This is a genomic window from Bradyrhizobium sp. Arg816 (assembly GCF_029989365.1).
Lineage (GTDB): Bacteria > Pseudomonadota > Alphaproteobacteria > Rhizobiales > Xanthobacteraceae > Bradyrhizobium.
Genome location: NZ_JAPRAQ010000032.1, coordinates 1 through 56,083, shown reverse-complemented (window position 1 = coordinate 56,083; position 56,083 = coordinate 1). Strand labels below are relative to the sequence as shown.

General features: G+C 64.4%; 55 protein-coding genes and 1 tRNA gene. 13 read left to right on the top strand and 43 right to left on the bottom strand.

The genetic code is table 11. The features are described 5' to 3' along the window. Window positions 1-356 precede the first annotated feature (356 nt). Window positions 357-1,337: a tripartite tricarboxylate transporter substrate binding protein gene (locus tag OWC48_RS41255; protein ID WP_282525139.1), complete on the bottom strand. Its 981-nt coding sequence runs from the start codon at window positions 1,335-1,337 to the stop codon at window positions 357-359. Window positions 1,338-1,510: 173 nt separating this feature from the next. On the opposite strand from OWC48_RS41255, the gene OWC48_RS41250 reads away from it, so the two are divergent. Next, complete coding sequence (locus OWC48_RS41250) at window positions 1,511-3,082, top strand: winged helix-turn-helix domain-containing tetratricopeptide repeat protein (protein WP_282525138.1); 1,572 nt, start codon at window positions 1,511-1,513, stop codon at window positions 3,080-3,082. A gap of 477 nt (window positions 3,083-3,559) precedes the next feature. Here the strand turns inward: OWC48_RS41250 and OWC48_RS41245 are convergent, their stop codons facing one another. The 8 genes from OWC48_RS41245 to OWC48_RS41210 all read right to left on the bottom strand — a co-directional run bounded on the left by OWC48_RS41245 (window position 3,560) and on the right by OWC48_RS41210 (window position 9,152). After that, the gene (locus tag OWC48_RS41245; protein ID WP_282525137.1) at window positions 3,560-3,988 is read right to left on the bottom strand and encodes a type II toxin-antitoxin system PemK/MazF family toxin; all 429 of its coding nucleotides are present in this window, start codon (window positions 3,986-3,988) and stop codon (window positions 3,560-3,562) included. Between the two features lie 427 nt (window positions 3,989-4,415). Continuing rightward, a tRNA-Pro gene (locus OWC48_RS41240) sits at window positions 4,416-4,493 on the bottom strand. 110 nt (window positions 4,494-4,603) lie between these two features. Continuing rightward, entirely contained in the window at window positions 4,604-5,188 is a 585-nt protein-coding gene (locus OWC48_RS41235; protein ID WP_282525136.1) for a MerR family transcriptional regulator, read from the bottom strand. A 24-nt stretch (window positions 5,189-5,212) separates the two neighbouring features. Then, entirely contained in the window at window positions 5,213-5,554 is a 342-nt protein-coding gene (locus OWC48_RS41230) for an integration host factor subunit alpha (RefSeq protein ID WP_028152484.1), read from the bottom strand. Window positions 5,555-5,686: 132 nt separating this feature from the next. After that, a complete protein-coding gene (locus tag OWC48_RS41225) occupies window positions 5,687-6,667 on the bottom strand; it encodes a beta-ketoacyl-ACP synthase III (protein ID WP_282525135.1) in 981 nt (326 codons plus the stop codon). After that, complete coding sequence (gene plsX, locus OWC48_RS41220) at window positions 6,664-7,725, bottom strand: phosphate acyltransferase PlsX (RefSeq protein ID WP_282525134.1); 1,062 nt, start codon at window positions 7,723-7,725, stop codon at window positions 6,664-6,666. The genes OWC48_RS41225 and plsX overlap by 4 nt, the downstream gene beginning before the upstream one ends. A gap of 297 nt (window positions 7,726-8,022) precedes the next feature. Beyond that, window positions 8,023-8,592, bottom strand: coding sequence for a DUF177 domain-containing protein (locus OWC48_RS41215; RefSeq protein WP_282525133.1), 570 nt, complete (start codon window positions 8,590-8,592; stop codon window positions 8,023-8,025). Next, complete coding sequence (locus OWC48_RS41210) at window positions 8,589-9,152, bottom strand: ubiquinol-cytochrome C chaperone family protein (RefSeq protein WP_282525132.1); 564 nt, start codon at window positions 9,150-9,152, stop codon at window positions 8,589-8,591. Before OWC48_RS41210 ends, OWC48_RS41215 begins: the two co-directional genes overlap by 4 nt. 98 nt (window positions 9,153-9,250) lie before the next feature. Between OWC48_RS41210 and OWC48_RS41205 the strand changes: the two genes are divergently transcribed. After that, window positions 9,251-9,736, top strand: a complete 486-nt coding sequence (locus OWC48_RS41205) for an outer membrane protein assembly factor BamE (RefSeq protein ID WP_063982860.1) — start codon at window positions 9,251-9,253, stop codon at window positions 9,734-9,736. 117 nt (window positions 9,737-9,853) lie between these two features. Then, window positions 9,854-10,867 carry a tripartite tricarboxylate transporter substrate binding protein gene (locus tag OWC48_RS41200; RefSeq protein ID WP_282525131.1) on the top strand — a complete coding sequence of 338 codons (1,014 nt, stop codon included), beginning with the start codon at window positions 9,854-9,856 and terminating at the stop codon, window positions 10,865-10,867. 257 nt (window positions 10,868-11,124) lie between these two features. Here OWC48_RS41200 and OWC48_RS41195 read toward each other — a convergent pair whose 3' ends face one another. From OWC48_RS41195 to OWC48_RS41135, 13 genes are all read right to left on the bottom strand, one after another. Further along, complete coding sequence (locus OWC48_RS41195; RefSeq protein ID WP_282525130.1) at window positions 11,125-13,245, bottom strand: sodium-translocating pyrophosphatase; 2,121 nt, start codon at window positions 13,243-13,245, stop codon at window positions 11,125-11,127. Window positions 13,246-13,528: 283 nt separating this feature from the next. Further along, window positions 13,529-14,137, bottom strand: a complete 609-nt coding sequence (locus tag OWC48_RS41190; protein WP_282525129.1) for a hypothetical protein — start codon at window positions 14,135-14,137, stop codon at window positions 13,529-13,531. A gap of 124 nt (window positions 14,138-14,261) precedes the next feature. Then, window positions 14,262-15,263 carry a thiamine-phosphate kinase gene (gene thiL / locus OWC48_RS41185; RefSeq protein ID WP_282525128.1) on the bottom strand — a complete coding sequence of 334 codons (1,002 nt, stop codon included), beginning with the start codon at window positions 15,261-15,263 and terminating at the stop codon, window positions 14,262-14,264. A 153-nt stretch (window positions 15,264-15,416) separates the two neighbouring features. Continuing rightward, complete coding sequence (gene nusB, locus OWC48_RS41180) at window positions 15,417-15,914, bottom strand: transcription antitermination factor NusB (RefSeq protein WP_282525127.1); 498 nt, start codon at window positions 15,912-15,914, stop codon at window positions 15,417-15,419. Window positions 15,915-15,917: 3 nt separating this feature from the next. Next, window positions 15,918-16,409, bottom strand: coding sequence for a 6,7-dimethyl-8-ribityllumazine synthase (ribH, locus tag OWC48_RS41175; protein ID WP_282525126.1), 492 nt, complete (start codon window positions 16,407-16,409; stop codon window positions 15,918-15,920). A 75-nt stretch (window positions 16,410-16,484) separates the two neighbouring features. Continuing rightward, window positions 16,485-17,096, bottom strand: coding sequence for a riboflavin synthase (locus OWC48_RS41170; RefSeq protein WP_282525125.1), 612 nt, complete (start codon window positions 17,094-17,096; stop codon window positions 16,485-16,487). Further along, the gene (ribD, locus tag OWC48_RS41165) at window positions 17,096-18,244 is read right to left on the bottom strand and encodes a bifunctional diaminohydroxyphosphoribosylaminopyrimidine deaminase/5-amino-6-(5-phosphoribosylamino)uracil reductase RibD (protein ID WP_282525124.1); all 1,149 of its coding nucleotides are present in this window, start codon (window positions 18,242-18,244) and stop codon (window positions 17,096-17,098) included. The genes OWC48_RS41170 and ribD overlap by 1 nt, the downstream gene beginning before the upstream one ends. Beyond that, window positions 18,241-18,723, bottom strand: a complete 483-nt coding sequence (gene nrdR / locus OWC48_RS41160) for a transcriptional regulator NrdR (protein ID WP_007603426.1) — start codon at window positions 18,721-18,723, stop codon at window positions 18,241-18,243. The genes ribD and nrdR overlap by 4 nt, the downstream gene beginning before the upstream one ends. A 16-nt stretch (window positions 18,724-18,739) precedes the next feature. After that, window positions 18,740-20,038: a serine hydroxymethyltransferase gene (gene glyA, locus OWC48_RS41155; protein WP_028152497.1), complete on the bottom strand. Its 1,299-nt coding sequence runs from the start codon at window positions 20,036-20,038 to the stop codon at window positions 18,740-18,742. A gap of 253 nt (window positions 20,039-20,291) precedes the next feature. Beyond that, entirely contained in the window at window positions 20,292-20,513 is a 222-nt protein-coding gene (locus OWC48_RS41150; RefSeq protein ID WP_074118440.1) for a hypothetical protein, read from the bottom strand. A 37-nt stretch (window positions 20,514-20,550) separates the two neighbouring features. Beyond that, complete coding sequence (locus tag OWC48_RS41145; protein ID WP_282525123.1) at window positions 20,551-20,787, bottom strand: hypothetical protein; 237 nt, start codon at window positions 20,785-20,787, stop codon at window positions 20,551-20,553. 199 nt (window positions 20,788-20,986) lie between these two features. Next, window positions 20,987-21,505, bottom strand: a complete 519-nt coding sequence (gene ldtR / locus OWC48_RS41140) for a transcriptional regulator LdtR (RefSeq protein WP_011087797.1) — start codon at window positions 21,503-21,505, stop codon at window positions 20,987-20,989. Window positions 21,506-22,019: 514 nt separating this feature from the next. Next, window positions 22,020-22,523 carry a DUF6163 family protein gene (locus tag OWC48_RS41135; RefSeq protein ID WP_282525122.1) on the bottom strand — a complete coding sequence of 168 codons (504 nt, stop codon included), beginning with the start codon at window positions 22,521-22,523 and terminating at the stop codon, window positions 22,020-22,022. 138 nt (window positions 22,524-22,661) lie between these two features. Here OWC48_RS41135 and hemB point away from each other — a divergent pair, with 138 nt between their 5' ends. The 3 genes from hemB to OWC48_RS41120 all read left to right on the top strand — a co-directional run bounded on the left by hemB (window position 22,662) and on the right by OWC48_RS41120 (window position 25,395). Continuing rightward, window positions 22,662-23,723, top strand: a complete 1,062-nt coding sequence (gene hemB / locus OWC48_RS41130) for a porphobilinogen synthase (RefSeq protein ID WP_282525165.1) — start codon at window positions 22,662-22,664, stop codon at window positions 23,721-23,723. 225 nt (window positions 23,724-23,948) lie between these two features. Continuing rightward, on the top strand, window positions 23,949-24,488 hold the full coding sequence (locus tag OWC48_RS41125; protein WP_282525121.1) for an RDD family protein: 540 nt from the start codon (window positions 23,949-23,951) through the stop codon (window positions 24,486-24,488). A 130-nt stretch (window positions 24,489-24,618) separates the two neighbouring features. Further along, entirely contained in the window at window positions 24,619-25,395 is a 777-nt protein-coding gene (locus tag OWC48_RS41120; protein ID WP_039147800.1) for an arginyltransferase, read from the top strand. A gap of 131 nt (window positions 25,396-25,526) precedes the next feature. Here the strand turns inward: OWC48_RS41120 and OWC48_RS41115 are convergent, their stop codons facing one another. Further along, window positions 25,527-26,879, bottom strand: coding sequence for an Nramp family divalent metal transporter (locus OWC48_RS41115; protein WP_282525120.1), 1,353 nt, complete (start codon window positions 26,877-26,879; stop codon window positions 25,527-25,529). A 167-nt stretch (window positions 26,880-27,046) separates the two neighbouring features. On the opposite strand from OWC48_RS41115, the gene OWC48_RS41110 reads away from it, so the two are divergent. Continuing rightward, window positions 27,047-28,291 carry an MFS transporter gene (locus tag OWC48_RS41110; protein WP_282525119.1) on the top strand — a complete coding sequence of 415 codons (1,245 nt, stop codon included), beginning with the start codon at window positions 27,047-27,049 and terminating at the stop codon, window positions 28,289-28,291. Here the strand turns inward: OWC48_RS41110 and OWC48_RS41105 are convergent. Continuing rightward, complete coding sequence (locus OWC48_RS41105) at window positions 28,288-29,772, bottom strand: PLP-dependent aminotransferase family protein (RefSeq protein ID WP_282525118.1); 1,485 nt, start codon at window positions 29,770-29,772, stop codon at window positions 28,288-28,290. The two genes, OWC48_RS41110 and OWC48_RS41105, sit on opposite strands and share 4 nt — an antisense overlap. Before the next feature lie 158 nt (window positions 29,773-29,930). Between OWC48_RS41105 and OWC48_RS41100 the strand changes: the two genes are divergently transcribed. Continuing rightward, a complete protein-coding gene (locus tag OWC48_RS41100) occupies window positions 29,931-30,494 on the top strand; it encodes a pyridoxamine 5'-phosphate oxidase family protein (RefSeq protein ID WP_282525117.1) in 564 nt (187 codons plus the stop codon). On the opposite strand, the gene OWC48_RS41095 is transcribed toward OWC48_RS41100, so the two are convergent. Further along, on the bottom strand, window positions 30,491-31,750 hold the full coding sequence (locus OWC48_RS41095) for an adenylate/guanylate cyclase domain-containing protein (protein ID WP_282525116.1): 1,260 nt from the start codon (window positions 31,748-31,750) through the stop codon (window positions 30,491-30,493). The genes OWC48_RS41100 and OWC48_RS41095 overlap by 4 nt on opposite strands. A gap of 175 nt (window positions 31,751-31,925) precedes the next feature. Between OWC48_RS41095 and OWC48_RS41090 the strand changes: the two genes are divergently transcribed. Further along, window positions 31,926-33,083 (top strand): MFS transporter, encoded by a 1,158-nt coding sequence (locus OWC48_RS41090; protein WP_282525115.1) that lies wholly within the window; start codon window positions 31,926-31,928, stop codon window positions 33,081-33,083. A 31-nt stretch (window positions 33,084-33,114) separates the two neighbouring features. Then, the gene (locus tag OWC48_RS41085) at window positions 33,115-33,306 is read left to right on the top strand and encodes a hypothetical protein (RefSeq protein WP_282525114.1); all 192 of its coding nucleotides are present in this window, start codon (window positions 33,115-33,117) and stop codon (window positions 33,304-33,306) included. Here OWC48_RS41085 and OWC48_RS41080 read toward each other — a convergent pair. From OWC48_RS41080 to dmeF, 3 genes are all read right to left on the bottom strand, one after another. Beyond that, window positions 33,303-34,181 (bottom strand): DMT family transporter, encoded by an 879-nt coding sequence (locus OWC48_RS41080; protein WP_282525113.1) that lies wholly within the window; start codon window positions 34,179-34,181, stop codon window positions 33,303-33,305. The two genes, OWC48_RS41085 and OWC48_RS41080, sit on opposite strands and share 4 nt — an antisense overlap. An 82-nt stretch (window positions 34,182-34,263) precedes the next feature. After that, a complete protein-coding gene (locus tag OWC48_RS41075; RefSeq protein WP_282525112.1) occupies window positions 34,264-35,097 on the bottom strand; it encodes an N-acyl homoserine lactonase family protein in 834 nt (277 codons plus the stop codon). 86 nt (window positions 35,098-35,183) lie between these two features. Next, entirely contained in the window at window positions 35,184-36,158 is a 975-nt protein-coding gene (gene dmeF, locus OWC48_RS41070; protein ID WP_282525111.1) for a CDF family Co(II)/Ni(II) efflux transporter DmeF, read from the bottom strand. Between the two features lie 194 nt (window positions 36,159-36,352). Here dmeF and OWC48_RS41065 point away from each other — a divergent pair, with 194 nt between their 5' ends. Both OWC48_RS41065 and chrA read left to right on the top strand, forming a co-directional pair. Next, window positions 36,353-37,171, top strand: a complete 819-nt coding sequence (locus OWC48_RS41065; RefSeq protein WP_282525110.1) for a chromate resistance protein ChrB domain-containing protein — start codon at window positions 36,353-36,355, stop codon at window positions 37,169-37,171. Then, complete coding sequence (gene chrA / locus OWC48_RS41060) at window positions 37,171-38,556, top strand: chromate efflux transporter (protein WP_282525109.1); 1,386 nt, start codon at window positions 37,171-37,173, stop codon at window positions 38,554-38,556. The genes OWC48_RS41065 and chrA overlap by 1 nt, the downstream gene beginning before the upstream one ends. An 85-nt stretch (window positions 38,557-38,641) precedes the next feature. Here chrA and OWC48_RS41055 read toward each other — a convergent pair whose 3' ends face one another. The 15 genes from OWC48_RS41055 to rpoZ form a co-directional block, all read right to left on the bottom strand. Further along, window positions 38,642-39,712 (bottom strand): cytochrome C-binding protein, encoded by a 1,071-nt coding sequence (locus OWC48_RS41055; protein ID WP_282525108.1) that lies wholly within the window; start codon window positions 39,710-39,712, stop codon window positions 38,642-38,644. 143 nt (window positions 39,713-39,855) lie between these two features. After that, complete coding sequence (locus OWC48_RS41050) at window positions 39,856-40,404, bottom strand: 2'-5' RNA ligase family protein (protein ID WP_282525107.1); 549 nt, start codon at window positions 40,402-40,404, stop codon at window positions 39,856-39,858. 928 nt (window positions 40,405-41,332) lie between these two features. Next, window positions 41,333-42,877, bottom strand: a complete 1,545-nt coding sequence (locus OWC48_RS41045; protein ID WP_282525106.1) for a GMC family oxidoreductase — start codon at window positions 42,875-42,877, stop codon at window positions 41,333-41,335. A 151-nt stretch (window positions 42,878-43,028) separates the two neighbouring features. Then, on the bottom strand, window positions 43,029-44,432 hold the full coding sequence (locus OWC48_RS41040; protein ID WP_282525105.1) for an ABC transporter substrate-binding protein: 1,404 nt from the start codon (window positions 44,430-44,432) through the stop codon (window positions 43,029-43,031). A 314-nt stretch (window positions 44,433-44,746) separates the two neighbouring features. Then, window positions 44,747-47,005: a DNA topoisomerase IV subunit A gene (gene parC / locus OWC48_RS41035; protein ID WP_282525104.1), complete on the bottom strand. Its 2,259-nt coding sequence runs from the start codon at window positions 47,003-47,005 to the stop codon at window positions 44,747-44,749. 60 nt (window positions 47,006-47,065) lie between these two features. Beyond that, window positions 47,066-47,344: a hypothetical protein gene (locus OWC48_RS41030; protein WP_264621248.1), complete on the bottom strand. Its 279-nt coding sequence runs from the start codon at window positions 47,342-47,344 to the stop codon at window positions 47,066-47,068. Between the two features lie 101 nt (window positions 47,345-47,445). After that, entirely contained in the window at window positions 47,446-48,198 is a 753-nt protein-coding gene (gene recO / locus OWC48_RS41025; protein ID WP_282525103.1) for a DNA repair protein RecO, read from the bottom strand. Window positions 48,199-48,331: 133 nt separating this feature from the next. Next, entirely contained in the window at window positions 48,332-48,712 is a 381-nt protein-coding gene (locus tag OWC48_RS41020; protein WP_282525102.1) for a hypothetical protein, read from the bottom strand. Between the two features lie 21 nt (window positions 48,713-48,733). Further along, window positions 48,734-49,660, bottom strand: coding sequence for a GTPase Era (era, locus tag OWC48_RS41015; protein WP_282525101.1), 927 nt, complete (start codon window positions 49,658-49,660; stop codon window positions 48,734-48,736). Further along, window positions 49,650-50,516, bottom strand: a complete 867-nt coding sequence (gene rnc, locus OWC48_RS41010; protein WP_282525100.1) for a ribonuclease III — start codon at window positions 50,514-50,516, stop codon at window positions 49,650-49,652. The genes era and rnc overlap by 11 nt, the downstream gene beginning before the upstream one ends. Further along, a complete protein-coding gene (gene lepB, locus OWC48_RS41005) occupies window positions 50,513-51,277 on the bottom strand; it encodes a signal peptidase I (protein ID WP_015685654.1) in 765 nt (254 codons plus the stop codon). The genes rnc and lepB overlap by 4 nt, the downstream gene beginning before the upstream one ends. Before the next feature lie 250 nt (window positions 51,278-51,527). Then, window positions 51,528-51,947, bottom strand: a complete 420-nt coding sequence (acpS, locus tag OWC48_RS41000) for a holo-ACP synthase (RefSeq protein ID WP_014494745.1) — start codon at window positions 51,945-51,947, stop codon at window positions 51,528-51,530. Beyond that, entirely contained in the window at window positions 51,944-52,696 is a 753-nt protein-coding gene (locus OWC48_RS40995) for a pyridoxine 5'-phosphate synthase (RefSeq protein ID WP_282525099.1), read from the bottom strand. The genes acpS and OWC48_RS40995 overlap by 4 nt, the downstream gene beginning before the upstream one ends. Window positions 52,697-52,741: 45 nt before the next feature. Continuing rightward, window positions 52,742-55,027: a bifunctional (p)ppGpp synthetase/guanosine-3',5'-bis(diphosphate) 3'-pyrophosphohydrolase gene (locus OWC48_RS40990; RefSeq protein WP_282525098.1), complete on the bottom strand. Its 2,286-nt coding sequence runs from the start codon at window positions 55,025-55,027 to the stop codon at window positions 52,742-52,744. Window positions 55,028-55,234: 207 nt separating this feature from the next. Continuing rightward, window positions 55,235-55,627, bottom strand: a complete 393-nt coding sequence (gene rpoZ / locus OWC48_RS40985; protein WP_014494742.1) for a DNA-directed RNA polymerase subunit omega — start codon at window positions 55,625-55,627, stop codon at window positions 55,235-55,237. 329 nt (window positions 55,628-55,956) lie between these two features. Here rpoZ and OWC48_RS40980 point away from each other — a divergent pair. Further along, on the top strand, window positions 55,957-56,083 hold a 127-nt coding region (locus tag OWC48_RS40980), incomplete at its 3' end, for an NYN domain-containing protein (RefSeq protein ID WP_249641133.1).

Here is a 56,083-nt window from a genome sequence, read left to right as displayed (position 1 = left end):
ATGCTCCACCAAGAGGGCGGCAATGCCGGGGCAGCCTGGACATCGTCAGAGATTGGTCATGGCATACGTGTCACGGCCGGTCCGAGTGCACACTCTAATCGTTGTCAGTGCAATGAGCAGCCTGCGCAGAGCGCTGTCGTCAGCGGGCGATTTCAGCCGTCGATTTTGCATCGTCCGATAGCCTTTTGCGGCGGCATAGATCACCTGTGACACGATGAGACTGCACTAAATTATGGATCGTCTCTGATCGGCTCATGTATTCTCTCGCTTGGCATTAGGCAGGACTTCGCCCGGTCCGCCGGCGCACCGGATCCGGAAATGCCAGGACATCGCCGCGTGGGAGCGTTCCCAGACCTTCAATCCGTCGGGACGAATCCGGTTGCTTGTACGATGGCTTTCCATCGGTCGAATTCCGATACGATCAGCCGGGCAAAGTCACTCATCGCAATCGCGTCAGGCTCAACTGCCAGTCCTGCCATGCCGGACTTTACTTCGTCGGAACGTAGGGCCGTTTGGATTGCAACATTGAGCTTTTCGACGATATTCGCTGGCGTCTTCGCCGGAACGAAAAACCCATACCATGTGAGGTCCTCAAGCGACGGATATCCTGCTTCCGCCACCGTCGGCACACCGGGAAGAAACGGGCTGCGGCGCGGTCCGGTGGTCGCCAGCGCACGTAGATCTTCGGATCGGACGAGGCCCAGGGAGCTGCCGATTGGCATAACGGTTGACGCGATTTCGCCTTTGAGTAGATCCTGAATCGAACCATTGCCTTGATAGGGAACGTGAAGAAACTCAAAGCCCGCGGTACGCCCCAACATCGCACCGAGGAAATACAGCGTGGTCCCGGCACCCGCTGTGCCGTAGGTGGCGTGCCTTGGGTTGGCACGGCACCACGAGACGAAGTCGGCAAGGTTCCTTACGTCACCCGGCACCTTCGGACCTACGGTCAGCAAGGTCGGAGTTGAGGCGACGGTCGACACCGGGGTGAAATCCCGCGGCGCGTATCTGAGCGTCTTGTAGACGTGCGGAAAGAGCATCATGAATCCAAGCGGCGCGAACAGCATCGCCGATCCGTCGGCGTCAGCGGTCTTCACCGCCTCCACCGCGACACGACCGGCTGCACCCGGCCGAGTCTCGACCACGATAGTCTCCGCATAGCCGTTCATCTGGCCGGCAATGAGCCTTGCCAGGGCGTCCTGCAGCCCTGGCGTGAAGCCCGTCAGTATATGCGCGGTTCTTGCGAGCGGTTGTGCGACGGCCCGCTGCACGAGACCCGCGACAGAGAACGCGACACCGGCCGCCGACACGGTCAACAAATCACGACGCGTGATCATCACCTGTCTCCCTGACCTCATCTCAATTTGTCCGAGCGAGCCACCTTTGGATGTACCACGGCAAGGATGGACACGCTTGATCCCCGGCTTACTTTTTCCTTACCGACGGTTTATTCTTCTAGTCTGGCAGTGTCATAGGCCCCTGGAGATCGACCGCCGCGCGGAGGAGTGGCTTGCGCTATTTTTTTGAAGATTTTTCATTTGATACTGCCCGACGCGAGCTGCGTCGCGGGACGGATGTAATCGCGATCGCGCCGCAGGTGTTCGACCTGCTCGACTACCTGATCGGCAACCGGGAACGCGTCGTCAGCAAGGACGATCTCAGAAGGGCCATTTGGCAAGGCCGCGTCGTTTCGGATGTGGCCCTGACCACCCGCATAAATGCTGCGCGCAAGGCGATTGGCGATTCCGGAGATGAACAACGCCTCATCAGGACCTTTCCGCGTAAGGGTGTCCGTTTCATCGGCACGGTGCGCGAAACGGCTGGGTCGGCGGACGCAACGGTCGCGGGCGGCTCGCCGAAACCGGGCTTTGCCGTTCCTGATAAGCCCTCGCTGGTCGTTCTTCCGTTCACCAATCTGAGCCCCGATCCGGAGCAGGAATATTTCGCCGATGGCGTGACCGAGAGCCTGACGACGGATTTGTCGCGCATGGTTGGGATGTTCGTGATCGGCCGCAACACTGCCTTTACCTACAAGGGAAGGCATGTCGATCTGAAGCAAGTCGGGCGGGAGCTCGGAGTTCGCTATGTTCTTGAGGGCTCCGTGCAGCGTGGTGGAAGCCGCATTCGCATCAACGTTCAGCTCATCAATGCCGAAACGAGCAACCATCTATGGGCTGAACGATTCGACATGCCGATCGCCGATCTGTTCGACATGCAGGATGAGATTGGCGCTCGCCTTGCCAATCAGCTGGGAACGGAGCTGGTCACGGCGGAGGCTCGGCGCGCGGCGCGGGCGCCCCATCCGGACTCGATGGACCTGTATTTCCAGGGCATGGCGAGCGTGCACCGAGGATCGGATCCCGCAAACCTGTCGCAGGCGCGCAAGCTTTTCGAACAGGCCCTCTGCCTGGACGCCGGCAACGTTGAAGCAATCGTTGGCACGGCATTCGTCGACGCCATGCAGGGGACATCGATGTTGAGTGGCGACCGGGCCGCACGCCTCAAGGCGGCCGAAACGTCTTTGGCCAAGGTGCTTGCCCACACGCCAAAGCACGCCTTAGCGCATTGCCTTCTTGGCGTGGTCCAAATTTTTACCAAACGCGCCGCTCAGGGCATCGCCGAATGTGAACGCGCATTGGATCTGGATCGAAATCTAGCCACCGCTTACGCGTGGATTGGACTTGGCAAATGTTATCTCGGTCGAGCCGAGGAAACTGAAGCCTACATCATGGAAGCATTTCGGCTTTCCCCCCGTGACAACAGGGCGTTCACTTGGATGAATACGGCGGGCGTCGCGCAGTCATATCTCGCGGCCGATGAAGCCGCTGTCCACTGGTTCAAGCGATCCCTCGAGACCATCAGGAATGTCGCCCCATTCGTTCATTTCTATCTCGCCGCCGCGTTGGCTCATCTCGGGCGGGTCGAGGAAGCGCGGGCTTCGGTGCAGGCGGGGCTCACTCTCGACCCCAATTTCACTCTCGCCCACTTCCACGCCAGTTCGCCAACCGACAATCCAACCTGTCTCGCGCAGCGTACGCGGATTGCCGAAGGCATGCGAAAGGCAGGGCTACGGGAAAGGTGATCGGAGAGCGGGCATTCTCTTTTCTGGATAGGTCAAAAGGACCGACTCCCGCGAATGACTGCTTGTGGCCCATCAGCGAAACCTTTCATTGAGGTCCGCTTGGTGGGGTAGAACTGCGCATCGCGGCCGCCGCGAACGATGCCGCGGCGCTCAAGGACGAACTGAAGGATTTCAAGCGAAAGATTTCGGAGGCCGGCCGCACGACATATGCGGCACGCGTCGGCGTTCACGACGACCTGGTGCTGTCGGTCGCCATAACGCTATGGATGGCGACGCAGGGACCGGAGACGATCGTCAGTGAGTTGCAGATTTAGAACTGGTCAGAAGTGCCAAGCCCCACCCGGTTTCCCGAGCGGGGCTTTTTATTTCAGAACCGCGTAGGTGAGCTTGGCATCGCTCGGTTTACGCGGCTGCCTCTCGCGAGGTCTTGAAAGCCTGATGCCCCGAAGGGCAGCGCAGGAACGCCCTATGAATTGGTCACTTCTCAGGCCAAGTCAAGTGGCCCAACCCGATGGCGTGTAACACGCATTGGTAAACGGTTTGCATTACTTCGGGTTCCAGTTGTCGGGTCAGATACTTACGTTTCCCGAACGGATCCCGGCCGGTCCGGATCAGATCCAACCGCTCAAAGCCCACCGTGGCCAACATGTCAGCCTTCACCCACGCTTCCTCAGAATCAAAGGGCGACGGAAGCGCAGGTTTCACAGTGATCTTGCAGTGATGATCACACACTGGTGATGGCGCGCTCGTGCTGAGCGGTACGATGGTAATAAGGCCGTCCCGGCGCTTCAGCCGCGGCGAAATCGTCACCACAGGTCGCTTCTTGACCATTTCGGGAATTCGAAAGCCCGTGGAATAGTCGCAGATCAAGAGCGTTCCGGGCTCGGGATGAAATTTCAAAGGCATGTGGGGGCAAATGCTCGCGAATCGGAAGACCTACACTAGAACTTCCGGCTCATCCGCCCACAAGTTGCCGACGGTTATCCCCGCATGCCGCGGACCAGTTGATAAGCGCGCAGTTGCTATTGATTCATACCTACCGGTTTTTTTGGCCGGCGGCCGATTCTGTCTTCGTCGGACAGCTTAATTAGTGGGTCGGTAGGCGCACAGGGCATGAGGCACGCAGGATCCTCGACCGGGTCGTTCGGGATTTGAGTGACTGTTTCAGTTCGAGGGTATGAGTCGGCTATCGTGGCGGCCGCCCAAATTCCGAGCGCCAGCGCGGAGAATGCCAACACCACCCACTTCATGATTTTAGGGTGCCCATACCAAAGCTGTTACCCTATCCGTTACCCTTGGAGAAATCCGGACGCCCTGAAATCCGGCTAAGTATTGGTCGGAGCGAGAGGATTTGAACCTCCGACCCCTAGTCTCCCAGACTAGTGCGCTAACCGGGCTGCGCCACGCTCCGAACGTCGTTCCATTAGCTAGGATCGCCGCTTTGCGCAAGGCGAGGTCGCAGCATTTTGGCGCTCGCGCCCATAGCTCCCGGAACTGCCGGCAAAGCTCGCGAAAAGCGCCCTAGCCGTCCTTCAGCGCCTGATCCAGCATCTCCCGGCACGCGACGAGGTCGGCGAGCACCCGTCCGAGCCGCTCCCGGTCCAGCGCGCTGGGCCCGGCAGGTGCGGCGGGGGTGCCGCCCTTGCGGAAGGTGGTGAGGATGTCCTCGTCGTCGACCTCCGTGAAACGGAAGTCGATGCCTTCCTCCTCATCGCCCTGGTAGTCGTCTTCATCAGCATCCGTGACGCCCTTGATGGGCGCCTCGTCGTCGTCGTCGGGCTCCATCAGGCTCGCGCCGATGGCATCCTCGATGGCCCCGAACGAGACCGCGGCCGCGCCGTCGGCGAGGCCCTGCACCGACTTGACGCCGTGCTCCTTGAGGATGCGCTGCACCCCGCGGATGGTGTAGCCCTCCCCGTAGAGCAGGCGGCGGATGCCCTTGAGCAGGTCGACGTCGTCGGGGCGGTAGTAGCGGCGGCCGCCGCTGCGCTTCATCGGCTTGATCTGGGAGAATCGGGTCTCCCAGAACCGCAGCACGTGCTGCGGAATGTCGAGTTCCTGCGCTACTTCGCTGATGGTTCGGAACGCATCCGGCGCCTTGTCCAAATGCCAAATCCTTCGAGCAGGCGGTTACGCCTCGGGTTGAGCCTTGCTGGCGTCGCCATTGCCGCGATGCTGGGTGTTGATCCGCTGCTTCAGGATCGCCGACGGCTTGAACACCATGACGCGGCGCGGCGAGATCGGCACCTCGGTGCCGGTCTTCGGGTTACGGCCGATACGCTGACCCTTCTTGCGGACCATGAAGGAGCCGAAAGAGGACAATTTCACCGTCTCGCCCTTCTCGAGGCAGTCGGTGATCTCCTTCAGGACGAGTTCCACGAACGCAGACGATTCCGTGCGCGACAGGCCCACCTTCTGGTAGACGGCCTCGCAGAGATCAACACGCGTTACGGTTTTGCTTTGGTCGGTCATCGCCCTGCCCCACATCACGGCGAACAATTGTTGTCTGAAATTATGAGGTTACGATACGCCGGTCAACAGCGCTCATCAATGCAGGCGCATCGATAATCGCGGCTAATTCCGGCAAAATTCTATCGATTGGCTCTACCAGCGCACCAGCGCGGAGCCCCAGGTGAACCCGCCGCCCATCGCCTCCAGCAAAACCATGTCGCCGCGCTTGATGCGGCCGTCCTTGCGCGCCACCGACAGCGCCAGCGGGATCGAGGCCGCCGAGGTGTTGCCGTGGCGGTCCACCGTCAGCACCACCTTCTCCGGCGCGATGTGCAGCTTGTGGGCGGAGGCGTCGATGATTCGCTTGTTGGCCTGATGCGGCACGAACCAGTCGATGCTGTCGGCATTGAGCCCGGTGGTCTCGAAGGCGTCGACGATCACGTCGGTGATCATGCCGACCGCGTGCTTGAAGACCTCGCGGCCCTCCATGCGCAGATGGCCGACGGTCTGGGTCGAGGACGGACCGCCGTCGACGAACAGCTTTGCCTTGTGGCGGCCGTCGGAGCGCAGGTGAGTGGTCACGACGCCGCGGTCGGTCGCGGCATTGCCCGGCTGCTCCTGTGCCTCCAGCACCACCGCGCCGGCACCGTCGCCGAACAGCACGCAGGTACCGCGATCGTTCCAGTCGAGGATGCGCGAGAAGGTCTCGGCGCCGATCACCAGCGCGCGCTTGAAGGCGCCGGTGCGCAGGAAATTGTCGGCGGTGGCGAGCGCGAACACGAAGCCCGAGCACACCGCCTGGAGATCGAACGCCGCGCCATGGTTGATGCCGAGCGCGTGCTGCACCGCGACCGCGGTTGCGGGGAAGGTGTTGTCAGGCGTCGAGGTCGCCAGCACGATCAGCTCGATCGACTGCGCGTCCACGCCGGCGTCGCTGAGCGCAGCCTGCGCCGCCTTGATCGCCAGATGCGAGGTGAACTCGCCCTCGGCCGCGATATGCCGCTCGCGAATGCCGGTGCGCTGCACGATCCACTCGTCGGACGTGTCGATGCGGGCCGCCAGCTGGGCGTTGGTCACCACCTGCTCCGGCAGATAAGAGCCGCAGCCCAGCACGACCGAACGAATTTGAGTCACGAAACATCCTCCGGCGCGGTCTGCACGGAACTAAGTGCACCACCCTCGCGGTTGAGCATCTGATTGATCTTGTTCAGGAGATCGTAGTGAGCCATCTCATAGCCAACATCGATCGCATAGGCAAAGCCTTCGGCGCTGATTCCGCCATGGCTCTTGACCACGATCCCCTTCAATCCAAGGAACACGCCGCCATTGGACTTGTTGGGATCCATCTTGTCGCGCAGGGCCTGGAAGGCGCTGCGCGCCAGAAGATAGCCGAGCTTGGACAGCCAGCTCCGCTGCATTTCATTGCGAAGTAATTCCGCCATCTGCCGTGCGGTTCCCTCGGCGGCCTTGAGGGCGATATTGCCGCTGAAGCCTTCGGTGACGATGACGTCGGCCAGCCCCTTGCCGATGCCGTCGCCCTCGACAAAGCCGAGATAATCGAGTTCCGGCAGGTTCACCGCACGCAGCCTGTCCCCGGCCTCGCGGATCTCCTCGTGCCCCTTGATCTCCTCGGTCCCGATATTGAGCAGGCCGACCGTGGGCCGGGGCTTGTTGAACAGCACGCTCGCCATCGCGGCGCCCATGACGGCAAGCGAGACCAGATGGTGTGCGTCGCCGCCGATGGTGGCACCGAGGTCGAGCACGACCGATTCGCCGCGCTTGGTCGGCCATACCCCGGCAATCGCCGGGCGGTCGATGCCCGGCAGCGTGCGCAGGTGGAAGCGCGACATCGCCATCAGCGCGCCGGTATTCCCGGCGGAGATCACGACATCCGCCTCGCCCTTCTTCACCGCGTCGATGGCGAGCCACATCGAGGAGGTCTTGCGGCCGCGCCGCAGCGCCTGGCTCGGCTTGTCATGCATGCTGACGGCGACGTCGGTATGGATGATCTTCGAAGCGGCCTTGAGGGCGGGATGCTTCTCGAGCTCGGGCTCGATCTTGGCGCGGTCCCCGACCAGCAGGAATTCGATCTCGCGATGCCTGTGAAGCGAGATGGCGGCGCCTGGAATGACCACGGCGGCGCCGACGTCGCCCCCCATGGCGTCAAGCGCGATGCGAACCTTGCTTGGCATAAAAGTCCTGGAAACCTGGTCTGGTGCGGTCTTGAACGAGCGGGGCCGCAAATGAATTCGCCATGGACCTGGCGACCGGCCTAGCGCCACGCCGCGCCCGGACCGGGGCGCGACAATAGCGTTTTGTTATCCCGAAACAACCTCTTGCCCCCAGCCTTTTGCATTCGGGGCGATCCGCGGGCGGCGGCGAAAATTCACAATAAGCATATTAAAATCAAACAGATATGGGCACCTGTCAAACCATTCGGACAGGCGGCTTACGCACCTCGCGAAGCCATCCTCCCCGGGAATGCCCAGCTATTTGCCTTTCTTCTTGTCCTGGAGCGCCTTCAGCGCCGCGAACGGATGGTCCTCGGGGTCAAGCGCGGTGACCTCGGCCTCGAACACGACACCCGGCTTGCGCGGATAGGGATCGACCGCCAGGAACAGCGCGTCGGTCGCGATCCGGCCAAGGTCGATGATTCCATTGACGATCGCCTCCGGCGGATCGATCACTTCCGGCGGCTCCGCGTCGTCCTGCCCCTCCTCGATCAGGTCGGCCATCTTCCGAACCTCGGCTTCGGGGGCGAACACCAGATCGACGTCCTCCTCGATCTCGCTCTCGATCGGATCGAGGGTGACGACGCAGATCTGGCCGATCCGGGCGCGGACGTGCCCCGTTACCTGGATCCGGCCGCCGCTCTTGGGCACGACGTCGAAAGCAGCCTGGGCGGAGAGCACCTCCCGCAAGCCGCCGACCTCGGCGATGGCCTGCCGCTCGGCGACCGATGCCTCGAGCTTGCGGTGCAGGCCGGTGTCGGGGATCTGCGCGACGATGACGGGAGACCGCCAGGGATCGGGTCTGGATTCGGCGTTCGGTCGGCTCATCGCGTGATGTCCTCAGTGAGCGCTGGGGGATACTTGAAGGAGGCGCACAGCAACGTGGCCTCGTCTGTCCGGCCGAGATCGGCCTCGGTGGCCCGGGCGTAGGCCGCGAGCTGCCGTGCCTGGTCCATACCGGTCCCATTCAGGATATTCTTGCAGATGGCGGCCGCCAGCGCCTCGCCGCCACCATCGATGGCCTGGTCATAGGCCTGGACGCGGCCGTAAAACGCCTCGCCGAAGGCCCGCATCCGCTTCGGCACGGTCTGGTCGCCTATCCCCATCTCGCGAAGATTGTCGTCCATGTCCTCGCAGAAGCGGTCGAACAGCGCCTGTGACAGCTCCGTGGCGCCTTGGCTGGCGCTCTGGACCGTGCGCAGGCGTCGCAGCAGCAGCCAGAGATGCAGCAGCAGCAGGTCGAAACGCCCGTTAACCGTATCGGGCACGCCCAAGTCGCGGTAAAATATGGGTTCTCGCGCCTGCGTCACGATCATGCCATAGATGGCTTCAATGGTGCCGCGCGGGGCTTGCCGGGGTTTCCTGAAGTGATTGAACGGCCAAACCATTGTGGGTTCCGCAAGCGGGCGTGTGCGTGTTGCAATTGCAGTCTCCGCCCGGTACTTCAGCGCCTCGCGCGACGCAAGGGGACGGAATCAGTTCCACTATGACGATAACGAACCAGACCAGCCTGCGCGCCAACAAGCCGCGCGGCCTTCATGCACGCTGGCGCGGTTTGCGCATGCTCGCGGCCGTCGCCCTGGTCGGCGCCGCCCTTGCCGGCTGCACCGGCGAGCAATTCCAGAAGGGTTACATCCTGCCACCCGGCGCGCTGGAGCAAATTCCGATCGGCGCAAGCCAGGACCAGGTGCTGATCGTGATGGGCACGCCCTCCACGGTCGCAACCCTCGACGGTGAGGTGTTTTACTACATCTCACAGCGCTCGGAGCGGATGGTCGCCTTCATGAACCAGAGGGTGGTCGACCAGCGCGTCATCGCGGTCTATTTCGACAAGAACCGGCGCGTGCGCCGGCTGGCGAATTACGGCCTTCAGGACGGCAAAATCTTCGACTTCATCAGCCGGACCACGGCGACGTCGGGTCAGGAGATGAACTACCTCACGCCACTGTTCAAGCTGCTCAGCTTTAACTGAGTCTTCAGCCTGCGGCCTCGTGCTGCCCTCCGCGCGGCACTTGCCGTCGCGTGCGACTTGCCGTTGCCCGCCCGGTTCCATACGCTCCCTGCAAAACAAGAAGCAGGGAGTGGATTCGTGCCCAAGAAACTTCAAAGGACTTTGTTGTCCCGCCGTCGCGTGCTCGCCGGTGCTGCCGGCCTCTCGGCCGCAGCGATCCTGCCGCGATCGAGTCTGGCGGACTGGAAATCCACCGAAAACGTCCGCATCATCGTGCCGGCTGCGGCCGGCGGCTCGACCGACGTCATGGGCCGGCTCCTGGCCGCGCATCTGCAAACCGCCTGGGGCCAGTCGGCGGTCGTGGAGAACCGCTCCGGCGGCGGCGGTACGATCGGCACGGCCGAGGCCGTCCGCGCCAAGCCTGACGGCCAGACCATCCTGATCGGCAACCCCGGGCCGAACGCGATCGCCTACAGCATCTTCAAGAATCTCACCTACAAGCCGGACCAGCTCCAGCCGGTCTCCAACATGATCCGGATCCCGAACATCGTCTCGGCGCATCCGAAGACCGGCATCAAGTCGGTCGCCGAGCTGATCGCGTATCTGAAGACCAACCCGGACAAGCTCAGCTACGCCTCGTCCGGCGTCGGCCAAAGCCCTCACCTCACCGGCGCCTGGTTCCTCCAGCTCACCGGACTGAAGATGACGCATATCCCGTTCCGTGGCGCGGGCCCCGCGCTCCAGGCCGCGCTGGCCGGCGACATCCAGATCCTGTTCGACAATCTCTATCCGAGCCTGCCGCAGGTGCAGAACGGCACCCTCACCGGCCTCTGCGTCACCACGACCGACCGCAGCGACCTCGCGCCGAACCTGCCGACCATGCGCGAGAGCGCGCCGGAGCTGGCCAATTTCGACGTGTCGTCGTGGTTCTCGGTGTTCCTGCCGAAGGGTGTGCAGCCCACCGTGCTGGAAGCGCTCAATCTTCAGGTCAAGGCGATGCTGGAGCGCGACGACATCAAGAAAAACATCTCCGCCATGGGCGCCCGCGCCGATTACGGCTCGCCGCAGCAGTTCGCCGACTTCGTGGATGCCGAGACGAAGAAGTTCGCCGGCATCATCCAGAAGGAAGGCCTGCAGATGGACGTGCAGTAGGCGTTCGCGTGAGACGTTGGCGCGGGGGGTAGCGGCTGCACGCACTGCTGTCGTTCCCCGCGAAGGCGGGGAATCCAGTACGCCGCGGCTTCTCCGCATAACGGTGCTGTCTCTGGAATACTGGATCGCCCGCCTTCTCGGGCGATGACAGCTTGGGTGTGGCTACCCTCGCAATGACGTGGTGAGAGCCTCCAGCCCGTCAAACAAAAACCCCGCGGCTCGCGCCGCGGGGTTTTGTCGTGTGTCGCTTACGCCGTTCAGTGCGCGAGGATCGCCAGCAGCAGCAAGGCCACGATGTTCGTGATCTTGATCATCGGGTTCACCGCCGGTCCCGCCGTATCCTTGTAGGGATCGCCGACGGTGTCGCCGGTGACGGCCGACTTGTGGGCATCACTGCCCTTGCCGCCGAAGTGACCGTCCTCGATGTACTTCTTGGCGTTGTCCCAGGCGCCGCCGCCCGAGGTCATGGAGATCGCGACGAACAGGCCCGTCACGATCACGCCGAGCAACATCGCGCCCACCGCGGAGAACGCAGCCGACTTGCCGGCCGGGCCGCCACCCGCGATCGCATAGATGACGAAGTAGACGAAGATCGGCGACAGCACCGGCAGCAGCGAGGGGATGATCATCTCCTTGATCGCCGCCTTGGTCAGCAGGTCGACCGCCTTGCCGTAATCCGGCTTGTCGGTGCCCTGCATGATGCCCGGCTTTTCGCGGAACTGCCGGCGCACCTCCTCGACGATCGCGCTTGCCGCGCGCCCGACCGCAGTCATGCCCATCGCGCCGAACAGATACGGCAAGAGGCCGCCGAACAGCAGGCCGACAACCACGTAGGGGTTGTTGAGCGAGAAGTCCGGATTGACGCCGGCGAAGTACGGATGGTGCGCGGAGTCCGCAACGAAGAACTTGAGGTCCTGGTTGTAGGCCGCGAACAGCACGAGGGCACCGAGACCGGCGGAACCGATCGCGTAGCCCTTCGTCACCGCCTTGGTGGTGTTGCCGACCGCATCGAGCGCGTCGGTCGATTTGCGCACCTCCTTCGGCAGGCCCGCCATCTCGGCGATGCCGCCGGCGTTGTCGGTGACCGGGCCGAAGGCGTCGAGCGCGACGACCATGCCGGCCAGCGCCAGCATGGTGGCCGTCGCGATCGCGATGCCGAACAGGCCGGCCAGGCTGTAGGTGACCAGGATGCCGGCGATGATGACGATCGCGGGCAGCGCGGTCGCTTCCATCGAGACGGCGAGACCCTGGATCACGTTGGTGCCGTGACCGGTCACCGACGCCTGGGCGATCGACTTCACCGGCCGATAGTCGGTGCCGGTGTAGTATTCGGTGATCCAGATGATCAGCGCGGTGACGACGAGGCCGACGATGCCGCATTGGAACAGCGACATGCCGGTGTAGTCGACGCCGTCGAGCTTGCCGAAGCCGATCAGATAGTAGATCACGCCAGCGATTCCGATCAGCGACAGGATGCCGGTTGCGATCAGGCCCTTGTAGAGCGCGCCCATGATCGACTGGCTCGGCCCGAGCTTCACGAAGAAGGTGCCGATGATCGAGGTGATGATGCAGATGCCGCCGATGGCGAGCGGCAGCGTCATCATGTTCATGAGGATCGGCGTCTTGGCGAAGAAGATCGCCGCGAGCACCATGGTGGCGACCGCAGTCACCGCATAGGTCTCGAACAGGTCGGCAGCCATGCCGGCGCAGTCGCCCACGTTGTCACCAACGTTGTCGGCAATGGTGGCCGGGTTGCGCGGATCGTCCTCGGGGATGCCGGCCTCGACCTTGCCGACGAGGTCGCCGCCGACGTCCGCACCCTTGGTGAAGATGCCGCCGCCGAGACGGGCGAAGATCGAGATCAGCGAGGCACCGAAGCCGAGCGCCACCAGGGCGTCGACCACGAGACGGCTATCGGGCGCGAGTTTCAGCGAGTGCACCAGGAAGCCGAAATAGAGGGTCACGCCGAGCAGCGCGAGACCCGCCACCAGCATGCCCGTGATGGCGCCTGCCTTGAAGGCGAGCTCGAGGCCGCCGGCAAGCGACGTGGTCGCTGCCTGGGCGGTGCGCACATTGGCGCGAACCGAGACGTTCATGCCGATGAAGCCGGCCGCCCCCGACAGGATGGCGCCGATCAAGAAGCCGATGCCGACGTAGAGACCAAGGAAATAGACGAGCAGGACGAAGATGACGATGCCGACGATACCGATCGTCGTATACTGGCGCCGCAGATATGCCTGTGCGCCTTCAGCGACTGCGCCTGCAATTTCCTGCATGCGCGGTGACCCCGCATCCGCACTCAACACCGAAGACGTCGCCCAGATCGCGTAGACGATAGAAAGCACTCCGCAGAGCACTATCAACCATAATGCTGTCATGTGATTTTTGCCTCAGATCCTTGATGTACGTACCCCCGGCGCCTTTTGTTTTTCCGTCATGCGGTGGGCGCCCTTATGTTGAACAGGGCCGCCCCTCGCACGAAGGTGTGGCCCTGGTCGGTCACAAGCTTGCCAAAATCAAATTGAGGGTGCAACGCCGGATAAGGTCGAAAAAGCCGATCTCGGCAGGTATTTAGGCCAATTCTGGTGCGTTTGACCGACGGCTTGACGCAACTCCGCGAGGCGCCTCTCCGAAACCGGCGAGGCTTGGCCGCGGCCACGCCTATGCGGCCGACCTCACGGGATGGCGAGACGCTGCCGCCAGTTCCAAGGTCTGCCCGTCGGCTGTTGTACGCCGGTTGAAGATCTTGACGTCGTAGACGCCGCCATTGGGGCCAGCCTCCAGCGTCACCGAAACGGCCTGCTCGGGCTTGAGGATGCCGAGCGGCACATCCTGGTCGGGCAGGATGAGCGTCCCCTGCTCATTGACCAACACCACGACAAGATGGCCTTTCGCCATGTTGGCCTTCGACAACCCGCGCAACTGGCCGTGATAAGGCTCCCGGGTCCAGGCCGATGGCAGGCCGGGATCGACCACGACATGAATGTTGTTAGTCCCGGGATGCAAGGTGAGCACCATCTTCGACTGATCCGGCTTCCATTGCATGGACATCGACGGCATGGTTTTCCAGAGACAATTGAACGCGGCGCACTCGTCCGGCAGATTGTCGTGGATCGTGCAACCCCGGCCGGGCTTGCAATGCGAGCACCATTTGCCAGCGGCCTTGCCGAGCTCGACCACGTTGTAGACCTTGCAACAGAGCGTGCAGCTTCCGCACTCCCTCAAGGGAACAGTTCGCGCCTCGCTCAAACTCGAAACGGCCGCCGTCATCGAATCACGTCCATTGGCTGCTTTGGTGGCTATGGCGCTGATACAGCCGCTTGCTGTCGCCAGGGTTGCGCCAACCGGCGACCGGGAAAGGCCGGGACAGATCGGGGTTCGGGCGGATTTGAATTCAGAAGTGGCTGTAAGACAGGCGCCTCAAGGCCAATTCCTGGCCTCGCCCGTCCAAAAAGCGCGGCCGCTCATGGCCCGCGACGATCGTACCGATCGCCGTGACAGCCACACCCGCCGCCTGCCCCGCGGCAATCAGCGCATCGCTTTGCCCCGGCGGCACGGTGCACAGCACCTCGTAATCGTCGCCCCCGGCGAGCAGCGTCTCAACGCAAACGACGTTGCCCGCGATCAGGCCAGCCGCAGCAGCCGAGAGCGGCACGTTCGCGACGTCAACCGTGGCCGAGACGCCGGATGCCGCACAGAGTTTCGTCAGATCGCCGGCCAGGCCGTCGGAGACATCCATCGCGGCCGTCGCGTGGTCCCTCACGGCCTGCGCCAGCACATTGCGCGGCTGCGGCACGCGATAGCGCGAGACCAGCATCTCCTTCGCCTGCGGTTCGGACGCGAGCGCCCCGGCCGCGGCGCCGCCTGTGAGCACGTCGAGGCCGAGCGCGGCGTCTCCGATCGTTCCCGTCACCAGGATGCTGTCGCCCGGCCGCGCGCCGGTACGGCCGACCATCCGTCCCTTCGGCACGCGGCCGAAGGCGGTGATCGAGATCATCTGCGGCCCCGGCGTCGACACCGTGTCGCCGCCAAGCAGCGGGCACGCGAAAGTCCTGCTGTCCTCGCCGAGCGCATCGGCGAACGGCCTGAGCCAGGCATCCTCCTTGCTGCGCAGCGCCAGCGTCAGCACGAAGCCGGCGGGCACCGCGCCTTTGGCGGCGAGATCCGACAGGTTCACCCGCAGTGCCTTGCGGGCGATGGTGCCCGGTGGATCAGTGGTCAGATAATGCACGCCCTCGACGACGGCGTCGGTGGTGACGACGATGTCGTCGCCGGACGAGGACAGGACCGCGGCATCGTCGACCAGCCCGAACGCGCCGGGGTCAGTCGCCAGCGGCTTGAAATAGCGCGCGATGAGGGAGTCTTCGGCGGAGCCCTGATCGTCGTTCTGCGTCACGATAGCAGACCCGTCATCCTGAGGTGCGAGCCCTTGCGAGCCTCGAAGGATGCACGGCCGAGCAGCACCTCAGCGGCACGCCGTCGTCCTTCGAGGCCTCCGCTTCGCTCCGGCACCTCAGGATGACGGCTACGGCGGAAGTCATCGTCTCAATTAGCCCCGCCCGAACTCGTCGCCGCGGAACTGGCGACCGATCTGGTCGAGCACGGCGTTGACCATGCCGGTCTCCTCGCGGTCGACGAAGGCGTTCGCGACGTCGACATATTCCGACACGACGACGCGGCCCGGCACGTCCTTGCGATGCTGGAGCTCATAGGCCCCTGCCCGCAGTACCGCGCGCAGGATGGCCTCGATCCGCTTCAGCGGCCAGCCCTTCGACAGCGCCTCGTCGATCAGGGGATCGAGCATCTTCTGGTCGCGCACGACGCCGGAGACCACGTCGCGAAAGAAGGCCGCTTCCGCCGGCAGGTAAGTATCGCCCTCGACCTCGTTGCCGAGCCAGTGGCTCTCGAACTCCGCAAAGATGTCGTTGATGCCAGCGCCGGCAATGTCCATCTGATACAGCGCCTGCACGGCCGCGAGCCGCGCCGCACCGCGCCGGTTCGCTTTCTTCTCGGTGCCGACAGGCGGTTTTTTGCTGTTGTCAGCCATCGCTCAGGCCCGCGCCAGGCGGCGCTTGATGCGCAGCATCGCGATCGCGGCGCGCGCGGCATCGCCGCCCTTGTTGAGCTCGCTGGCGCGCGCCCGCGCCCAGGCCTGCGCCTCGGTGTTGACGGTGAGGATGCCGTTGCCCAGCGGTAGCTTTCGCGAAACCGCAAGATCCATCAGCGCGCGCGAGGATTCCTGCGAGACGATCTCGAAATGGATGGTATCGCCGCGGATCACGCAGCCGAGCGCGATCACCGCGTCATAGGGCTTGCCGTTCGCCGCCGCGGCATCGATCGCGATGGCGACCGCCGCCGGGATTTCCAGTGCTCCTGGAACCGTGATCACGTCATGCGTCAGACCGGCCGCCTTCAGCTCGGTCACCGCGCCGTCCAGAAGCGCATCCTGGAGATCGTCATAGAACCGTGCCTCGACAATCAGCGCGCGTGCGCCGGAAATGTCGGTCTGGTCCTTCAGGGGTGCGCGCCGCGCGTCTGCCATCGTCTAAATCCGTTTAGTTAAGTCGTCTCTTGGGTCGGCGCGTTATGTAGTCGCCGCGAGCGGGTAAGCCAAGTTTTAAACCGTCATTTCGGTCAGCCGCGCTGCATAGCGGGCCATCAGGTCGACCTCGATATTGACCTCGGCGCCCGCTTTCCAGCCGCCGATCGTCGTGACCGTCAGCGTATGCGGGATGATCAGCACCGAAAAGGTCACGTCTCTCACCGTATTGACCGTCAGGGACACGCCGTCGAGCGTGATCGAGCCCTTGGTGGCGATGAATCGCGCGAGCTCCCGCGTGGTCGCGAGCTCGAACCGCGCCATATCAGGCAGGTCCTCGCGACTGACGAGGGTGGCGACACCATCGGCATGGCCGGCGACGATATGGCCGCCGAGCTCGTCGCCGATCTTGAGCGCACGCTCGAGATTGAGCCTCGTGCCGACCTTCCAGTGCTTTGCAGTTGTCAGCGCCAGCGTCTCGGCGGCGGCATCGACGTCGAACCAGGTTCTGCCGCCTTCGACGCCGGAAGCAACGACCGTCAGGCAGACGCCGCTGCAGGCGATCGAGGCACCATCGGCGATGGTGGTCTGATCGTAGCGGCAAGCGATGCGCAGCCTGTGCAACTGGCCCTGCGCTGTCGGCGTGAAGCCGACGATCTCGCCGATATCGGTGACAATGCCAGTGAACATTACGAGCGCTCGTAGATGGTGAGAGTATCCTTGCCGAATGTCTCGCTAGCATGAACCTTATAGGCCCGCGACTGCGTGATTTTCGACAGGGGCAATGCATCGAGCGCATCGACGCCGCCCGGGCCGACCTCTTCCGCTCCGCGGAACAGCCAGATCTCGTCGGCGAGGTCGGCCGCGACGAAGGACGCCGCGACACGGCTGCCGCCCTCGACCATCAGCCGCGTGATGCCTTTCTCCGCCAGCACATGCAGCACGGCCGAAAGATCAAGCCCGGAAGCGTTTCCCGGCGGTACGCGGATGATCTGAGCGCCGGCCGCTCCGAGCCGCGTGGCGGCGGCAGCTTCCGCAAGCTCGGAGCCGATCACCCAGAGCGGCGTCTCCCGCGCGGAACGACCAAGCTGGCTCGCGGCCGGAATGCGCAGATTCTGGTCGAGCACGACGCGTATGGGAGAACGTGCTTCCATGCCCGGCAGGCGACAATTCAGCTGCGGATCATCTGCCAGCACCGTGCCGATGCCGACCAGGATGGCGTCGCTCTGGGCGCGGAGCAGATGCACACGATTGCGCACGGCCTCGCCCGTGATCGCAAGCGGCTTGCCGCCAGCCGCACCGATCTTGCCGTCAGGCGAGACCGCGAGCTTCAGGATCACATGCGGGCGCTTGTCACGGATGCGGCGGAAATGCCCGGCGTGGTCGAACGCGGCCTCCGCCGCGCACAGACCCACATCCACATTGATGCCGGCGGCGCGCAAGCGCGCATGACCCTGACCCGCGACTTCCGGATTGGGATCCTCGATCGCCGCGACCACCCGCGTGATGCCGGCGGCGATCACCGCGTCTGCGCAAGGCGGCGACTTGCCGAAATGCGAGCACGGCTCAAGCGTGACATAAAGCGTGGCGCCGCGCGCGGCCTCGCCGGCCCGGCGCAGCGCTTCGGGCTCGCCATGCGGCCGCCCGCCTGGCTGTGTCCAGCCGCGGCCGATGATGACCCCGTCCTTCACGATGACAGCGCCCACGGCAGGATTGGGCCAGGTGCGCCCCTGCCCGCGCTTACCCAGCGCCAGCGCAAGCTGCATGAAGCGGCGATCGGCGTCCTTGGACTCGCGGGCCTTCTGCGCGAACTGATCCTCCAGGATCCGGAAGATCATTTGCGGATCGCGGCGAGCCGCGCTTCCTCCTCACCGGAGAGCTCGCCGAGCACGTCGGCGAAATCCTTGGCCTCGCGGAAATTGCGATAGACCGAGGCAAAGCGCACATAGGCGACGTCGTCGAGCGTGCGCAGATGCTCCATCACGGTCTCGCCGATCACCTCGGAGGAGATCTCGGCCTCGCCGCCGGTCTCGAGCTCGCGGACGATGGTGGAGACCATCTTCTCGACCCGCTCCGGCTCGACCTGCCGCTTGCGCAAAGAGATCGACACCGAGCGCATCAGCTTGTCGCGGTCGAACGGCACGCGGCGGCCGTTGCGCTTGATCACCGTGAGCTCGCGCAACTGCACGCGCTCGAAAGTGGTGAAGCGGAAATTGCAGGCGACGCACACGCGCCGCCTGCGGATCACGGAAGAATCCTCGGTCGGACGCGAGTCCTTTACCTGCGTATCGAGACTGTTGCAGTTCGGGCAGCGCATCCGTGTACCCTAGACCTTACTGATAGATCGGGAACCGATCGGTGAGTGCCTTGACCCGCTCCTTGATCGCGGCTTCGACCAGCGGCGCCTTGCCGTCGTCGGACTGCGCGATCGCGTTGAGGACTTCGGCGATCATGCCGCCCACCTGCTGGAATTCGGCGACGCCGAAGCCGCGGGTCGTCGCCGCCGGGGTGCCGAGACGCAGGCCCGAGGTGACGAAGGGCTTTTCGGGGTCGAACGGAATGCCGTTCTTGTTGCAGGTGATGGCGGCGCGGACCAGCGCCTTCTCCGAGACGTTGCCCTTCAGGCCCTTCGGCCTGAGGTCGACCAGCATCAGATGGTTATCGGTGCCGCCGGAGACAATATCGAACCCGTGGCTCTTCATCGCCTCGGCCAGCGCCTTGGCGTTCTCGACGACGTTCTTCGCATAGATCTTGAAGTCCGGACGCAGCGCCTCGCCGAAGGCAACCGCCTTCGCCGCGATCACATGCATCAAGGGGCCGCCCTGCAGACCCGGGAAGATCGCCGAGTTGAGCTTCTTGGCGAGCGCCTCGTCGTTCGAGAGGATCAGGCCGCCGCGCGGACCGCGCAGCGACTTGTGCGTGGTGGTGGTGGTGACGTGGGCATACGGCACGGGCGAGGCATGCACGCCGCCGGCGACGAGACCGGCGAAGTGCGCCATGTCGACCAGGAGGTACGCGCCGACGCTGTCCGCGATCTCGCGAAAGCGCTTGAAGTCCCAGGCGCGCGAATAGGCCGAGCCGCCGGCGACGATCAGCTTGGGCTTGACCTCTTCGGCCTGCTTGGCGACCGCGTCCATGTCGATGATCTGGTCCTCGCGGCGCACGGTGTAGTGCGCGGCCTTGAACCACTTGCCGCTCATGTTGACGGGCGAGCCGTGAGTGAGATGGCCGCCGGCCGCGAGGTCGAGGCCCATGAAGGTGTCACCGGGCTGCAGCAGCGCCAGGAACACGGCCTGGTTCATCTGGCTGCCGGAGTTCGGCTGCACATTGGCGAAGTTGGCGCCGAACAGCTTCTTGGCGCGATCGATCGCGAGGTTCTCGGCGACGTCGACCCACTCACAACCGCCATAGTAGCGCGCGCCCGGATAACCCTCTGCGTACTTGTTGGTCATCACCGAACCCTGCGCTTCCAGCACGGCACGGCTGACGATGTTCTCGGAGGCGATCAGCTCGACCTCATGGCGCTGCCGGCCGAGCTCGCCCTTGATGGCGGCGGCGATTTCCGGGTCGGCCTGGTCGAGCGAGGCGGTGAAAAACGAGTCGGGCGCGGAGGCGGTTCTGGCTGAGGTCATCTTGCGAATATCTCCACCGCCGCAGCCTTTTGGCGGGCTACGGGCGGTCTGGTGTGGCGATCGGAAGCGGCGAGCGCGATCTACCACATCACCCGCCCCCGGCCAAGTATTTGCGGGTCGGGCCTGATATTTATGCAAGATATGGTGGGGATGGAAGGATCCGGGCGAGAGGACGGCTTCTGAACCGTCCGACTCGATAAGTCCTGAAGGGTCCGATTTGGACCTTAAAATCCGTGCCGGCCGGACCGGCCCCCTACAACCCGGTATACCCCGCCTTCACCGGGTCCACGCTGCCGTCGAGCTGGCGCAGATAGGTCAGTCCGCAGACCGTCAACCTGTGGGGGTCCTTCTCGCCGGCTTCCATCAGGGTATTGAGGTAGTTCGTGACCTTGACGCGGGCCTCCTCGCTGGCCGCCGCCGTGCGATTGGCGAGCAGGTCATAGGTCTGCATGATCCGGTCGATGGCAGCTTCCATGTCACCCTCTGGTTCTGTCGAATTTTGGGAGTCTTGATCAGGCAACCGCGCGAGACCCGGACTGGGCCTCGAACCGGCCAATGGCCTTGTTGGCGAGCCTGATCTTGTTGAATTCGCCGTGCTGGAGCAGCTTGATGACGATCTCGAGCAGGCGTTCGTTGGTGACCAGCGTGTCGGGAATCGCGCCGGAGCGGCGGAGATAATTCGCGGCGATGGCATAGGCATCGCTCACGAGTTCGACGTTCATTGCCTGAAGCCCGCGCTCGACCAGCATCGCATCCTCCGATCCGCAGTAACAACTGCGGTGCGGGGAACTGGTTCCGCCCGGCCGGGTAATTATTTCGCAGTCGCGAAACGACAAAACGCACCGGTCCGGGCAGAGCCGGGCCGGCGCGCTTGGGGAGGTCAGGCACGTTCGGGAGGCTTGCCGGTCTTGTTGTGGGCCGGCTTGGCCAAGTCCCGTCGTAAAGAACTCAGAGACGATACAGGATCTGGTCGGTCCAGAACCGCTCGAGGCGGTGCAGCGACTTGTTGAGGGTCGAGAACTCCTCGCCCGAGATGCCGCCGACCTGCTCCACCGTCTTGACGTGCTTCTGGTAGAGGGAGTCGACGATGCGGCGGACTTCCTGGCCCTGCGGGGTCAAGCGGATGCGCACCGAGCGGCGATCGACGCGCGAGCGCTGATGATCGAGGAAGCCGAGCTCGACGAGCTTCTTCAGATTGTAGGAGACGTTGGAGCCGAGATAGTAACCGCGCGTGCGCAGCTCGCCCGCGGTCAGCTCCTTGTCGCCGATGTTGTAAAGCAGCAGCGCCTGCACCGAGTTGATGTCCGCACGGCCGCGGCGATCGAACTCGTCCTTGATGACGTCGAGGAGCCGGCGATGCAGCCGCTCCACCAGAGTCAAAGCTTCCAGATAGAGCGACTGCACCGAACCCTGCTGGCCGGAGACGCGCTCTGCGGTATCTGCCGCAGTTGCGACGGCTTTCATCATGACACTTCCCCTGTTGTCGTTTTTATCGACACTTATTCGACGAAACTTGTGCTCCGTCTGATAGGTGCAACTTAAGAGGGGCGTTTGAAGATCGGCTTAAATAAGAGAATAAAGAGATCATGAATTTAAGACAGTGAATTGCGGATTAAGCCTGTGTCACAAGGGCTTTTCGCAACCGTCTGTTGACCCTCGCAAGGTCCTGTTCACCCTCCGTCCGCGACCTCTGTCGCATTCCAGTACAGGGCCGCCCCGTTTCGAAACGGGCGCGTAAGAGCTGTGGCGGGATGCACGGAGTCAATGAAAAGTTACCTCGAATTTTAGGCAACCAGCGGTCAACCAAGCCACGACTTCGGAAATGCCGCTCTCGTGTCCCGGACAAGCGAAGCGCAGATCCGGGGACCCAGAAAAGCCAAAAGCGAAATTGCGGCGTGATGGGCCCCGGCTCTGCAGCGCATCACTACGTGCTGCGCTGCGTCCGGGGCACGAGAGAGTGTACGTTGAAATCGACTGCGCGCTACGGCGGCCGCTCGCGCGCAGCCATCCAGGCGAGTGCGAGATAGGCGGCGAGCATGAAGGCTTCGACGCCGACGACGACCAGGCTGCCGCCGTAGATGCCCGGGAACATCAGTTCGATCACCGCCATCGACACCACGGTCGTCAGCCACACCACCGCGCCCCAGGGCGTCGCGAGCCAGAGGCCGACCGCGGCAACGAGCTCGATCACGGCGAAATAGACCGTGGCGGCCTGCCAGGCCATCGACTGGTTCTCGAACGCCTCGTCCTCGCCGCCGACGAAGCCGGTGACCTGGGCCCAGTGATAGAGGCCCTTCAGAATCGACAGCAGCGCCATCACGCGCAGGAACAGCACGAGCCGGCGCGTCCAGACATTGTCGTCGGACTCGGGGCGCTCTGACGAGATCGCCGCCACCGACATCGCGTTGTCTCTGGCGTTGTCTCTGGCGGCGTCCCTGGCACTGGCGCCGTCGCGGGCCGCATCGCGGGTGGAGATTTCGGACATGGTCCCCTTCTGGCTGCTTCGCCCCGCAAAATCAATCGGCTGCCCGCGTGACCTCAATTTTGCCTTGCGGCAGGTCAAGCCGCGGTGGCGGGAACCATGCGAGCTGGTATAAGAATAATTCCAGCCGGAGGAAGAATGATGGCGATCAAGTACGGACGTCCGATCGAATTGCGCGAGGTTTCGCGCCGGGATGGCGCTGCAGCCTCCCCTGCCCTCGATCTGACCGTCCGCCCGCGCCGCAACCGCAAGGCCGAATGGGCCCGGCGCATGGTGCGCGAGAACGTGCTCACCACCGACGATTTGATCTGGCCGCTGTTCCTGATCGACGGCAACAACAAGCGCGAGCAGATCGCCTCGATGCCGGGCGTCGATCGCCTCAGCGTCGACCAGGCCGTGCGCGAGGCCGAGCGCGCCATGAAGCTCACCATCCCCTGCCTCGCGCTGTTTCCCTACACCGACCCGTCCCTGCGCGACGAGGAAGGCTCCGAGGCGACCAATCCGAACAACCTGGTCTGCCAGGCGGTGCGCGCGATCAAGAAAGAGTTTCCCGACATCGGCATCCTCTGCGACGTCGCGCTCGATCCCTTCACCAGCCACGGCCATGACGGGCTGATCTCCGACGGCAAGATCTTGAACGACGAGACGGTCGCGGTGCTGGTGCGTCAGGCGCTGGTCCAGGCCGAAGCCGGCTGCGACATCATCGCGCCCTCCGACATGATGGACGGCCGCGTCGCCGCGATCCGCGAGGGGCTGGACCGCTCAGGTCTGCTCGACGTGCAGATCATGGCCTATGCGGCCAAATACGCCTCCGCCTTCTACGGCCCGTTCCGCGACGCCATCGGTTCGGCCAAGACGCTCACCGGCGACAAGCGCACCTACCAGATGGACAGCGCCAACACCGACGAAGCGCTGCGCGAGGTCGACCTCGACATCTCCGAGGGCGCCGACATGGTGATGGTGAAGCCCGGCATGCCCTATCTCGACGTGGTCCGGCGCGTGAAGGACACTTTTGCGATGCCGACCTTCGCCTACCAGGTCTCCGGCGAATACGCGATGATCGCAGCGGCCGCCAACAATGGCTGGCTCGACGGCGAGCGCGCGATGATGGAAAGCCTGTTGGCGTTCAAGCGCGCCGGCGCCGACGGCGTGCTCAGCTATTTTGCGCCGAAGGTGGCGGAGAAGCTGCGGAGCCAAACGTAAGGCATCGTTGGGTAGGCAAAGCGGCGCGCGCCCACTATCCCAGCCAGTGATCCCGGAACGATGGTGGGCACGGCGCCACGCGCCTTTGGCCACCCTGCGGCACGGCTCGGTCCGCCGCCCCCGAATTGCCGGAATATTTCGGCTTGCTGACGCCCGCGCACCCTTGGCACGGGGATGGCTTGTTCCCATGTCCTGCCACGGGAGTTTCCCTTGGGAGAACGGACCATGTCGTATTCGGACTCGGGCAATGCCTGGCGCAATGACGGCGCTGCGCAACCGCACGCCTACGATCCCTATCTGCACCCGGAATTGTTCCGTGGCGTGGCGACGCGGCGGGCGTTCGCCTTCCTGATCGACATGGTCGTGATCTCCGTTCCCGTGATCCTCGGCTACGTCTTCATCGCGCTGTTTGGCATCGTCACGCTCGGCATCGGCTGGGCGCTGTTCTGGCTGGCTTGGCCGGCCTCCGTTGTTTGGGCCATCGTCTATTACGGTGCCTGCATCGGCGGTCCGTCGTCCGCGACGATCGGCATGCGCCTGATGGATCTGGAGCTGCGCACCTGGTACGGCGCGCCCGGCTATTTCGTGCTCGGCGCCACCCATGCCGTGCTGTTCTGGGTGACGGTCTCGTTCCTGACACCTTTCGTGGTGCTGGTTGGGCTGTTCAACGGCCGTCGGCGCCTGCTGCATGATGTCGTGCTGGGAACGGTCGTGATCAACAATTCCGTCCGCGCGCCCGTTCCGCAGGCCGCAAGGACCTACTGAGAGCCTGATGATCAAGAACCTATCAACCAGGACCGACTAAACTGACTGATCTGACCTGCCGCGTAGACCGATTGACCGGGGGGCTTCGTAGCGCGATGCTGATGCCCACTTTGGAGGCCCACGACGTCCCTTGACCCAGCACTCGCGCGACACCCCCCAATTTTACCTCACGGCGCCCTCTCCCTGCCCGTATCTGCCGGGCCGGCACGAGCGCAAGGTGTTTACGCACCTCGTGGGGGAGCGCGCGGGCGACCTCAACGACCTCCTGACCCATGGCGGGTTCCGCCGCAGCCAGTCGATCGCCTACCGGCCGGCCTGTGACCAGTGCCGCGCCTGCGTCTCGGTCAGGGTGATCGCCAACGAGTTCCGCCCCTCCCGCAACTTCCGAAAAGTCATCGCGCGCAACGCCGACATCATCGGCGAGCAGCGCAGTGCCGTGCCGACCTCCGAGCAATATTCGGTGTTCCGCGCCTATCTCGACTCCCGCCACCGCCATGGCGGCATGGCCGACATGACCGTGCTCGACTACGCCATGATGGTCGAGGACAGCCATGTCGAGACCCGCATCATCGAGTACCGCAAGCGCGGCCCTGACAGCGGCATCACCGGCCGCGGCGAGGAGCTGATCGCGGTGGCGCTGACCGACGTGCTCAGCGACGGCCTGTCGATGGTCTATTCGTTCTTCGAGCCGAGCCAGGTCAGCCGCTCGATGGGCACCTTCATGATCCTCGACCACATCGCCCGCGCCCGCCGCCAGGGGCTGCCTTACGTCTATCTCGGCTACTGGATCGAGGGCTCGAAGAAGATGGACTACAAGGCCCGCTTCCTGCCGCAGCAGCGCCTCGCGCCGTCGGGCTGGCTGCGCATCGATGCGCAAGGTGACGCGACGTCAGAGCCGCAGGATTAGCTCGCTGTCATGCCCCGGCCTTGACCGGGGCATCCAGTACGCCGCGGCTTCTAGGCTCAATCACAACCGTCTCTGGAATACTGGGTCGCCCGGTCAAGCCGGGCGACGACGGCGGTGTGTTGGGCGAACACTCACCCGAACAGCGTGTCCACCAGCAGCTTCACGTTCAGGATCACGATGATGCCCGCGACGATCCAAGCGACCGCGGCGACGTATGGCGGTATCGCGAACTTCCCCATCTTGCGGCGGTCGGAGACGAAGCGCACCAGCGGGATGACGGCGAAGGGCAGTTGCATCGACAGCACGACCTGGCTGAACACCAGCAGATCGGCCGTGCCGCGTTCGCCATAGATCGCGGTGACGACGATCACCGGAACGATGGCGATGCCTCGCGTGAGCAAACGGCGCGCCCAGCTCGGCAGGCGCAGGTCGAGAAAGCCCTCCATCACGATCTGCCCGGCGAGCGTCGCGGTCACCGTCGAGTTCAGGCCAGAGGCGAGCAGCGCAATCGCAAATAGCGTCGAGGCGATACCGAGGCCGAGCAGCGGCGACAACAGCTCGAAAGCCTGGCCGATTTCGGCGACGTCGGAATGGCCGCTCTTGTGGAAGGTCGCGGCCGCCACGACGAGGATCGCGGCATTGATGAACAGGGCCAGCATCAGGGCGATGGTCGAGTCCGTCGTCGCCCATTTGATCGCTTCGCGCCGTCCGGTGTCGTTGCGCTCATAGGCGCGCGTCTGCACGATCGAGGAGTGCAGATAGAGATTATGCGGCATCACGGTCGCGCCGATGATGCCGATCGCGATGTAGAGCATTTCCGGATTGGTGAAGATCTCGGTCTTCGGCATAAAACCGTGCAGGACTTCCGCCACCGGGGGCGCCGCGGCTACGATCTGGACCACGAAGCAGACCGCGATCACGACAAGCATCGCGATGACGAAGGCTTCGAGAAAGCGAAAGCCGCGGTTCATCAGGAGCAGCAGCAGGAATGCATCGAGCGCGGCAAGCAGCGCGCCGCCGATCAGGGGAATGCCGAACAGCAGTTTGAGTGCAATCGCTGTGCCGATGACCTCGGCGAGATCGCAGGCGATGATCGCCGCCTCACAGGCGAGCCAGAGCAGGAAGTTCACCGCCGGCGAATAGGTCGCGCGGCAGGCCTGCGCGAGGTCGCGGTCGGTGACGATGCCGAGCCGCGCCGCCAGCGACTGGAGCAGGATCGCCATCAAATTCGAGAGCAGGATGACCGAAAGCAGCGTGTAGCCGAACCTCGACCCACCGGCGAGGTCGGTCGCCCAGTTGCCGGGGTCCATGTAGCCGACCGAGACCAGATAGCCGGGGCCGACAAAGGCGAGCAGCCGCCGCCACCACACCCCCGCCGTGGGGATGGCGACGGAGGCATTCACCTCGGCGAGGCTCTTGGTAGCAGGCGCATCAGTGCGCCAGCCGGCGGCATCTCGGGTCAAATCGGGGGAGCGGGCATCCATAGCAGCAGAATACCGAAGTCGAAGCTTATTGCAACTCATTTGCAACTGCATCTAGCCGCGTGAGTTCCCGGCGCGGCGGTTATCCGCCGCCCTGTCGGGAAGCGGGTGGGTTTGGCGGTCCTCGGGGGCGGATACTGGCGCCAACGCGACTTTGCAGGAAATGCGCCATGTCAAACCCGCTTCGCCTCCCCGACACCTTCAACCGCCTCGCCTGGTCCAACCTGGCGGCGCAATCGGCCGAGCAGATCGCGCTGGCCGCGGCCCCGATCGTCGCCGTGCTCACGCTGGGTGTTGCGGAAGGCCAGACCGGCCTGCTCCAGACCGCCCTTACCCTGCCCTTCGTCCTGTTCGCGATTCCAGCCGGCCTGCTCGCCGACCGCATCTCCCGCCGCTCGCTGATGGCGGGTGCCGAAGCGCTGCGCGCGGTCGCGCTGGCGGCCATCGTCCTGTTGCTCACACTTGGCGCGCTCAATTTGCTGCTTCTCGCTCTGCTCGGCTTTGCCGCCGTATGCGGCACGGTCGTCTACAGCGTGGCGGCGCCGGCGCTGGTGCCCTCGCTGGTAAGCGCGGAGCTGTTGCCGTCGGCAAATGCCCGCATCGAGCTCGCCCGCACCATCGCCTTTGCAAGCGGGCCTGCGCTCGGCGGCGCGCTGGTCGGCTGGTGGGGCGCGAGCCCGGCCTTCGGCTTTGCCGCGGCACTCTCGGCCATCGCCGTCGTGCTGCTTTCCGGCATCTACGAGCCCACCCGGACACCCTCGCCGCGGCGCCATCCGTTCCAGGACATCCGCGAGGGCGCGGCCTTCGTGTTCCACCATCCGCTGCTGCGGCCGGTGTTCATCACACAGTTCATCTTCAACACCGGCTGGTTCCTCCAGATCGCCGTGTTCGTGCCCTATGCGGTGCGCCATCTCGGCCTGACCGCCGCAGGCGTCGGCACCGTGCTGACGATGTACGGCGTCGGCATGGTGATCGGCGCGCTGTTCGCCACGCGCGTGATGAAGCGCATCGCCTTCGGCACGGTGGTCGGCCTTGGCCCGGTCACGGGTTTCGTCGCCGCGGTGGTGATGGCGCTGACGGTGCTGGTCCCCTCGCCCTGGCTCGCGGCCTTGAGCTTCTTCCTGCTCGGCGTCGGGCCGATCCTGTGGGTGATTTCGACCACGACCCTGCGTCAGTCCGTGACGCCGCCGCGCCTGCTCGGACGCGTCTCCGCCATCAACATCATGAGCTACGGCGCCCGCCCGCTCGGCTCGGCGCTGGGCGCGATCGTCGGCGGCCTCTGGAGCGCGGAGGCGTGCCTGTATCTCGCAGCCGCCGTGTTCGGCGTGCAGGCACTTGTGACCTGGCTCTCTCCCGCCGTGGCGCTGGATCGGCAGCCGGCCATGGTGGGGGACGAAGTGCCGGCGCGGTGCTAGTCCGGTACGCAATCAGCGGCGATAGCCCGCGCCAGTCGGGCAACCGCCGGTGCAATGGTCTGCTGCGGGTAGCCGCTAAAGCCCAGCATCAGCGCCGACTGTGCCGGCGCCTCGATATAGTGGCGGCTCATCGCGCGAACGGTGACGCCGTGGTCGCGAGCGGCCCGTTCGATCTTCACATCGGAAAGTCCCCGTCGCGTGTAGGCAACCAGGTGCATGCCCTGGTCCGGCGGCTCGACCGACAAATGGTCGCCCAGGCGCCGCCTCAGTGCCGCAACGAGGGTATCGCGCTGGCGGCGGTACACTTCCCGCATTCTGCGGATGTGGGCTGCGAAATGCCCCTCTTCCATGAAGGCCGCAGCAACGGACTGGCAGAGGCTCGACGGTTGACGGTCGATCAGATAGCGCGCGGCAACGAAATTCCGCACCAGCGGGTGTGGTAGCACGGCGTAGCCAAGCCGCAGTCCCGGGAAGAGCGCCTTGTTGAGAGTTCCGACGTAGATGACACGGCCGGCCTCATCCAGGCCCTGAAGCGAAGCGAGGGGACGGCCGCCGTAGCGGAATTCGCTCGCGTAATCATCCTCGATGATCCAGGCGCCGGACTCGCGGGCCCAGGCGAGAAGTTCGAGGCGGCGCGCCATCGACAGGGGAACGCTTGTCGGAAATTGGTGCGAGGCCGTTATGAAAACTGCGCGCGCCTTCGGGGCGCGGCGGATCCCTTCCGTGACGTGCACGCCGTGCTGGTCAACCGGGATGGCGCAAACCTTCGCGCCTGACGCAGCGAGGGTAAGACGGGTCAGGGTATAGCCGGGGTCTTCGATCCAGACCTCCTTGTCCGGCCCGGGCATGACACGTGCGACGATGTCCACGGCTTGCTGCGTGCCGGCGGTGATCACGATCTGGTCGACCTCGCAGCGCACGCCGCGTGCGGCCCGAAGATAGTCGCAAACCGACTCGCGCAGCTCCAGCAAGCCACGCGGATCGCCATAGCCGAGATGATGTCGCTCAAACGATCGCAGCGTGCGCGCAGTGAGTTTGCGCCACAATTCGGCGCTACGTGCATCCAACAGCGTGCGCCCGAGGTTGAAGGGACGCTCGTCATTCTGCGTCGTCACATCGACAAAATCGCCGAGGCCGTGAAAGGAGGCCGCGCCTGCCGCGGCCGGCGCCGCCCGCGTCTTGCGGCCATGAGGCGCGGCAAACGGTTCAGGCAGATCGGACGCAACATAAGTCCCCGCCCCCTTCCTGCCGAAGGCATAACCCTCGGCTAGCAGCTGCTCGAAAGCCGAGACAACTGCGGTACGCGAGACACCGAGTTGCGCCGCAAGGTCGCGCGTCGAGGGCAATTTGGCCGCCGGACGAAGCGCTCCGGACAGAATTGCCGATCGCAGTTCGAGGTAGATTTGGCGGAATACCGGCGCCTCCGCCGTACGGTCGACGCTGAAGGAATAGAGTTCTGCCCAGCTCTGCCTGCTCTTCACGGGTCCTCGTCCGATAGGGTGAGCCGCACAGAAGTGGTATGCCGCGATAGGACCAAGTGGACCTTTGCTCAAGACCACTATTTTTCTATCCTGTTTCGGATAACAAGGAAACCTGAAATGTCCGCTCATTCGGATGGCGGCGCGGAGCGTCTTGCACCATGAGTTCACCGCAAATCCGTCGCGAGGACCGCGCCATGTCGCAGGAGCGGATCCTGGAGATGCTGGCACGTGGATATGCTGGCCATCTCGCGACAGTCAGCGAGGACGGCTTTCCCTACTGTATCCCGCTCCTCTATCTCTGGCTCGACGGTGAGGTGTATCTGCACACGACGGCCGCCCGGGGACATCTGCGCGCAAACATCGAGCGAGATCCCCGCGTCTGCATCGAGATCGATGAGCACGAAGGTGTCTTCGACTATGGACGGTTCGAATGCGATTCCGGTCTCGCCTATCGAAGCATATGCCTGTTCGGCCGCATCAGGGTCGTGGGCGACACGGGCATCAAGCAGCGGTTCTGCGAAACGTTGATGGCCAAATACGGCAAGCCGGATACGACGCGACCGAAGGGGTTCTTCCCGCGGCTCGACATCATCACCGTCTACGCCGTCGCCGTTGAGCGCATGACCGGCAAGGAGACTTCGATGCCGCCGCTTTCCGAACAATGGCCCGCCAAGGATCGAACGAAAACGCCTAATGTCTCGGCCCCTACGATCCGCCGCTAATTCGCCAGATACCGCTCGTAGCTCCCGGTCACCGGCTCGCTCGTATCGACCTCGGGATCGAGCGTGTAGAGGTCCTGCGCGCGGCCGATACCGCGCAGCGCATAGCGTCCGGTGGAGACGAGGTAGCGGCGGCCGGTGGCGTCCAGGCCCTTGTAGAACTCGGCCGAGGCCAGCAGCTCGCGGTCGACCGAGCGGCTCATCGAGGCGATGCGGCTGACCTCGTTGACGGTGGGGCCGACGACGGTGAAGTCGAGCCGATCCTGGCTGCCGATATTGCCATAAAAGACTTCGCCGACATGCAGGCCGATATAGGCCGACGTTGTGGGACGGCCGTCGGCCTCCCGCCGCTTGTTCAGCGCAGCGACGTTCTTGCGGAACAGATGCTCGGCGCGCAGCGCAGCGCGCCGCGCATCCGACATGTCCTCCCCCCAGAACATCGCGAGCACGCCATCGCCGATCAGCTTCAGCACGTCGCCGCCGGCATCGTGGATCGCGTCGATCACGGCCTGGGCATAGTCGTTGAGGAACGGGATGATCTCGTCCGGGCCGATGCTCTCGCTGATCCCGGTCGAGCCGCGCAAATCCGAATACCACAGCACGGCATTGATGCGCTCGGTGACGCCGCGCGTGATGCGCCCGCCCAGCACCTGCGCGGAGGCATCGCGGCCGAGATAGACGCGGCCGAGGGTTCGCGCGATGTCGACCTGTTGCGCCGACTTGATCGCGAGCCCCAGCACCGGCACGAGATCGCGCAGGGCTTCGAGCTCGGGTTCGGAGAAGCCGCCGTCGCGGCGCGTGGTCCAGCAGGAATAGAGGCAATCCATCAGGCCGAGCGCGCCGTTCTCGCCGAAGCGATGCACGAAGGCGAGATAGTGCTTGTGGCCTTTTTCCGCGAGTTCACCGATCTGCGAAAAATCCATCGACGGCGCGTCGGCGAGATCGATCACCCTCTCGTCCTCGCCGTGCTCGAGCATGTGGAAGAACACCGAGCGGCGCCAGCTCTTGGCGGCATCGCCTTCGGCGGTCGAACCATATTCGAACACATCGCTCTCGTTGCTCTGCCGGTCGCTCCACCGGAAGCCGCGGCCCTCATAGATCGGATGCAGCGTGTCGATCACGACGAGCCCCCGCGAGAGTTCCAGCCCTTCGGCGCGGCAGCGCTCGCAGAAGCCGCGGAGCAGCTCGTTTTCGGGCAGGCCCGTCAGCCCTTGGCCGGTCAGCCAGTTCATCAGCGCGAGGCGCGAGGTCAATTGCATACGCCATTATGGCGTGCATTCGTGACGAGCGAAAGGCCACGCACGGACCGTACGCAACCAAGGCTCCCGTCCGCAGCAGATCGAATATGTCGCGGACGCTGTTGACGCGCTTTCGCCGCGGGCCGCAAATGCAACCGATGACACCGCCGCACACCGAGACCAGAATCGTACCGGGATGAGCCAGCGCCAGCTTCCGATCATCCTGGCGCTCGGCACCACGCAGACCCTGGCCTGGGCTTCCAGCTACTATCTGCCGGCGCTGCTCGCCGATCCCATGGCGCGCGACCTCGGCGTCTCCTCCAACTGGATCTTTGGCGCGTTCTCGGCCTCGCTGGTGATCTCGGCGATGCTCGGCCCTCGCATCGGGCGGCAGATCGATCTGTTCGGGGGCCGGCAGGTGCTGTCGGTCTCGAACCTGACGATGGCCGCCGGTCTCGTCCTGCTCGGCCTCTCGCACTCATTGGCGGTGATGGCGTTCGCCTGGCTCGTGCTCGGCATCGGCATGGCGATGGGGCTCTATGACGCCGCCTTCGCAGCGCTCGGCCGCATCTACGGCACCGAGGCGCGCAGGCCCATCACCGGCATCACGCTGATGGCAGGCTTCGCCTCCACTGTCGGCTGGCCCCTCACCGCCTGGGGCCTGTCCCATATCGGCTGGCGCGAGACCTGTTTCGCATGGGCGGCCGCCAATCTCCTGATCGGCCTGCCCCTGAACTTCTTCATGCTGCCGGCGATCATGGGCGCCAAGCAGGCCGCGGCGACAACCGAGAAGCCGCATTTGCCGCTCGACCGCACCATGGTGCTGCTCGCCTTCGTCTTCGCGGCGGTCTGGACCGTCACCGGCGCAATGGCCGTCCATTTCCCGCGCCTGCTGGAGGCCACGGGCGCGACGCATGTCGAGGCCATCGCCGCCGGCGCGCTGATCGGCCCGGCACAGGTGGCCGCGCGCGTTCTCGAAGCGGGCTTTCTGAGCCGCTTCCATCCGCTGTGGTCCACGCGCCTTGCCTGCGTCACCCACCCGCTCGGCGCCGCAATCCTCGCCATCTTCGGCGCGCCCGCCGCAAGCGCGTTTGCGCTGCTCCACGGCTCGGGCAACGGCATTCTCACGATCGCGCGCGGCACGCTGCCGCTGTCGATCTTCGGCCCGAAAGATTTCGGCTACCGTCTCGGCATCATCGGCGCGCCGGCACGGATGGCGCAGGCCGTGGCGCCACTGGCGTTCGGCCTGCTCATCGACGTCATGGGCGCCAAGGTGCTGATGGTCTCCTCCGCGCTCAGCCTCTCGGCGCTGGCGACGCTGTTCCTGATCCGCGCCGAGCGGCGGCCGGATTGACCGCGCAGCCGCTTTCGCGCACAAGCGGGCCATGAGCGAAGACAACAGCCCGCCCCGCACCTTCAAAGGCCTGCTGCGCTGGGCAACCACGCCGCCGCAGGCCTGGGGCGTCTATCTCCTCGCCATCCTCCTGGTGTGGCTGCTCTCGTTCTACGCCGGCACGCTCAAGCCGAAGAAGACACCGGACGCCAGCCCGCCTCCGGTCACAGCACCGCGCAGCTAGGCCGTCTTCGCCTGGCTGGTCGCGATAAAGATGCCAGCGAACACAGCAACCAGCCCGATCAGAAGGTTTGCCGTGATCGGCTCACCGATGAGCAACGCCGCAAGCAAGGTCGCGGCAATCGGATTGACCGTCATGGTATTGGCAACGCGGGTCGGCGTCGCCCGTGCCAGCGCCATCACCCAGAGGATGAAGGCGAGCGCGCCGCCGCCAATGCCGAGATAGACGCCGGCAATCCATTGCGCCACCGTGAAATGATCGAGCGCCGCAAAGCTGCCCTTTACGAACCCCGCCAGAACCAGCACGGCGGCGCCCGCGCCCATGCCGACGGTGAGAAAACCCAATGCGCTGGAGCGCTGCATCAGAGGGCGCGACAGCACGTTGTAGAACGCCATGCAGAACACGGCACCCGTCATGATCAACTCACCGCGCCAGGCACCGGGCGGGCTCTGGGCGAGCCCCGCTGCCAGCGCGGCTGTCACACCGAGCACGGCGATGCCGACGCCAATGATCTTGCGCGCCGTCAGACGCTCGACGCCGAGGATCGCACCGACCACCATGGTATGGAGCGGCAGCGTTGCCAGCGCGAGGCTGGCGCGCGCGGCGGTCGTGTAGGACACCGCGATATTGTAGAGGATGAAGAACAGGCCGAAGAAGCAGATGCCGAGCAGCGCCACCGCCGACCAGTCGGGCCGCTGCGGCCAGCGCACGCCAAGCAGCAGCGCGCAAGGCAACAGGCAGAGAAAGCCGATCCCCCAGCGCAGGATCGCCAGCAGAACCGGATCGGCGCCGCCGACGAGATAGCGGGTGATCGCCGCGGCCGTGCCGCCGAGGCTGCTCGACGCCAGTGCGATCGCGACCCCGGCCCACTCTCCCACGCTCGTCTCCCATCGCGGAGCCTTTCGCGGGCCGTAGCACGCTGCTGCTGCCAACGCCATGGCAGCAGCCTCGGCGCAAACGTCAGTCGTAAAACTCGGGCACCATCTTCTGGCTGTCGCGCTGGGCCTTGTCGTGGTTGATCCAGAGCTGCGCCTTCTCCTTGGTCAGCGTGTCGGCGATCTTCTGCATCGATGCCGCGCTCTGGTCCTTGTTGGCGTTCATGCTGGGGACGCGGCGGTTGTCCCAATTATCCCTGAAGTGGACGGCGTCGCCCGACAGCACCACCGCGCCGGTCTTCGGCAGCTTCACCAGCAGCGACTGGTGTCCCGGCGTGTGGCCGGGCGTCGACAGGATCGTCACGCTGCCGTCGCCGAACACGTCCTTGTCACCCGCGAGCAACTCGACCGGATGCGAGGGCTTGAAGCGCGGTTCGTTGTTGGCGCCGGGCCAGTCATATTCGGCCTTCTGCACGTAGAGCATGGCCTGCGGGAACTGCTCGACATTGCCGGTATGGTCGGGATGCGTATGCGACACCGCCATCGCCTTGACGTCGTCAGGCTTGAGGCCGAGCTGCTCGAGCTGGGCGGCCAGCGTCTTCGGCCGGCGCCAGGTGACGGCCTTGGGATCGGCGGGAACAAGGCCATTCGGCATGGCTGCCACGGCATCGGCGATGCCGGTGTCCCACAGAAACCAGCCCTTATTGCTGTGCTTGATGAGATAGCAGCTGTCGACGAAGTCCATCGCCTTGCCTTCGTTCAGGCCGGGCGTCCAGCGCGAGATATCGCCGGCGGTGCCCTCCCCGCAATTGAGGACGTAGAGCTTTTCGACGCCCGATTTCTCGGACTGCGCGACGGCCGCGTGGCCGGACAGAGCCAGCGCGGCGACGGCGAGAGCAAACTTGATCCCTGGCATCATCCTTGGTTCCTCTTGCAGCGCCCGGTATGGCGGCGACCGAGGATCAACCCCGGCCGCGCCGCTGAATTCCGTTTCGGCAGATCACATCAATGCGGGCAGGTCTCGACCTCGACCGTGACGTGGCTCAGGCCCTTCAGCCCGGCGAGCCGCTTCTTATAGACGGCCGGCTGCTTCGGCTTGTCCGACACCAGCGAGACCAGCACGGCGCAATGGCCGGGCCCGACCTGCCAGAGATGCAGGTCGGTGACGCGGTCCTCTCCGACCTCCATGCGGGCGCGGATGGTGCGTTCGAGCTTCTCGTCGGCGCGGACGTCGAGCAGCACCGCGCCTGATGTCTTGACCAGGCCGAACGCCCAGCTCGCGATCACGGCGCTGCCGATCAGGCCGACGGCCGGATCGGCCCAGACCCATCCCGAATACATCGCGACCACCAGCGCTGCGATCGCCAGCACCGAGGTGGCCGCATCGGCCATGACGTGGACGTAGGCCGCACGAAGATTGTTGTCGTGATGATGGCCGTGATGATTGTGGTCGTGATCATGATCGTCGTGATCATCATGCGCATGCCCATGGCCGTGGTCATGGCCGTGATGATGGTGATCATGGCTGTCGCGCAGCAGCCACGCGCTGGCGAGGTTGACGCAGAGGCCGAGGGCGGCGACCGCGATGGCCTCGCCATAGACGATCGGCACCGGCGTGAACAGCCGCAGCACGCTCTCATAGGCGATCTCGACCGCGATCAGGCCCAGGATGATCGCGCTGGAGAAGGCGGCGAGATCGCCGAACTTTCCGGTGCCGAAAGTGAAATGCGAATTCCCCAGATGCCGGCGCGCGAAGCGGTAGGCAAAGGCGGCAATCCCGAGCGCCGCCGCATGCGTGCCCATGTGCCAGCCGTCGGCGAGCAGCGCCATCGAGCCGAACAGCGAGCCGGCGACGATCTCGCCGACCATCATCACCAGCGTCAGGACGACCACGAGCCAGGTGCGCCGCTCGTTCTCGTCGTGCTTCTCGCCCAGAAAGGCGTGGTCATGGGTCCATTGCTCGATCGAATGGGAATGCATCGAAAACTCTCCGAAAGGTCCGGTCCGTTGACCCGCAATATAGACCTGCGGAACGTCCGGGCAAAATCAAGTCAACGAGCCGATTGACAGCCCGGCGCGGTTTCGTTGTAATGGCGCCCATGGGGATTGAGCGATCTCCCCACGAGGCGACAAGCCCAAGTATCGCGTCCCGTTTGTTCTTACGAGGGCGCATCATGTCTTCCTACACAACGATATCATCTGACAAATTGGCACGGCTGATCGGCACGGCGAACGCCCCTGCCCTGATCGACGTGCGCACGGACGAGGATTTTGCCGCAGACCCGCGACTGATCCCCGGCTCGATCAAGTTCAGCCACGGCAACGTTTCGGACTGGGGCGGCGAATTTTCCGGCCGCTCCGCCATCGTCGCCTGCCTGCGAGGCGCAAAGCTCGCGCAGGGCACGGCGGCCTGGCTCAGGCAGCTAGGGGTCCAGGCTGAGACTCTGGAAGGCGGCTTCGAGGGCTGGAAGGACGCAAAGCTGCCGCTGGTCGATGCTGCAAAACTGCCGCCGCGCGACGCCAAGGGCCGCACCGTCTGGGTGACGCGGGCCCGACCAAAGGTCGACCGCATCGCCTGCCCCTGGCTGATCCGGCGCTTCGTCGATCCCAACGCGGTGTTCCTGTATGTCGCGCCGTCCGAGGTCGTCGCCGTGGGCGAGCGTTTCAACGCGGCGCCCTTCGACATCGAGAACGTGTTCTGGAGCCACCGCGGCGAGCTCTGCACCTTCGACGTGATGATCGAGGAATTCGGGATTGCCACGCCCCCGCTGCTGCGGCTCGCCACGTTGGTCCGTGGCGCCGACACCGCGCGGCCCGACCTCGCACCGGAAGCCCCCGGCCTGCTCGCGGCTTCGCTCGGGCTGTCGCGGATGTACGACGACGATCTCGAGCAGCTCGAAGCCGGCATGACGCTCTACGACGCCTTCTACCGCTGGTGCCGCGATGCGACGGCCGAGACCCACAACTGGCCGACCAACAAGGTGAAGGCGTGATGGACATCCGCGCCAATCAAACGGAAGCTGATGCCGGTCACGGCATCAGCTTCCGCGAAGCCTTTCGCGTCTGGCTCCGCGTCGCCTGCCTGAGTTTTGGCGGGCCCGCGGGCCAGATCGCGGTGATGCACCGCATTCTGGTCGAGGAGAAGAACTGGATCTCCGAAGGCCGATTCCTGCATGCGCTGAACTACTGCATGTTGCTGCCGGGGCCGGAGGCGCAGCAGCTTGCGACCTATGTCGGCTGGCTGATGCATCGCACCGCCGGCGGGCTGATGGCGGGCGGGCTCTTCATCCTGCCCGGCATCATCGCGATCATGGGCCTGAGCTACATCTACGCGGCTTTCGGCAATGTCAGCTTCGTCGAGGCGCTGTTCTTCGGATTGAAGGCCGCCGTGCTCACCATCGTCCTCGAAGCCGTGGTGCGCGTCGGCAAGCGCGCGCTGAAGAACCGCATCATGATTGCGCTCGCCGCAATCGCCTTCGTCGCGATCTTCTTCTTCGCGGTCCCCTTCCCGATCATCATCATCGCCGCCGGCGTGATCGGATATGCCGGCGCGCGGGCCGGCCGCCCGGAATTCGCACCGGCCGGCCACGGCCATGGCGGCAGCACCGCCGTGATCGACAGCATGCTCGGCGAAGCCGTTCCCGAGCATGTGCGCCCCAACACCGCGCGCGCGATCCGCGTCGGTGCGCTATGGCTCGCGCTCTGGCTGGTGCCGGTGATCGCGCTGCTTTTGATTCTTGGTCAAGCCAGCGTGTTCAGCCAGATCGCGCTGTTCTTCTCGAAGATGGCGCTGGTCACGTTCGGCGGCGCCTATGCGGTGCTGGCCTATGTGGCCCAGCAGGCGGTCGAGCATTATCACTGGCTGAAGCCGCACGAGATGCTCGACGGTCTCGGCATGGCCGAAACCACGCCGGGCCCGCTGATCATGGTGCTTCAGTTCGTCGGCTTCATGGCCGCCTATCGCGATCCAAGCGGCCTGTCGCCGATGCTTGCAGCGACGCTCGGCGGATTGCTTGCGACCTGGGTCACGTTCACCCCCTGCTTCCTCTGGATCTTCGTCGGCGCCCCCTACATCGAGCGCCTGCGCGGCAACACGGGCCTCGCCGGCGCACTCGGCGCGATCACCGCCGCCGTCGTCGGCGTGATCCTCAACCTCTCGATCTGGTTCGCGCTGCACACGCTGTTCCGCGAGACCGTTCCGGTGCACGCCTTCCCGTTCGCATTCGACAGGCCGGTGTTGAGCAGCGTTGATATTCCGGCGCTCGTGCTATCGATCGCCGCGGCGACTGCGATCTTCCGGTTCAAGCTCGGCATGCTCACGGTGCTGGCGGGCAGTTGCGCTGCGGGCGTGGCGTTGCGGCTGGTGGGGATGATCTAGGGCGGCCAAAAGCCGACATTCAAAGAGAGCGCGCTCCGAGCCGAACAACGACAACGGGCTCGGGGCGTGCGAGCACCAAGAAACGTTAAGGTATGAGCGACGCCGTATGGGCGACTAGCGCGATCATGTCGTCGATGCTGAGGTTTTCAACAGCCGGCTTCATGAGGTCGCTATTGGCGCCCTTCCGCGCGCCCGACTTGAAGTCGTAAAGCTGACGGAACAAGTACGTGGGCGAACGGGCCGCAATCCCTGGCGCCACGGCAGTCCCTTTGAGGTCGGCACCATGACAAGCGGCGCACTGGACGCGGAGGTCGCTGCTCGCTGCCAACGCCCTCCCCTTCTGAATGCTGCCAACCGGGACATAGGCGATGAAACGAGCGCGCGAGTCCCGGCTGACAAAGTGTTCAACGTTTTCCGGAATCTCGATGATGCGCTGGCCGATGGGCTCTTTCTCGCCGCCGTCCATCGGCGCCAGGAACAAGTCCCTTACATGTGTCTTCGGAACGTTGTCGGTCTCTACGACCGCAATCTTCGATCTCGGTTTGATTGACGCAAAATAGTTCGCAGCCTCCTTGAGTTCCTGATCGGTGATGGCCTTGGACGTCTTGATCATCAGGTCGGTGGCGATGCGGGGCGCCGAATTCGTACGCAGGCCCGTCTTGAACTCCACCGTTTGCTGGATGATGTATTCCGCGGGGAAGCCAAACAGGCTGGCATTCTCAGGGCCGCCCGGTCCGTCTGCCCGGTGGCAGACGCCGCACGCGAGCACGTCAGGCTTTCTCCCCCTTGCGACGATCTCTGGCATAGCCGGATGGTCTTCCGGATGCCAGTCGGGAGCGGCGAACAGATCGCGCAGTTGCGTGAGCGTAAAACCGGCGGCGCTGTCAGGGACTCGCCGGATCGTGCCGTCGTCGGGGGCGCGTTGGAAATTCGGCGGGTTTACCGGATAGGCCCATGCTGGCGGGCCGTCTTGGCTTTGTGCAAGCGCCCCCGCTGGAGCAAGCGACGTCAGCGAAAGGGCCAAAAGCGCCGAAGAAATCCTCATGGCTAAGACCTCCATGCGCATCGGCGGACCGAGACCTTCGAAGCCGAAAGCGTGAAGATCGGCCGCTCGCGAGGCAGTGCCGCAGAAATCTGCGGGCAGGCGTTCCTCCATTAGGCGTTCCAAGAAGCATTCAACGGCCGAGAAAAGCTGGCGTCAATTAGGGATTTGGGTGCGAAGCACTCAACCTGAGCAATTCCGGTCTGCTAGCCTCCCCTGAGCAGACCTTAAGCGGCAGGAAGCATCTTCGCGGATCGCTATGCAACGGAACGCCCCTTCGACAGCTCCCGTTGCGCAACGACCCGCACAGGTGGAAAAACGACGCAATCCACTACGTCGAAATTGACTTGAATGCGCCGGTCGAACGACTGCGCAAAGGCAATAGCGCCTTTGCTGTTTTTATCGGCGATGCGTGTGCCAAGTGTGCAGTGGGGCGTCCACGCACCGGGCCGATAATGTGGCCGACAGTAGGTCGGGTCGATGGCAGCGCTGATTGAAGCGTGCCACCTTCTGAGGGTCTCGCTCGGTTCGGGCTCAGCCCACAATACAAGTGGCGAGCCTACGAACCACCTAATTCGCCCGAATGTGACAGGCAATTGTGTTTCGCCTGCGCTTGCAGACAGCATTGCTTTCCACGCCGTCTTTTCGTCAATCTCGGGCGCATCATAGATCGCGAATGTCAGATGTGGTCGGTACGCCAGAGTGCGCATCGACGGCCCGTCCTCCAACGCAGCAACTTGGTCCCATAACTGTTCGATCTCGTCCGCGGAATCGTTATCAGCTCGGATATTGATTGCGACTGCCATCCGCCCTGCTCAAGCCGGTGAAGTCCGTCATCTTGGACCGCCCCTCGAAGATCCGCAACGGGTCACAAGCCGTCGATGATGAGCAAGCGGGACGACTTCCGCTTAAACTCCAGAAGCTGCCTTTGATGAGTACACGCCTCTGGCCGAAAGCTCGTCACCTACGCCCTCGTCGACGATTGCCTGTCGGGCAACACAGCCGCGCTGCGTGACCTCATGACGTGTCAAGCTCCGCCTCTTAAAATATTCCACTTTACCGAAATTCGGATTTGTCGTATGTCCGAAACATCCTGGCCCGAGACAAGGGGCGGATCGCGATCGTCACGAACCGCGGGCCGGGCAGCGATGGACGCGACAGCGTCGGGCGCGATCGGCATTGCAGGGCGGGACACCGTGAGCAATGGCTCTTGCGCATACGACACGACGCTGACAGCATCTTCGCATGGCTTCGGGAGCGAGCACACGCCACCTCTCGGAGTCCCAGCGAAAACGTGCGCGGACGGCCAAGTCGTGTGGTCCTGACGCCCGGGGTCTGTGCGTCAAGTCTTGTGGTGATGTGTGCTGCCCAACCGGGTGCGCGCGTCAGCCATCCGCAAGCCGACGGGGGCAATAGTGCATCGCTCCCCGGGGAGAGCGCGAAGTAAGCCGTAAACCATTGCGCAGGGAAGGCCGGGCGATCCGGCGAAACCTGTGGTCCACCCCGTGTGCATTTCTAAGGTGCACGGACCTGCGGGTGCCAGCCGGCGCCCGGCCTTCCCTGCGCCCTTGTTATGATGAGGGCAATGTGACGGAGCAAAGCTCGGGCGAAATGCGCCGCGAGAATGCGAACGCTCGCCCGCTGTTTGAAATGTGTAACCGAGCGATGCCCCGTCCAGCCCCACTCTCAGCGTCAACGCCCACGAAGGCGGGCATGCCACCTGTATTGCGACAACTACCGCATCATCATCCGCGCGATGGCTTCGCCGATCACCACCGTCGTGAAATGGGTGTTGGCGCGACAGTCCGACGGCATGATCGAGGCGTCGGCGACGCGTAGACCCGAAATGCCTTTCACCGTACCGTCCGGATTGACCACGCCCTCAGCGTCGTTAACGCCGCTCATGCGGCAACTGCCGGCTGCGTGCTGGATGTCTCCGGTCTCACGGCGCAGCACCGCATCGAGCTCGTGATCCGGCAGGCTAGCTGCCTGCGGAAGCGTCAGATCGGTGTCGGCAAGCCGTATCCAGTCGGCAACGCCCGAGAGCGCCGGCTGCGAGGTGATCACGGCCAGTCGCTTCACCGCATCCTTCATCCGCAGCATGTCGCGGGGATCGGCCAGCATGTTCTCCTCGACGATGGGATCGATCGCCGGATCGGTCGAAGCCAGCTTGAGCGTGCCGCGCGAATAGGCGTTGAACAGGCCGGCGCCGATCGCTCCGGGCACGCCGATGCCGCGGTGGTTGAAGGCGATCAGGATCATGTCGCGCTTGCCGCCATCGGCGAGGCCTGACGAATAAGTCACGCAGCAATTGGTGTGGCGGGTGTCTGGATCGGTCGGCCGCAGGTTTTCGTGGAGCTGGATCGTGGCGCGAAACAGCGGGTGGTCGAAGAAGTGGCGGCCGACCGGCAGATCGCGCTCGACCGCGATCCCCATCGCCTTCAGCTCATCCGCCGGTCCGATGCCCGAACGCAGCAGGATCGCCGGACTGTGGATGGCGCCGGCGCAGAGCACGATCTGGCGCGCGCTGATCTCGTGGGTGCCCTGCCCTTCGATGTGAACCCGAAGGCCGGTCGCCCGGCCGTCGCTGATCAGCACGCGATCGACCAGCGCATGCCCGCGAATCTCGAGATTGGCACGGCCGCGCGCCGGCTCGAGATAGCCCTCGTTGGTTGTGATGCGGCGGCTGTCGCGGCTGTTGATGGGATAGCAGGCGACGCCCTCGCCATCGGGACTGTTGAGGTCGGCGCACCAGGGATAGCCGCTCGCCAGCGCCGCATCGCGCAGGCCGCGATCGATCGGGCCCCACTTCTCGGGCGGAGCCCGATAGACCGGCAGCGGTCCGCCGCTTCCATGGCCCGGGGCGTCACCAAATTCCAAATCATCTTCGATCACCGAGAACAGCGGCATCACGTCCTTGGCCGACCAGCCGGTGCAGCCATTGGCTGCCCATTCGTCGAACGCGTCGGCGACGCCGCGGATGGCAATCTGGCCGTTCATCATCGATGAGCCGCCAAGCCCCTTGCCGCGCCAGTAGAAGCGCGGCTCCTGCCCGGCCACCCGGCGCGTCAGGAGTTCGGGCCATTGCCATTTCTCCTGGTACTCACGCTTGTGGATGATCGGGATCGGATTTGGGGTCATCACCTCCCAGGGCGCCTCGTCCGCGCGCCAGTCCAGCCCCGCTTCGAGCAACAGGACGCGCCTTGCGGGATCTTCGGACAACCGCGCCGCAACAGCGGCGCCGGCGGAGCCGCCGCCGACAACAATGACATCGTACATCGCGTTACTTCTCAACGTTCCAGAACACCGGGATGGCGGACGGTATCAGACCACGCAGGGTGGCGCGATAGGCCGCCGGCTGCGCGAACTGGCCCCACGGGATCGCGGGCGCCTGATCGTACATGACGCTCTGAATCTCGCCGGCGATCTTCTAGCGATCCTCCTCGGCGGGCGCCTTGGCGAAGGCTTCCATCAGCGGCGTGATGCGCGCATCGCATTGCCAGCCGGTGAAGTCGGCGCAGTTGAAGGCGACCATGACGTTGGTCAGCGGCGAGCCCAGGTCAAAACCGCCGGCGTGAACGCCATAGACGCTCCAGCCCTCTTTCTTGGCGCGGCGCGCCAGCACGCTCGCCCAGTCCATCACCTGGAGATCGACGTTGAACCCGGCCTGCTTCAGCCGCTCGGCCAGCACCTGCGCCGAGACACGCGGGGCTTCGAGGTCGTTGGCTTCCATGACGACCACGGGCTCGCCGGCATATTTGGTCGCCTTCAGCGCAGCTTTCGCCGCTTCAATCGACGTCTTCGCGGCGGCTTCCGTGCCCGCCTTGCTCTCATAGGTGGTGCCGCAGGTGAAGAACGTCGCGCAAGGAGCGGCGTATTTGGCATCGAGCCCGAGCGCATCCAGCACTTCGCGCTGGTCGACCAGCTTCCACAGCACGCGGCGAATTTCCGGATCATCAAACGGCTTCGATGCGGCGTTGAGACGATAGGCGCCGGCGAACATGTTGCCGCCGGTGAAATTGACCAGCTTGACGCGGGAGTTCTTTTCCAGCTGCGGCAACAGATCGAACGGCGCATATTGCATGAAGTCGACCTCGCCGGCCTGCAGCGCGGACGCGGCGGTCGCGCCATCCGGGATGACGCGGATCTCGAGCGTGTCGATGCCGACGCGCTTGCCGCCGGCGAGGAAATCGGCGGGCTCAGGGCGCGGCACATAGTCGGCGAATTTCTTCAGGATCATGCGATCGCCGGTTCGGTGATCGCCCTTGCTATAGACGAACGGGCCGGAGCCGATGATCTCCGTGATGCGCTGGTCGCCGGGTGTTTTCGCGATGCGCTCGGGCATCATGAAGGCGACGGGGCTGACGGGATTGCCGAGCGCATCGATCACGAGGCCGGACGGCTCCTTCAGCGTCAGCACGAAGGTTTTCGCATCCGTCGGCTCGAGCGAGGCTGTGATCGCGAAGATCCGACGGCCGAGAGCGCTGCGGGTGCCCCAGCGGCGCAGCGACGCCACGCAATCGGCCGCCGTGACCGGCTGGCCGTCATGCCATTTCAGGCCGTCGCGCAGCGTGAACGTATAGGTCAATCCGTCGGATGAGACTTTCCAGTCCTGCACCATCTGCGGCTTGATGTCGCCCTTGGAGTCTTTCGCAAAGAGCGTGTCGAACACCATGTAGCCAAACGTGCGCGAAATGTAGGCCGTGGAAAAATGCGGATCGAGCGTGACGATCTCCGCCTCGAGCACTGCAACGAGATTGCCCGCCGCATGCGCGGGCGCCGCGACCAGCGCGAGGCCGAACAGCGCCGGAATAAAAGCCTTCAGTTTGAACATTGTGCCTTTTGCTTCTTCTTGAGAGTTCATTTGCAGGCAAAGAAAAAGCAATGTTCGTGCCCGATCGACGCAGGCACTTATGCGCTCACGCCTATCTGCCAAGCGTTTGCGCCACACTCGCTGTCATCGCCCGCCTAGTGCGCAATTGCGCACAGGGGCGGGCGATCCAGTATTCCGGAGAGGGGCGTGATGAAACCGAGAAGCCGCGGCGTACTGGATGCCCCGGTCAAGCCGGGGCATGACACCTGTGTTGTGGCATCCCGGCTCTGCGCAGCAGCGTTTCACGCTGCAGCGCATCCGGGACACGAGCCTGCTTACCCGATCACCTTGCCGAACTTGTTCGACTTCGGGAAACCCTTCGGCGGCATGCGGCCGGCATCCGCACGGGTGCCTTGCCACTCGGCGAGCTCCTTCATGGTCGCGGAGAATTCGCGGCCGGCGGAGTCCTTCCAGGTCAGGCCCGCCTTGGCCTCGAACACGGCGACGTCGGACAGGCCGCCGTCCTTGTACTTCTGCAGCCGCACGCCGCGACCGCGGGCCATCTCCGGCACTTGGTCGAGCGGGAAGATCAGCATCTTGCGGTTCTCGCCGATGACCGCGACGGTGTCGCCGATCACCTCGGTGACCGTGCGCGCCTCGTTCGGCATGTCGACGTTGAGGACCTGCTTGCCCTTCTTGGTCGTGCCGACGCAATCGTCCTCGTTGACGACGAAGCCCTGGCCCTCGTGGCTCGCGACCAGGAATTTGCGCCCGCCCTTGTTGACGAACAGCGCGACGGGAGCGGCCTCCTGCTCGAGGTCGATGAACAGACGGATCGGCTCGCCATGGCCGCGACCGCCCGGAAGCTTTGCGACATCGAGCGAGTAGAATTTGCCGTTGGTGGCGAACAGCAGCAGCTTCGAGGTCGTCTCCGCGAAGAAGGCAAAGCCGAGCTTGTCGTCCTGCTTGAAGGCCAGCCCCGAGAGATCCTCGACATGGCCCTTCATGGTGCGGATCCAGCCCTTGTCGGAGACCACGACCGTCACCGGCTCGCGCTCGACGAGGGCTTCCTCCATCGCGGCGAGGTCATGCTCGGGCGCATCCGCAAAGGTGGTGCGGCGCCTGCCGAGCGGCGTCTTCGGTCCAAACATATCGCGGACCTTGCCGACCTGCTCGCCGACCTTCTTCCACTGCTCCGGCTCCGAGGCGAGCACCGCGTTGATGCCCTTGAGCTCGGCGCGGAGGTTCTTGTCCTCGGTGCGGATCTCCATTTCCTCAAGCTTGCGCAAGCTGCGCAGGCGCATGTTGAGGATGGCTTCGGCCTGCACCTCGGTAAGCTTGAACGCCTTGATCAGCGCCGGCTTCGGCTCGTCCACGGTGCGGATGATCCTGATCACCTCGTCGAGGTTCAAGTACGCGATCAACAAACCGCCCAGAACTTCGAGCCGGTGCTCGATCTGCGTCTTGCGGAAGTTGGTCCGGCGGATCAGGACGTCGCGCAGATGGTCGAGCCATTCGCGCAAGCACTCCGCGAGCCCCACGACCTTGGGGATGCGGCCCTTGATCAGCACGTTGAGGTTCAGCGGAATCTTGTTTTCGAGCTCGGTCAGCCGGAACAACGATTCCATCATCAGGGCGGGATCGACGTTCTTCGACTTCGGCTCGATCACGATGCGGACGTCTTCGGCCGACTCGTCCCTGATGTCGCCGACCAGCGGCAGCTTCTTCTGGTCCAGCAGCTCGGCGACCTTCTCGATCAGGCGCGACTTCTGCACCAGGAAGGGAATCTCGGTGACGACGACGACCCAGGTACCGCGCGTACCCTCTTCCTGCTCCCATCGCGCGCGAACACGGAACGAGCCGCGACCGGTCGTATAGGCCTCAGCGATCGCCTGCTTGGAATCGACGCAGATGCCGCCGGTCGGGAAATCCGGGCCCTTCACCCACTTCAGCAGCGCCTTCGACTTCGCGTCGGGCTTCTCGATCAGATGCAGCGCGGCGTCGCAGAGCTCGGCCGCGTTGTGCGGCGGGATCGAGGTCGCCATGCCGACCGCGATGCCCTGCGCTCCGTTGGCAAGCAGGTTCGGGAAGCCGCCGGGCAGCACGACCGGCTCTTTCGACTGGCCGTCGTAATTGGCGCGGAACTCGACACCGTCCTCGTCGATGCCGTCGAGCAGAAGCCGCGCGACGTCGGTCATGCGCGCTTCGGTGTAGCGGTAGGCGGCCGGGTTATCGCCGTCGATATTGCCGAAATTGCCCTGGCCGTCGACCAGCGGGTAGCGCGAGGAGAAATCCTGCGCGAGGCGGACCATAGCGTCGTAGATCGCCTGGTCGCCATGCGGATGGAACGAGCCCATCACGTCGCCGACGATCTTCGCGGACTTCTTGAAGGCCGTGCCGGGGTCGAGCCTGAGCAGGCGCATGCCGTAGAGGATGCGCCTGTGCACCGGCTTGAGGCCGTCGCGCGCATCCGGCAGCGCGCGGTGCATGATGGTGGAGAGCGCATAGGCGAGATAGCGCTCTTCCAGCGCCTCACGCAGCGGCACCTCGTGAATTTCGGCCGGTTCCTCCGGCGGAATCAATCGTTTTCCCATGCCGCCCGGTTAAACCGTGGAAGCGAATCGGGCAAGGATCGATTGGTTCCCTGTGGGCGGCTATTGCCCTGCCCAGCCGGCGGTCACTGGCTGCTGGGTCTTGGCTTGCGCGGTGACCGGCGCATTGGTCAGGCAACGCCGGGCGACCTCGATTTCGGCCTCCGTTGCCCCCTTGGACCGCGCCCATGCCTCTGCGGCCGCAGCGGAATATTTCGCCACGTAATACCGGACCACGGTGCAGGATGCCCGGCGAAAGACACCCGGTTGCGGCTCGCCAGCCACCGCGTCAGGCGCGAATGCAAGCAGCGCCGCCGACAAGGCGAATCCCTTGATCAACATTTAGGCTGTCCCCGTTGTGGAACCCAGCGAGGCCAATTCAACCAGGCGGATTTGGTTCCGGGGAATATCATGCCCTCAGGCAAGGCAGAGGCCCCCCCAGGTCATGGCGCCGGAATCGCCGCCTTCGCCTGCTGCCGCGTCAGCGCATTGATGAAGCCGGCGCGCGCGTCGGAATGGCCCTGGCCGCGCGGCTCCAGCACATGGCGCAGCAAGAACAGGCCGGTAAGCCGGAAGCCGTCCTGGAGATCCTGGTCGGTGAGGTCGCTCGCGGCCTCGCCACGACGCAGGAACGGCGGCAGGCGCAACAGCCGGTCGCGCCAAGGTTCGCCGGCCCCGCGCGACACCGCGCCGCCGGATTTCGGCGAAACATAGATCAGGTCCGTGGTCTCGCCGGTCACCGCACAGTTTTCCAACGCGAGCCCAAAGCCGAGCTCGGCGAGCATCGCCAGCTCGAAATGGATGAGGTGCACGGCGGCACTGCCGATATCGTCGAAATCATCGAACGAATGTTCGAGCATCGCAAAGATGTCTTCGTGCGGATCGCGCTCCGGCAGCAGCCGCGCAATCGAGGCGAGATGGGTGACGCCATAGACGCCGTGGGAGGATCCCAGCAGCGTCGCCGCGCGCAGCTTGAGGCCCTCAACCGCATAGGTGCCGAGATGCTCGTCGAGCCGCGCCCGCCACACCACGCTGACGCTGTTGCCGGGCTGCAAGAGCGGTCGCATCCGCGAACCGGCGCCACCGCGCACGAGGCCGAGATGCCGGCCGTGCGTACGCGTCAGCAGCTCGACGATGGCGCTGCTCTCGCCATGCCGCCGCACGCCCAGCACGATGCCTTCGTCGGTCCATTCCATGGTAGGAAGTGTAGCGCAGTTCGAGCGATCGTAGGGTGGGCAAAGCGAAGCGTGCCCACCAATTTGATTTGCGGCACGATTATGGTGGGCACGACGCGCGAGGGCGCGCCTTTGCCCACCCTACGGCCCCGCACTAGGCGTTGAACCAGCCCTGCGCGTCGCCGGTGAAGGAGAAATACAGCCCCATCGCGGTCAGCACGCAGGAGACGATCTCGATGACGCCGTCGAGCTCCAGGCCCTTCTCGCCGATGATCTGGCCGAGCGAGATCACGGACAGTGCGAGGGCCGCCGCCAGCACCCAGCGCGGCCAGTTCTTGCGCCAACGCGCAGCCAACCAGACGAAATAGACCAGCAGCACGATCATGCCGCCGGCGAGCAGGGTCGCCATCATGATCATCTGCTCGGTCATTTCGGCATTGGGCGTGCGGTCCTGCACCGCGACCGACAGGGCATCCAGCATCAATGACGCATAGAGCAGCGCTTCGAAGCGCTGGACGTTGCTGGGTACGCTCATCGGTGACCGATCTTTTCTTGGTTATTCTTTGGGAAATTCCAGGCCCATCTCGCGATAGCGATCGGGATCGTCACCCCAGTTTTCGCGCACCTTGACGAACAGGAACAGGTGCACCGGCACGCCCAGGATCTCGCCGATCTCCTTGCGCGAGTCCGCGCCGATCGACTTGATGGTGGCGCCGCCTGCGCCGAGCACGATCTTGCGCTGGCTCTCGCGCTCGACGAAGATCGTCTGCTCGATGCGCACCGACTTATCCTTGCGCTCCTCCCACTTGTCGGTCTCGACCGTGGATTGGTAGGGCAATTCCTGATGCAGCTTGCGATAGATCTTCTCGCGCGTGATCTCGGCCGCAAGCTGCCGCATCGGCGCGTCCGACATCTGGTCTTCGGGATAGAGGAACGGCCCCGGCGGCACGATTTCCGCCAGCGTGTGCCTGAGGTCGTCGACGCCGTCGCCCGAGATCGCCGCGATCATGAAGGTCTTTGCAAAGGCCATGCGCTCGTTGGCGGCTTGCGCCAGCGCCAGCAGCTTCTCACGCTGGACCAGATCGACCTTGTTGATGACCAAGATCTTGTCGTGATTGACGCTCGCGGCCTTGGTGAGGATCGCCTCGGCCTCTTCATCAATCCCGGTCTTGGCGTCGAGCAGCACGCAGACGAGGTCGGCGTCATGCGCCCCGCTCCAGGCCGTCGAGACCATGGCGCGGTCGAGCCGGCGCTTGGGCAGGAAGATGCCCGGCGTGTCGACCAGGATGATCTGCGCGTTGTCCTCGATGACGATGCCGCGGATCAGCGCGCGCGTGGTCTGCACCTTGCGCGAGACGATCGTGACCTTGGCCCCGACCAGCGCATTGACCAGCGTGGATTTTCCGACATTCGGCGCGCCGATCAGCGCAACGAAGCCGCAGCGCGTTGCGGAGGGCGCCTCGCCGCTTGGTTCAGCCGTCATTGCCGCCGCCAACACCTTCACGTTCGATCATCACTGAAGCCGCCACCTTCTCCGCTGCACGCTTGCTGCCACCGATGCCTTCGGCCGGCGCCAATCCCGGCAGATCCACCGCAACGCGGAACTGCGGATCGTGATGCGGGCCGGTGCGCTCGACCTCGCGGTAAACCGGCGTCGGCAGCCCCTTCCCCTGCGCCCATTCCTGCAGCACGGTCTTGGGATCGCGCAAGGGACGCCGCGGCTTGTGCATGCGTTCAGTCCAGTTGCGCCTGACGAATTCCGCCGCCGACGCGTAGCCGCCGTCGAGGAAGACGGCGCCGATCACGGCCTCGCAGATGTCGCCGAGCACGCTCTTGCGCAGGCGGGCATCGGCGCTCGGCCCGACCGAACCGAGCTTGACGTCGTCGAGCAGACCGAGCGACTTGGCAACGTCGGCGCAGCTCTCCTTGCGCACCAGTTCGGCAAGTCGCTTGGACAGCTCGCCCTCGTCGGCATTCGGAAAGGCGTGATAGAGCATGTCGGAGACGACGAGCCCCAGCACATGGTCGCCTAGGAATTCCAGCCGCTGATAGCTGTCGCCGCGCTTGCGCCCGGACTTCAGCGCCGAGACATGCGTGATCGCCTGCATCAGCAGATTCGGATCGGCAAAGCTGTGGCCGATGCGCGCCTCGAGCGCCGCGTTCGCATCCGAGCCCTTGGCCTTGCTGCTCCGCACCCGCTTCTTCTTTGCAGGCGTCTTGGTTTCATGTGTTTTGGTTTCAGGCGTCTTGGTCGCAAGCGTCTTGGTCGCAGCTTCGCCGTCGGCGCCCGCCGCGGGCTCGGTCGATTGGATCGGGATGTCCTTGGCTTCGTCTTTCATCGGACGATTTTGAAGAAACGGTTCCAGCGAACAGCCCAAGGCCAGCGCCAGAACATCCAGGCGTGCTCGCCTTCGGCGATGGAAAAGAAGATCATCTGGGCGCGGCCGATCAAATTCTCCTGCGGCACGTAGCCGACCTGGCCGAGGAAACGGCTGTCGGTGGAGTTGTCGCGGTTGTCGCCCATCATGAAGAAATGGCCCGGCGGCACGTTGTAGACGTTGGTGTTGTCCATGTAGCCGTTGTCGGCGCAGTCCAGCGTCTCATAGGACACGCCGTTCGGCAGCGTTTCCTTCCAGCGCTTCACCCGCGAGATGCCCCCGCCTTCGGAGCCGCAGGGATCCTCGCCGACAAATTCGCTCATGCGCTGCCGCTCGACCGGAGTGTCGTTGATGTAGAGCAGCCCATCCTTCATCTGGACGCGGTCGCCGGGAAGGCCGATGACGCGCTTGATGTAATCGGTGGAGTCGTCCTTCGGCAGGCGGAACACGACGATGTCGCCGCGGTTCGGGTCCGAGCCCCAGATCCGCCCCGAGAACAGCGGCGGCGAGAACGGGATCGAGTAGTGGCTATAGCCGTAGGAATATTTCGAGACGAACAGATAGTCGCCGACCAGCAGCGTCGCCTTCATCGAGCCGGACGGAATGTTGAACGGCTGGAACAGGAACGTGCGGATCACGAGCGCAATCAGGAGAGCATGGATCACGACGCGGATCGTTTCGCCGACGCCGCTTTCAGTTTTCGTTCCCGAAGTCACGCTCATTGCTCTCTCAATTCCGGCAGGCGATCACAGTGCGCCCTCCTACCGCGAACAGCCCATCGCTTCGCGGCCCAAGGAGATTGTCCTGATTCTGATAATGAGGGCCAATTCCGGCGTAAAGCCGAATTCGCCCAGGCTGATTTGCGTCCGCGGACTTTTAGACGGTTGTCGGGGGCCACGCAATCAAGGATCGCATCAAAACTGCATAAGACATTGATTTATAATATGAATTATAAAAACAGCCCGCTAACGGTCAGGGCTTGGCCAGCGGCACGGCGGAAATGATGACGAAGGCCTGCGCCAGCGGCCAGTCGTCGGTGATCGACAGGTCGATCTTCGCCTCGAACCCCTCGGGCGTCAGGGCCTGGAGCCGGGCCAGCGCCCCGCCCGTCAATTGCATGGTCGGCCGCCCGCCCGGCAGGTTGACCACCCCCATGTCGCGCCACCAGACACCGTTCCGGATACCGGTGCCGAGCGCCTTCGAGCAGGCCTCCTTGGCGGCAAAACGCTTGGCGTAGGTCGCGACCACCATCTTCTCGCTCTTGGCGCGCCGCTCCGCCTTGGCCCGCTCGGCCGCGGTGAAGATGCGGTCGAGGAAACGCTCGCCATGGCGCTCGATCACCTTGCCGACGCGGGTGATGTCGATCAGGTCGGAGCCGATGCCGATGATCATGCCCGGCTCCGGCCGCGGTCCATCGCGGCGCGCATGCTGCGCACCGTCTCGGCGAGCCCGACGAACAGCGCCTCGCCGATCATGTAGTAGCCGATGTTCAGCTCCATGAGCTCCGGCAGCGCCGCGATCGTCTCCGCCGTCGCATAGTCGAGCCCATGGCCCGCATGAACCTCGAGCCCCGCTTCCTTGGCCAGTTTCACCCCTGCCACGATCCGCTGCCATTCCGCCTCGGCCTTCCCGGTGTGGCCGTCGACGACGGCGTCGCACCAGGCCCCCGTGTGGATCTCGATCACGGGCGCGCGCAACCGTGCCGCCATCTCGATCTGCGCGGGGTCGGCGGCGATGAACAGCGAAACCCGGATGCCCGCATCGTTCAGGCGTGCGATGTAGGGCGCCAGCGCATTGTGCTGGCCGACGACGTCGAGGCCGCCTTCGGTCGTCACCTCCTGGCGGCGCTCCGGCACGAGGCACACCGCGTGCGGCTTGGTCGCGAGCGAGATGCGCATCATGTCGTCGGTCGCCGCCATCTCGAAATTCAGCGGCTTGGAGATCTCGGCCTTCAGCCGCGCCATGTCCTCGTCGCGGATGTGGCGGCGATCCTCGCGCAGATGCGCGGTGATGCCATCAGCGCCGGCCTCGATCGCGAGCAGCGCGGCGCGCACCGGATCGGGATGGCGGCCGCCGCGCGCGTTACGGACGGTCGCGACATGGTCGATATTGACGCCGAGGCGGAGCGGAGATGCGGGCATTTCAGGACTCACGAAATCGGGGGGACGGACGCATACGAAAGGCGTCTATCCATTAACACGTTCGACGCGGGCAACGACCGCCTTCGCGCGCAACTGGGCGAGGATCGCGCTCAAATGCTTCAGATCGTAGACTTCGAGATCGATCGTCGTCTCGGTGAAGTCGGGCGAGCGGCGCTGCATGCTGATGTTGTCGATGTTGCCGTCGTGCTCGGCGATCACGGTCGCGATCTGCGCCAGCGCGCCGGGCTCGTTGACGTTCTCGACCTTGATGCGGGCCGGGAAGCGCTGCGGGGCGGAGTCCTCGATGTCCCAGCGCACGTCGAGCCAGCGCTCCGGCTCCTCCTCGAAATCCTTGAGGGCCGGCGCCTGGATCGGGTAGATCGTGATCCCCTCGCCCGGCGTGACGATGCCGACGATGCGGTCCCCGGGCACCGCGCCGCCGTTCGGCGCGAACTTGATCGGCAGGTCGGAATTGATGCCGCGGATCGGGATCGCGACCGGGCTGCGAGGCGGCTCCGACGACTTCTCCTTGAGCTTGGCGGCGAGCCCCTTCTTGACGCCGTAGCGCGCGATCCGCTCCTCCTTGTAGTCGGGATACATCGCACGCGCGACGTGGGAGGCCTTGATCTCGCCACGGCCGACCGCCGCCATGACGTCCTCGATCGAGGTGCGCGCCAGCCGCGGCAGCGCGCCCTTGAGCTTGTCGTCGGCGTATTCGATTTTGGCGCGCTCGAACAGGCGCTCGACGATGCGCCGGCCGAGACCGACATATTGGTCACGCACCGCGGTCCTGGTGGCGCGGCGGATCGCGGCGCGCGCCTTGCCGGTGACCGCGAGCGTTTCCCAGGCCGACGGCGGCGCCGCTTGCGCCTCCGAGGTCAGCACCTCGACCTCGTCGCCGTTCTGGAGCTCCGAGGACAGCGGCGCGAACTGGCCGTTGATCTTGCAGCCGACGGCGCTGTTGCCGACGTCGGTGTGCACGGCATAGGCGAAGTCGATCACATTGGCATGGCGAGGCAGCGCGATCAGCTTGCCCTTCGGGGTGAAGCAGAACACCTGGTCGTGGAACAGCTCGAGCTTGGTGTGCTCGAGGAATTCCTCGGGGTTGGCGCTCTCCGAGAGGATGCCGATGGTGTGGCGCAACCAGGCGAACGCATTGGACTCGCGCTTGAGAAACTCGGTCGGCGAGCCCACGTCTTCCTTGTAGAACACGTGTGCGGCGATGCCGCGCTCGGCGATCTGGTCCATCGCCTCGGTACGGATCTGCAGCTCGACGCGCTGGTTGCCGGGGCCGATCACGGTGGTGTGGATCGAGCGGTAGTCGTTCTGCTTCGGCGTCGAGATGTAGTCCTTGAAACGCCCGGGCACGACCGGCCAGGTGGTGTGGACGATGCCGAGCGCGCGATAGCAGGCCTCGATGTCGTTGACGACGAGGCGGAAGCCGAAGATGTCGGACAATTGCTCGAAGCCGACCGACTTGCGCTCCATCTTGGTCCAGATCGAGAACGGCTTCTTGCGGCGGCCATAGACCCGCGCGCCCAGCCCCCGGTGGCGCAGATTGTTGGAGAGCTGGTCCTCGATTTCGCCGATCAGGTTGCGGTTGCGCTCGGCGAGCGCGTCGAGCCGCTGCATCACCACCGAATAGGCTTCCGGATCGAGGGTGCGGAAGGACAAATCCTCCAGCTCCTCGCGCATTTCCTGCATGCCCATGCGCCCGGCCAGCGGCGCATAGATGTCGAGCGTCTCCTCGGCAATGCGCCGTCGCGACTCCGTCGGCACGAAGTCCAGCGTACGCATGTTGTGCAGGCGGTCGGCGAGCTTGACCAGCAGAACGCGGACGTCGTCGGCAATGGCCAGCAACAATTTGCGCAGGTTCTCGGCCTGCTTGGCCTCGCGCGACACCAGTTCCAGCCGCTTCAGCTTGGTCAGGCCCTCGACCAGCGCGCCGATCTCGGGCCCGAAGATCTGGTCGATCTCGGCACGCGTCGCCTCGGTGTCCTCGATCGTGTCGTGCAGCAGCGCGGCCACGATGGTGGCATCGTCGAGCTTCAGATCGGTGAGAATCGCCGCCACTTCGAGCGGGTGCGAGAAATAGGGATCGCCCGAGGCACGGGTCTGCGAGCCGTGCGCCTTCATGGCGTAGACATAGGCGCGGTTCAGCAGGTCTTCGTTGGTATTGGGATTGTAGGACCTGACGCGCTCGACGAGGTCATATTGACGCATCATCCGCGCGCGGGGCTTGGCCGGGCGCCCCACCGGCGCAGTCGGGGCCACGGCAACCGATTCGGTTGCGGCCAGCATCTGCGTTTGTCTCGGGCGCCGATACACCATGCCATCCTGCCTTCAAACGGACCATCAGCCGCCCGTTGCATACATCTTAGCCCCGATCGCGCGTGCGTCCGATCAATTCGGTGACAGGCAAGCAACGCGATGCGGCAACGCTATGGTAACCACGAAAACGCCAACAAAAGCAAAGGCCCGAACACGGGTTCGGGCCTTTGATAAGATCACAAGAAGTCGACGACTGCGACGGGACGATTACTCGTCCTCCTCGGGCTGTTCTTCCGGCGGCGCGAGGCCCTCGAGGCCCTTCAGGAGCTCCTCTTCGGTCATGCGCTCAACGGCAACTTCGGTATCGTCGGCATCGACGCTGGCACCGGCGGAACCGATCAGCGGGACCGTATCGGGCTCGGGCTCGTCGACCTCGACGAATTTCTGGAGCGAGTGGACCAGCTCCTCGCGGAGGTCCTCCGGCGAGATGGTTTCGTCCGCAATTTCGCGCAAAGACACAACGGGGTTCTTGTCGTTATCGCGGTCAACCGTTAGTTGTGAACCGGACGAAATCATGCGGGCCCGGTGGGCGGCCAGCAGGACCAGGTCAAACCGGTTGTCGACCTTGTCGATACAATCTTCTACGGTGACGCGAGCCATGGACTGTCGCTCCGTTGTGGGTGGGACGAAATATGTGGATGATTGGGGCTAGTTATAGGGGACAGGGCGATTTCGCAAGGCCAATTTGTGATTTGGCCTCGCCAAACGGCTCTGCTACCCCCACATTGGGGCTGGGATGGGTGGTTTGCCGGGCTGCCATTGAGGGCGGCACCGGGCGTATGCAGGTCCGCCATAACTATACCTTGATTGCCACGACTTCTCCGGATTTGCGGTTTCGACGGGTTTCGGCGGCACCATAAGACTGCGCGGCTTGCTGTCGCCGCGCCAACAATAAACGATCAATCACGAACGCTACGCGAGCAAACTGAATGTCACCTTCTGCCACTAACAAGATCGCGCTCTTCATCGATGGGGCCAATCTCTACGCGACGGCGAAAACTCTGGGCTTCGACATCGACTACAAGCGCCTGCTGAAGGAGTTTCAGAGTCGCGGGA

What these genes read in the sequence shown, in the direction of transcription:
- OWC48_RS41255 (WP_282525139.1), bottom strand. Translation starts at nt 1,337, where the DNA reads ATGATCACGCGTCGTGATTTGTTGACCGTGTCGGCGGCCGGTGTCGCG.
- OWC48_RS41245 (WP_282525137.1), bottom strand. Translation starts at nt 3,988, where the DNA reads ATGCCTTTGAAATTTCATCCCGAGCCCGGAACGCTCTTGATCTGCGAC.
- OWC48_RS41230 (WP_028152484.1), bottom strand. Translation starts at nt 5,554, where the DNA reads ATGACCGACCAAAGCAAAACCGTAACGCGTGTTGATCTCTGCGAGGCC.
- plsX (WP_282525134.1), bottom strand. Translation starts at nt 7,725, where the DNA reads ATGCCAAGCAAGGTTCGCATCGCGCTTGACGCCATGGGGGGCGACGTC.
- OWC48_RS41215 (WP_282525133.1), bottom strand. Translation starts at nt 8,592, where the DNA reads ATGAGCCGACCGAACGCCGAATCCAGACCCGATCCCTGGCGGTCTCCC.
- OWC48_RS41210 (WP_282525132.1), bottom strand. Translation starts at nt 9,152, where the DNA reads ATGGTTTGGCCGTTCAATCACTTCAGGAAACCCCGGCAAGCCCCGCGC.
- OWC48_RS41205 (WP_063982860.1), top strand. Translation starts at nt 9,251, where the DNA reads ATGACGATAACGAACCAGACCAGCCTGCGCGCCAACAAGCCGCGCGGC.
- OWC48_RS41195 (WP_282525130.1), bottom strand. Translation starts at nt 13,245, where the DNA reads ATGACAGCATTATGGTTGATAGTGCTCTGCGGAGTGCTTTCTATCGTC.
- OWC48_RS41190 (WP_282525129.1), bottom strand. Translation starts at nt 14,137, where the DNA reads ATGACGGCGGCCGTTTCGAGTTTGAGCGAGGCGCGAACTGTTCCCTTG.
- nusB (WP_282525127.1), bottom strand. Translation starts at nt 15,914, where the DNA reads ATGGCTGACAACAGCAAAAAACCGCCTGTCGGCACCGAGAAGAAAGCG.
- ribH (WP_282525126.1), bottom strand. Translation starts at nt 16,409, where the DNA reads ATGGCAGACGCGCGGCGCGCACCCCTGAAGGACCAGACCGACATTTCC.
- OWC48_RS41170 (WP_282525125.1), bottom strand. Translation starts at nt 17,096, where the DNA reads ATGTTCACTGGCATTGTCACCGATATCGGCGAGATCGTCGGCTTCACG.
- ribD (WP_282525124.1), bottom strand. Translation starts at nt 18,244, where the DNA reads ATGATCTTCCGGATCCTGGAGGATCAGTTCGCGCAGAAGGCCCGCGAG.
- nrdR (WP_007603426.1), bottom strand. Translation starts at nt 18,723, where the DNA reads ATGCGCTGCCCGAACTGCAACAGTCTCGATACGCAGGTAAAGGACTCG.
- glyA (WP_028152497.1), bottom strand. Translation starts at nt 20,038, where the DNA reads ATGACCTCAGCCAGAACCGCCTCCGCGCCCGACTCGTTTTTCACCGCC.
- OWC48_RS41150 (WP_074118440.1), bottom strand. Translation starts at nt 20,513, where the DNA reads ATGGAAGCTGCCATCGACCGGATCATGCAGACCTATGACCTGCTCGCC.
- OWC48_RS41145 (WP_282525123.1), bottom strand. Translation starts at nt 20,787, where the DNA reads ATGCTGGTCGAGCGCGGGCTTCAGGCAATGAACGTCGAACTCGTGAGC.
- ldtR (WP_011087797.1), bottom strand. Translation starts at nt 21,505, where the DNA reads ATGATGAAAGCCGTCGCAACTGCGGCAGATACCGCAGAGCGCGTCTCC.
- OWC48_RS41135 (WP_282525122.1), bottom strand. Translation starts at nt 22,523, where the DNA reads ATGTCCGAAATCTCCACCCGCGATGCGGCCCGCGACGGCGCCAGTGCC.
- hemB (WP_282525165.1), top strand. Translation starts at nt 22,662, where the DNA reads ATGGCGATCAAGTACGGACGTCCGATCGAATTGCGCGAGGTTTCGCGC.
- OWC48_RS41125 (WP_282525121.1), top strand. Translation starts at nt 23,949, where the DNA reads ATGTCGTATTCGGACTCGGGCAATGCCTGGCGCAATGACGGCGCTGCG.
- OWC48_RS41115 (WP_282525120.1), bottom strand. Translation starts at nt 26,879, where the DNA reads ATGGATGCCCGCTCCCCCGATTTGACCCGAGATGCCGCCGGCTGGCGC.
- OWC48_RS41110 (WP_282525119.1), top strand. Translation starts at nt 27,047, where the DNA reads ATGTCAAACCCGCTTCGCCTCCCCGACACCTTCAACCGCCTCGCCTGG.
- OWC48_RS41100 (WP_282525117.1), top strand. Translation starts at nt 29,931, where the DNA reads ATGAGTTCACCGCAAATCCGTCGCGAGGACCGCGCCATGTCGCAGGAG.
- OWC48_RS41095 (WP_282525116.1), bottom strand. Translation starts at nt 31,750, where the DNA reads ATGCAATTGACCTCGCGCCTCGCGCTGATGAACTGGCTGACCGGCCAA.
- OWC48_RS41090 (WP_282525115.1), top strand. Translation starts at nt 31,926, where the DNA reads ATGAGCCAGCGCCAGCTTCCGATCATCCTGGCGCTCGGCACCACGCAG.
- OWC48_RS41085 (WP_282525114.1), top strand. Translation starts at nt 33,115, where the DNA reads ATGAGCGAAGACAACAGCCCGCCCCGCACCTTCAAAGGCCTGCTGCGC.
- OWC48_RS41075 (WP_282525112.1), bottom strand. Translation starts at nt 35,097, where the DNA reads ATGATGCCAGGGATCAAGTTTGCTCTCGCCGTCGCCGCGCTGGCTCTG.
- dmeF (WP_282525111.1), bottom strand. Translation starts at nt 36,158, where the DNA reads ATGCATTCCCATTCGATCGAGCAATGGACCCATGACCACGCCTTTCTG.
- OWC48_RS41065 (WP_282525110.1), top strand. Translation starts at nt 36,353, where the DNA reads ATGTCTTCCTACACAACGATATCATCTGACAAATTGGCACGGCTGATC.
- chrA (WP_282525109.1), top strand. Translation starts at nt 37,171, where the DNA reads ATGGACATCCGCGCCAATCAAACGGAAGCTGATGCCGGTCACGGCATC.
- OWC48_RS41055 (WP_282525108.1), bottom strand. Translation starts at nt 39,712, where the DNA reads ATGGAGGAACGCCTGCCCGCAGATTTCTGCGGCACTGCCTCGCGAGCG.
- OWC48_RS41050 (WP_282525107.1), bottom strand. Translation starts at nt 40,404, where the DNA reads ATGGCAGTCGCAATCAATATCCGAGCTGATAACGATTCCGCGGACGAG.
- OWC48_RS41045 (WP_282525106.1), bottom strand. Translation starts at nt 42,877, where the DNA reads ATGTACGATGTCATTGTTGTCGGCGGCGGCTCCGCCGGCGCCGCTGTT.
- OWC48_RS41040 (WP_282525105.1), bottom strand. Translation starts at nt 44,432, where the DNA reads ATGTTCAAACTGAAGGCTTTTATTCCGGCGCTGTTCGGCCTCGCGCTG.
- parC (WP_282525104.1), bottom strand. Translation starts at nt 47,005, where the DNA reads ATGGGAAAACGATTGATTCCGCCGGAGGAACCGGCCGAAATTCACGAG.
- OWC48_RS41030 (WP_264621248.1), bottom strand. Translation starts at nt 47,344, where the DNA reads ATGTTGATCAAGGGATTCGCCTTGTCGGCGGCGCTGCTTGCATTCGCG.
- recO (WP_282525103.1), bottom strand. Translation starts at nt 48,198, where the DNA reads ATGGAATGGACCGACGAAGGCATCGTGCTGGGCGTGCGGCGGCATGGC.
- OWC48_RS41020 (WP_282525102.1), bottom strand. Translation starts at nt 48,712, where the DNA reads ATGAGCGTACCCAGCAACGTCCAGCGCTTCGAAGCGCTGCTCTATGCG.
- era (WP_282525101.1), bottom strand. Translation starts at nt 49,660, where the DNA reads ATGACGGCTGAACCAAGCGGCGAGGCGCCCTCCGCAACGCGCTGCGGC.
- rnc (WP_282525100.1), bottom strand. Translation starts at nt 50,516, where the DNA reads ATGAAAGACGAAGCCAAGGACATCCCGATCCAATCGACCGAGCCCGCG.
- lepB (WP_015685654.1), bottom strand. Translation starts at nt 51,277, where the DNA reads ATGAGCGTGACTTCGGGAACGAAAACTGAAAGCGGCGTCGGCGAAACG.
- acpS (WP_014494745.1), bottom strand. Translation starts at nt 51,947, where the DNA reads ATGATCATCGGCATCGGCTCCGACCTGATCGACATCACCCGCGTCGGC.
- OWC48_RS40995 (WP_282525099.1), bottom strand. Translation starts at nt 52,696, where the DNA reads ATGCCCGCATCTCCGCTCCGCCTCGGCGTCAATATCGACCATGTCGCG.
- OWC48_RS40990 (WP_282525098.1), bottom strand. Translation starts at nt 55,027, where the DNA reads ATGGTGTATCGGCGCCCGAGACAAACGCAGATGCTGGCCGCAACCGAA.
- rpoZ (WP_014494742.1), bottom strand. Translation starts at nt 55,627, where the DNA reads ATGGCTCGCGTCACCGTAGAAGATTGTATCGACAAGGTCGACAACCGG.